Below are 54,460 nucleotides of genomic sequence, written 5' to 3'. Positions count from 1 at the left end.
GAGCGGTTCTTTCTCTATCTTCTTTGTTGCGGTATAACGAACTAAATTGTTGTCGGGCAGCGGCCGTGGCAATTGAAGCGCTTCTTGGTCCGGCTCGTTTCGCGGATCGGTCTAAGCTGTCTTCTCGATATCATAGCCAACCAGCATGCGCTTATATCGCGGCGTCCAATTGCCTCTTCTACTCTGTTCTGGCGTTATCCATTCCCCGTCAAGGGCTTTAAGAAGCACTCGGCGTTTCGCTGTTCTGCAAACATATAGACAATGTAGCGATCGGGATGAACATAAACATTCCGGTTCAATCGATAGCAGCCAAGCGTTTTCGACAAGAAACCAACCCTGTCAAAATGCAACCCCACATCCTCACAATGCAGCGCGACCCGAAAAGGATATTCCTTCGATCAAAGTGGGTGGCGGCTCGCCTCTGCTTCGGGCCATCTCAATGCCGCGAAAGCTTTGGCTTCCAACCACGGGCATAACCAAAGCCCATGGCATTCATGTTGCATCCATGTTGCATGGATTCACCGTGCTTCAAAGAAAACCGTTGTAAATCAATGGTGGCTGACCTGATACACGCATAAGTCTTTGAAATTATTGGTGATCCCGACTGGATTCGAACCAGTGGCCTACAGATTAGGAATCTGGAATTCTTACGGTTTGGCCCTTTCATGCCCTCTCTTGGCGATGTCAGACAGGAATCTCACGCTCGATGCGACACAAGTAATTGAAATAAATAATATAAACACGAAGATGGTTATGCAAATTCGAGGAATGAGCCTTTAGGTCGTGTGATGCACCCATTTATGACCATGAAATCCTCATGAGACACGATGTCGCTACGCAAGATATTGATAATACAGTAGAATTTACCCATCTCTCTTCTCGGTCTTCTTCCTATCACGCCCTCTGAGTCGTTGGGAATGGCCCAATAAAGCGCCCCCTAGTTTCACCCTTCTTCTTGCCCTAGATTCCGTAGTATGTCATTACTTAGTCATTACTTTTTGGGTGCGACGGACGAGGGGTCACTACGATCCCGAAGGGGAGGTTCGACATGAAGCTCAAGCTGACACAGAAGGCCATAGAGACTCAGGTGAAGGGTCTGGACGGTAATGCCGTCTACCTATGGGATACCGAGTTATCAGGCTTCGGTGCTCGTCTGTCGCCCTCTGGTGAGGTCTCTTGGCTTGTCCAGAAGTTCATAGGCGGTCGTGGTGGTCGTGCTGTCAGGCAGACGATAGGTCGTGCCAAGGATGGCATGGAACTGACTGACGCAAGGAAGCTCGCAGTCTCAGAGATTGGAGACATCAAGAAGGGTGTCGATGTCCTAGCCCGTAAGCGTGAGCTGCGTCACAAGGTACGCGACCAGATGAACAGCATGAGGACAGAGGAAGCCATAGAGAAGTTCATCAAGGCGAACGGTAAGGACACTCGGTATTGGAAGGATACAGAGAGGCTATTGAGGGCGTCCCTGTCGTCATTCTTGAAGCGTCCTATCATAGAGGTCACCAAGGCTGATGTCCGTAAGATGCTTGATGACAAGCGAGGCCGTCCTGCTGCTCAGAGAAACCTGTTTGCTGCGTTGAGACCTTTCTTCTCGTTCCTCGTAGAGCATGACCTAATCGTCACTTCTCCTGTCTCGTCTATCTCTGCTCCTGATCCATTGGCCTCACGTGACCGTCTATTGACGGACCTAGAACTCAAAGCCCTATGGGAGGTCTCGAAGGGTCTTAGCAATCCATGGGGTCAATTCTATCGTCTGCTCATCCTGACGGGCCAACGTATCGGTGAGGTCTCAGGGATGCGATGGGAAGAGATCGATATGGAGAAGGCCCTTTGGACCATCCCGAAAGAGAGAGCCAAGAATAACAAGGCTCATATCGTCCACCTATCATCCCAGTCTATCGATGAACTTCGTTCTCTGTCGAATAAACAAGAGGGATTTGTATTCCCTGCAAAACGTCTTAGGAAGAAGGACCAGAAACTGTTGGGCGAGGGGTCAATCAAAGGGTTTAGTAAGTCGAAAGCTAATGTCGATGCCCTCATGACTGCCTACCTGAAAGAGAAGGCCGACAATCCTACCTTTAAACTCACACCTTGGCGTGTCCATGATCTTCGGAGAACGATGGTCTCAGGTCTTGCTCAAGCTGGATATGCGACGGACGTAGTCGATAGGCTGCTCAATCACGTATCGGGGTCTCAGTCGGGCGTGAAGGGTGTCTATCAGCGATATGAGTTTATGAAAGAAAGACGAGAAGCGCTGATGGCATGGGGAGAACATGTTCTTAGCCTCACGTAGTATTCGTCATAAAACGAACAATATTGCGGAGCACTAGCGCTGCATTGGCGAGTACTGTGTTTGCTTGGTCATGCGGGTAAAAGCTTCTTCTGACGAAGTGGTGAGTGGCCTTCTAAGCTTAGGTAGGAAACGAGAGTTTCTGACGGACACAGGGCGGGTCTAGTGAGCGCGGCGAGAAACCGCTATAGGTGTCAAGCGACACTGCAAGAGACTAGACGAAGTGCGAGCGGGCATGATTAGGAGCCTTGTCTTTAAGTGTCGCACGGATTTAGCCACAGGGTTTTACCCCTCACTATTGTTGGGTCCTGACTATCCGTGTTCATTCACGGAGGCATGATTGTGAGTCGCTTCCTATCACGTCCCTACTTTGGGCGAGCCGTCGAACTGCGCTATCAAGCTGCTATACTTTGATTTCAGATCAAGCTTCTCTTTGTGTCGAAGGTCTTCTTCCAAGATCATAATGATCGACTCTTTACCTACGTCGAAGAATTGAAGGCACACATCGTTTTCTAGCTCGTGGATGCCTTGGCTAAATATCCCATAGATTCTTCTGTTCTCGACAAGAAATTCCGGTAGGTGAGCTTTCAGCAGATCAATCTTATCCTCCATCCTGACCTTGAATTGCTCATCAGCCCACCCCTCAGTAACTCTATATTCATCGAACCGAGATTGAATGAGGCGTTCGAACACCCTTCTAAGGTAGACGAATGATCCGATGCCTTCACCATGAGCCGCAAGTCCTATTGCCTTGTAAAGCTCTGACCAGTTGTCACCTTTTAGTACTGATTTGTACTTCTGGCGGGTCTCTTCAATCGCAATTTCCGCAAGGGGAGGGAATTGTCCGACCTTCTGGAGGACTAGTTTGCTTATCAAGATATTGTACCTGAAGACATGGTTACGGTCGCGGCTGCATTCGATGTAAATGTCGTCGTAGGCAACTCGAGCGTCTATGTCGGAAAAAGGATGGTCGCCAATACGGGCGCCATGGACCACAAAAGTAGAGTCTTTCCTGCATTCCTTGCAAAATCCGTCTATGCGATCGTCTTTTGTTTTATCATAAAGAACTGCTAGCGCCTTGCTGCCTGTTGCTACTGTAAACTTGGCATAGAGTGGCGCGTTGAATAGTAGATCAGCTATAGACGAAAGAGGTTTTGGTTCGGCCATTTGTTCCCACCTTTGTTTGAGGGAATATGACTGACTCATCTCTAGTAAACAATCAGCCTTTGACTTATCCACTCTATCCACAATTGAGGTCGAGAGCGGCGCTACAGATAGTGTTTTCCTGACTCAGGGGCCCATCCTACAGCGCATCTCTTGCTTTTTAGGTGCATTGGTAGCCTAGACTTCAAGCGCCTCTCCTTGGTGAGGTTTCAATCTGTCCCAGTGCTGTTTACCCTGCAATCGGAGAAGAGAATGTACTTTCACGTTAGCTATGCGAATTGGCAAATAGGCGCAATCATTCAGCCCGGAAATTGGGGGCGTCAGTTAAGGCAACTAGGTACTGTCTCGATCCCAATTGATTTCGGATTTAGTCCCCTGTCGTACACAAAGACGATGATATGGGAGTCATGCTTTGAGGCGGCTAGGCTCAGAATCGATCCTGCACTTCCGAGTCGATTGGATTGTGTGTTCCTGTGTGATGTCCAAGCCCATGCCGAACAGTTTCGGAACTCGTACAGACAGGGGGCTTACGTCTACACCTGCGATCCAGTTGCGCCGAACGTCAACCAACACCTTTCAGACTTCTCTTTAATGGAAGTTCCAAATGGTGCGTTGATCGACGTGATACCGCCGAGGGCAATCCAGTATTGGTCCAACCAGCCTGTCGGGACACGTGAGATAATCTATGCAGGGTCGGTCCGTGTTACGGGTCGCTTGTAAAGGACTGGGTTCTTGCCTTCCTATCATTATGGGGAATATGATCCTAAAAACTCGCCATTCGGGCCGATCTAATAAGTTATTCTGGCAGGCTGATTTGCTAGATTTTGTCAGATTTCTGGATGTTATTGAGGACGTAAAGGATTAATTTCCTTCTTTTCTCCCAGTGGACACAAGAATATATAAGTAAAAACAACGCATTAGCTTGTTTAATAGGTTTATATTCATTTTCCCTATTGACTTTGATACCAAAAGTATGCTATAGGGACGCGATAGGCTGAGATTTTATCGCCTATGCTTTCACCGAATCCCCCAGCAGTTCCTCCATCGAGAGGTCATTTCACTCGGTCATGCCGTTTGGGGGCGCATGGCTATTTTTACAGAAAGATAATTATGGACGCATTTCCAGAACGTGAGCATGAGAAATACATGGTCCGCCTTATTACCCGCGAGATGATTGTTGAATTGCCCGGCAAAGGGTCAGTTAAAATCCTCCCGCATAATTCCAGCAATCTCTATTCTATCGAGTTCAAAGGACTCAAATCCCCAGAGCATTTGAAGGGGAAATATACGACCCTCCATGAGGCCTCTACCGAACTCCGAAAATACCTCGATGACAACAAGATCGAGTTCGGGGAAATCGAGCGTTATGCCTCGATGGATGACCGTCGCTATTTCTAACTACTTTAAGACCACCAATTTTCAATCAAACTATTAGGAACTCAAATGGCATTGACCATCTACAAAGACTCTTCCTTCAAGAAGAAATGGAATGACCTGACAGGCGCCGAGAAGCGTCTTGCAGACAAGGAGATCGATAAGTTTGTCTCCCAGATCGTCGGGGATCACCAGCTTTCTAACGACTTCCGTCACGAGATTGCAAAGCGTCTGCTCGATCAGACCCGCACCGTCGATAAGCCCGTACAGAAAGGCACGACAAGCCTTTTCGATTTCTAATTTTTTCAGTCATGGGGGCCATCGTTCGCGGTGGCTCCCCTTTTTCAGAAAGACATTTTCATGAAAGCAAGACCTATTCGCATGGAGTCCGATTGGGCCTCCGGCGCAAAGCAGTATGTCGTCTGTGTCCCGTTGGGACGTTCCGGCAACCAAGAGGCGGCCATTAATCGCGAGGACTATGACGAACTCCTATCATTGGGCGTTTCACCTAATTGGCAAATCTGCTCTTCGTCAGTCGCGTCCCGTGGGATCGGCCATAAAGTCCTTGTCGCTCGTGTCCTCATGGATGCCAAGGCGGGACAGCGTGTCCGTTACACTGACGGCAACCCGTTAAACCTTCGTCGTTCCAATCTCTCTCTGGAGGACAAGGGCTTTTCCATCAACGATGATCGATCAGTCTTCGTTGGACGCTAAGGTTGTTCGGGAGCTTTTCGAGTTCGATAGTGAACGGGGTGTTCTGGTTTGGAGAGAGAGACCAAGGGAGCACTTCAAGACTGACAGAGCTTGGAAAGCACGCAATTCCCGCTATGCCGGAAAAGATGCCGGTCACTTAGACAAAGATGGCTACACCTACATTCAAGTCCTAGGTCGTCGTCGCTTAGCCCATCGTCTCATATGGCTTTATGTCCATGGGTCGATGCCTGACGGTGTTCTCGATCACGAGAGCGGAAGGCGGTCTCACAACCGGCTCGATAACCTCAGGACAGCAACCCTCATACAGAATGGTAGAAACCGGAAGCGTCCTAACAATAACACGTCGGGCCGGATGGGTGTCATTTGGGACCGGTCTCGTGGGCGTTGGCTTGCTCAAATTCGAGTCGGTCCAGCACTCAAGCACCTAGGCCGATACTCCGATTTCAAAGAGGCGTGCAAGGCGAGAGAGGCGGCAGAGCGTGCCAACGGATTTCACATCAATCATGGGAGAACAGAATGACGAGCAACAAAATACACTCGACCGGCATTGGATCATCGAAGGTCTATGCCACGTTTGACAGGTACGGTTTGGTTCAACCTGAAAAGCAGAAACCTAAGAAGGGTAGTGGGCTGATACAATTGAGCCGGACACCATTCTGTCTTGAGATTAAGGACGACTGGCGTGTCTACTTCCCTACGGGCGGCACGGAATACAGCCTGCAAAAACTCATCAACCGAAAATGGGTTGAGCAGAGGGTGGCGACGACGGTGGAAGAGCTTCTTCACGGTATCAGGGTCAAGGTCGGGACAATAAGCGGCTTTGCTGAATCTTTGCTTGAAGAACTGCCAGACCTTTCCGCTCAGGAGTAGCGACGGCTGATTCATTCATAGCTCCACCATTAGTGGATAGGCCCTTCCTTGACTCATGCAGACTCGTACAGCGCGTTTCGTGGGTTGACTGGTGCTTACCTAGCCAAAACATCAAACGCCTCTGTATGATTCACTTTTGTGGGGTTTGGGGAGGTTTCCTTAAGCGGAAATTGTTCAATGATTTCTACGTGCGCGTGCGCTCCAAAAGAATACTAATAGAATACCTTAGGGTTACCCTTAAGAATCCCCATAGGATTCTCTAGGTAATTCCCTTGTAATAAATCCCTTAAGGAATCCTATAGGGGATGCCTTAAAGGTTCCTCAGGATTCCTAGAGATTTACACCTCGTATAAAATACCTAAAGAGATTCTATGGGGATTCCTTAAGACTGCCTTTCTTCTTTTTGTCGAGTGCGAGCCAGCGAGCAATTCAAGTAGCCCGTCTGCAAGTTCTAGACGCGCAATCGGAGAGAGGCGTTTGCCTCTGAGTGCTTGCTTTGTAGCCAAGCCCTTACAAACGCTGTCTGTGATGCTGAGAATGGCAAAGAATGCCTATCCAGAGGCGGTGCTCGACCAATACTTAATCAATTTTTAAAGAGGTTTTCATGAATAGTTTTAATGCCGTCCGGCAGACGTTCGAAGCCGACAACCAGGATCAATATGATATCGACCTAGATTCGATGAAAGTCGATGACGATCACCTAGCCCTTGAAGCGATAGGCAACGTCCATAAGAAGTTTGTAGACTGGGGACATGCTCCATCGTCTCAGCATTGGAGGGGCCTTAGGCATATCGCCAAGGTCTATCAGTACATGGCGGCTGGTGTCGCTGCGCCGGTGTTCTATCTGAGTTCCCTGCCTTGCGGGATGGGTAAAACCACCGTTGCTACTGAGTGCACGAAGGCCCTTATCGCTGGTGATGCCTATAAGTCTGTGGGGGTGATTTACTTCCTATCACGTCTTGAGGAAATCAATGCCCTAGTCGATGCCATGGGATTGGAGAAGTCAGATTTCTCGGTCCTCGTATCTGAAAGCCGTCAGGGTGATGTCAACGATTTAGGCAATCCTGTCGCTTCGAAGGCAAGGGTTCTCTTCACGACGCAACAGCAGCTTGAGGCAAGGCTAAAGGACGGTTCGACCTTCACGGATATAGCGGCATTCCACTACCTAGGGCGCCCACGTCTCGTTAGAGTGTGGGATGAGGCGATTGTACCCAGTAAGATACTCACCCTCGACCAAGACGACATATCCAGCATGTTCCGTGACCTTCGACAAAACAGTCTGGGGTCTCTTCGTGATCTTTTGGAAGACTGGTCAATCGCTCTTCGTAACATGGAGACCGGACAGACAGTCGAGGTTCCTGATATCGAGCCTTACGTTTCGTCTCTCGACGCTTTCAGAGGGGTGTTCGACAACCAGCAGGACCAAGATAAGGCGGAGGCCCTTTGGTATCTGTCGGGCCGTACCGTACGGATCAGAAGGTCTCAGGATTCAGCGGCCACGACGTTCGATTACGAGGATAACCTACCGGAAGACCTAGCTCCGATGCTCATCCTTGACGCCAGTGGTGGCCTTCGTGAAACCTATTCGTTTTGGCGTCGTGACAGGGGAGGTCTTAAGTCACTCCCATCCCCGACGAAGACCTATTCAGGATTGACCCTCCATCATTGGGACCGTGGCGCTGGAAAGACAGTCTATCGGGACAGGAACAAAGCCCTAGAGATTGCCAAGGGGGTAGCGAAGGCGATCAACACTGAGATTCCTCTGGGTGAGGAAGTCCTTGTCATCCATCATCGTCAGGTCAAGAAGCGTGACCCCGATATGGTGAAGCTCATACGAGGTTCAATCAACCCTGAGGCGAAGGTCTACTTCTGTAACTGGGGCAAGCATACGGCGACAAACCAATATGCTCATATCCGTCATGTCATCCTTGCTGGAATCCTCCAATATAACGAAGCTCAATATGAGGCCCACGGGAGGGCGGCAAAGAAGGCTAAGACAGAGGAAGAGTTTGACGACAATGATTTCCAGAAGACTCGCTTCGGGGAGATAGCCCATAATATCTTTCAGGCTGCATGTCGGGGTGAAGCAAGGAAGACAGTCAACGGCGATTGTCCAGAAGGGTGTCACCTATATTTGATCTTCTCTACCGACAAGAAAAGGGGTTTCCCTCGTGATGGACTGAGTAGAATATTCCCTCAAGCTCCTATCATAGACTGGCTACCTGTCTGGGATTTGAAGGGGAATAATCTCAAGGTCGTAGAAGCAATTAAGTCGGCTTACTTAGTCGATCAACCTACTCGCATATCCAATGACCGTCTTATCGAACTCACGGGAATAACAAATAGGGCAAATCTCAACAAGTCGCTCAAAGACCCTGTTGTAAATGCGGCGCTGGCCGAACACAGGATCACCCTCTCTAGTGCGTGGGGCGCAGTCATCGCACATGGCGCGTAGGTTGACGGATGTCTTTTATCAGGGGACACAGTGCTTTAGAGTGCGTAGAGTACAAACCCTGCACTTATCGCAAATGTAAGCCATGCTACCGTCGTAGTCGCTATCGAAGCATAGTAAAGGATATTCATAAATTTACCGGCTCTAGTCTGAGAGGGTAATTTATATAAGTCGCTTCGATATAGCGTCGCTGGATTGGCTAAGGATGCATATAAATGCTCACTAGCTTGAAAATTTAACCAAATAAGACCACCAGCCAACAATGTGAAAAAAACGCCTGAAACACTGAATCCAGCGGCGCAAGTTAGCAGATGGAGTTCCTTTGGCACTAGAACCTTTTCGCGGAGACCGCTGATCGCATAGATGGCACCACCGTGGACCGCAAGCAACGAAGCCAGAATCCATTTGGCGTAGTCAATGTGGGCCTGCATGGAAGCCCTCTCCATATATCGATTCGAGTCGTAGGATTCGCGTGCATGTAATACGTAGCGATCACGATCCTCTTGATTCCATTGTTCGACAAACACCGATTGATTTGGGTTATCTGTTTTTGTCACTGTGTGCCCCCATAATGCTTACTGTATTTGGTCTTATCCTTCATCATCGTTTTGCAAAGCATGCGTCGCTTTAGTTAATCGAAATCGCCACGACCGGCAGCATGAGAAGTAGCTTCGTCACGATGGATATGTAAAAATTTGAGTCGAGCCGAAAGCCCTAGCGTGAGTTCCTCTAATCCTTCGCCATTGTTCAAATATTGTAGGTAACGATGGTGACGTAAATCGAACGGTATGTCCTCAGCGCTCTGTGTAATAGGTATGACATGTTTGCCGAGTGTATGCGCGATACCGGCCTCATAGAATACGTTGGGATTCTTGCCGGTGAAATCGCAAATGACAATAAAGGAACGATATATCAATCCAAAAATATCCTGAATAACCGCTGATTCTTTCCAGATATTATCCGCCCGTTCACATTTCATTTGGCTTTGCTTACATGCTTCTTTGATTGCATTGTATGTACCGCTGAATGAACCGGAGAATGGCATCATTGCCGATACAAGAAATGGGTCTGGCAGTTCCGATGGAATATTGAAAACAGCTGGCTGAAAGTAAACCTTTGGTCCTGCAATCATTGCACTTGAGATAGTTTCGCCACCACCACCAAATTTATTAAATATATAGCGTTCAATATCGAGAAAGTTAGCCGATTCTTGTTCGACAATCCGCATGAGGACTTCCAGTGCACATCCCGCATAGTCGTCATCGCCAAAACTTAGACTTCTTAGAAGTCGTGAATGAGACCTGACGATATCGTAGCATCCTGTCAATGTTCCCAGTTCAAGCCAATTTTCTTGGGTGAAATTTTTCACCGCAACGTCTTTAAGAGCGAGTACTTTTTTTCTAGTGCTTGCATCAACATACATCGATTTGTACTCTTATCTCTTGCCATAAAAGACTACCATAACAGACTGCTATGGTGCGCCGACCATTGCTTGAACGTGGCCCAATTGGGAAGTACCCAATCGTTGATTGTCAAGTGTAACTATTCTCCTTCTAAAGCAGTGTTAGTGAATGAAATTGTGGCGCAATCTTAAAACGGCTCTGTAAAGTGCAGGATTGGGTTCGGGATTGCCGATCAAATTAAGTGGTTTGGGAACACTTCAATTGATGTGCTGTTGGATACTTCGAAAGCGGTGTTCTTCCTACACATTCGTGAGATCATAATCTCTCAAATATCGGTAGCGCGGAGGCCTGTAGCCCACCTGCTATGGTCTAATTGCGGCCATGCGCCAAACGCTGCTATGAAGCGCCCGCGAGAGTATGTCTTTGTATTTTTGGGGGCGCAATGAACTACAGCGAGATATGGACGGAGGCGGATTTTGTCGACATGGGTTGGCACGACGCCGTCCTGTACTCCATGAGCTTCCCCCAAGCGAACCACGCGATACGTTTGGATATTGACTATATTTCCAAATGGCATTGGGACCGCGAAGCGGTGCGGGGATGGGATGTGCCCCTTGCACGCTGGAATTCAACAACGTGTCCGTTCTGAGGATTTCGCTGGATTGGCAAATGCAAGGCGACACCTCGATCCAAGACATCACCCGCCCGAATAGTCGGCTATCCGCAAATGGAAAGTTTATGCTTTGGGATTACCAGATCGAACTCGACGCGGGAGACCTTCGCTTTAACAACGACTGGATTCACTCAGACTGTTCGGAGGTCACCCATTTTTCCACCTCTCAGGCGCTGGATCAGAGGGGGAGTCTTTATAGGCCACCTCAGAATGCGTGGCCGCGACTGCAACGACGTTTTCTTGAGCTTTGCCCGGATGATGCCGCGACTGCTGCAAACTGCACCAAAGTCCTAGAAAGCAATGCAGAGCAACGTCACACAAATCTATTCTCAAACCGAAATCATCAGTGAACTGATTTCATCAGCGAGCAATATGGCAGATTGGGGATTTGGCATTGCAGCGGGTGCATGAATGGAGTGCAACGGTACCGGGATGTTGCTCTGAAGTTGAAGCGACGATCAGAAAGTTTGATGCCATATTAGAGCAGAAAGTGCCCGTCGAACCTTATTAAACCGATTATGAAGCTTATGCCCAAACTATCAGCGCCCTCAACCCTGCGGAGTGAAAGATAGTTCATGGGGCTTTTTTAAATTCTTTGACTGTGATCGCATAAACTTTCTGCGCACCAAAATCCACCGTCAGATTCAGCTTAGGATATTCAAAAGCCTTACTAGTGTCCGACGTCAGTTGAGACTTTTCGGGTGGTCCAAGCCTCTGGATCACATGTTCCTCACTATAGCCGGTACCTATACCGAGTACTGGTGGGCAATAAGTTCCGGCGACAGCGAAGCATCTTATTCTCACAAGCTTGTTGTCCTCAAACCCAACATCCGTTCTTGGATTCGAAGTCTTTTCCCAGTGCCAATAATTGTAGTCCTTTGCACTCTTCCCATAAGGGTATTTACCGGCTTGATTTGCCAGAATCAGATCATCCTTCATCCAAATTGGGAAAGTTTCTTTCTCTTCTTCAGTCGGTTCCCGGTAGGAACCAGACGGTTCTCCGAGGCGATAGATGGCTTCTTCCTTCGATATACCGAGAGAAAGGTTCAAATAATCCGTCTGAATTATCGGTCGGCTTTGATAGGTAATGTAACCCCAGATACCAATACCACATAGAATAACCAGCCCGAAGCTGCGCAGCGCAATCTTTCGCCAGCTCCATCGATCCTTCGTCTGAAGAAACAAAACTAGCAAACTGACCACCAATACCGACAGAAATACTCCCGTCCCAAGCGACATTTGTTTCTTGCCCCCAGCTGTGATGGACCATACTAGCTTAGAATAGAAATCAAAGGTCGACTCTTTGGAGAATGAGTGCGGACACTATTTCAATCGCCAGTAGGCTTGCCTCTCTTGCGGCTAATCTCAGCAGCCAAAAGCTTCTGTTGAACGTCGCTGGCTTCAAGGATTGGTATCTCAATCAGATACGCCAACATATCATGACCGTCTGCTTCTGCGATCTGGCGAAGAGCGATTAGATCATCGATTACTTTCTGTAAAATCGCTGCACTCATGCTTCTCTCCATCTTAAATAGATAGATGATGACATGGTTATCACTTTGAATCTTCGTAGCAATTGGTATCGACTCGCATAGCGAGCAGAACTGAAGTGTCTGCAACTAGGACGTTTAACAGGCTTCCCGAATACCTTGAATTGTACGCATTCTGAAAAAATACGCTCAACTTATCCACCCCCTTTCAGCATGAGCGATAATGCTTCCAGTGCAAATTGGAGGTTAATATGGTTCCCTTACATATCGTCTTTATCGCCACGGTTATTCTGACAGCTGCCAGCGGATTGGCTGCAACGTGCATTGTCGTTTTCGGTGATACTCGTCGGAATGAAGGTCAACGGGCGGTCGCCGAGAAGCTCGCACAAATCGCCATGATTGGTGCAGCTGCCATGACTTCTTTGCTTGCTGTTTCCGTATGATTGGCCTCACCTGCCGTTCCCGAAATCGGGAGTAACATGACTCATCGAAATACGTTTCTGGTTTCGACGTGAGCGCGAAGATGTGAAGCGTATGAAATCAGAATGATTGAACTACCCCCGATCCCTGATCCCAGGGTAGGGGCTCTTATGATATGTTCCATATCCACGCTTGATAGGGGAATGCAATTTTTGCTGACGAAACTCTTACAAAATCAGCGGAGCATTTATGGAAACTCCGGCATAATACTGCGGATTTGCCAAGTCGGAGGTTGATAGATATTACCTGACTAAAATGGCGAGGGCTCTCATGGCGAATAAGTCGGCGATTAAACCAACGATATTCATTTCTCACATTAGCGAAGAAGCCGCGCTGGCCATACTCTTTAAGAATCAAATTGAAAAAAGCTTCTTGAACACTGTGAACGTGTTTGTGTCGTCGAACGCTGACAGCATATCAATTGGTCAACGCTGGCTCGATAATATTTCAAATGGTTTGAAAGAATGTGCGGCTATGTTGGTGTTTTGCAGCCCACAGAGCGTCGGAAGACCTTGGATCAATTTTGAAGCAGGGGCGGGATGGGTGAAGGGAATCGAGGTGGTTCCGGTTTGTCATTCCGGCATGACTCCTAGCGGCCTTCCCATTCCCCTTAAGCTTCTGCAGGGAATGCTTGCTACTGATAAAAAGAAACTATTGGAAGTGTTCGAGCTTGTAGCGGAAAAACTTGGCTCTTCGACGCCAGATGTCGATGTAGATGCGCTTAATGCAAAAATCGTGGAGTTCGAAAATGCATACGTTTTTGAAAATGGGATTGGTCGAGCACTATCCGAACTCGGGGCGGTAGCTCCGAGAGTCCTGCGCGTTATTAGCTCGGCAATTCCAGGGAAAATACAGCGCATCGATTTTACAAAAGATGAGTATGAAAACTGCGCACAGACACTCAGCGGCGTTGAGCGTGTGGACGAAGTCAGGTTCAAATGGAAAGAAACTGGACTCGTGTGGGGTGATGGTGAAGACGAAGGCATGACCAGATTGGGAAACCTTACTTTTACCCCGAGCCTGAGACTTATCGAGTTTTGTCGAACGTTTTAAGTCGGGTTCCCTAATGGCAGATGCAGCAGTAGGATTAAGTAGAGGATCGCGCCGGTGACCTTCATGGCAGTTTTTGATGACAGGCTCCTCGGCGGTCAGTGAGGGAATATTGCAACCTACACATTGGAAGCTGTAACCTCGCTGAATGGATTAGAATATCAGCTTATCAAAGAGACGTTTCACGGTGGGGAAATCGTACCTCTGCAGAAGTCGATCTTCGGCATCAGCGATCAAACTTTCCAAGTCCTTGTCGTCGATGGCGACAATATATCCATGGCCGTCTGTGGCAACGGCCTTGCATCTTTTTTGCATTGCGACTCGGTTTTCGATAGTTCGACATACCACAATGCCAAACCTACCTCTATCCTTTGAGAATCGCATTGCAATTTGATCGATTTCAGGGTTCCCAAGCTCGTTTCCGAAGTTTTTGCATTCTACGAAGACATGGGAGCAATCATAATGTCGCGCTAGCCATTCGAAGAAGCCAGTCCGAGCATAATTCGTGAAGGTGATATCCACTCTCTTCATACCATCGTGTATTGAGGTTTGGGTCTCAGGATCGACTAACACCGGATAAAATAACGCTGAGAGCAGATCGCCAATTGCGTCCTCGTATTTATAAGCATCCTTCTTACCCGGTTGCAGGCTTGTAACGCTCTCCAGCAACCTTGCCCAATCGGGAAGCTCGGTTCCCTGCACATCGGCAATCTGTCGATGTGAAAGAGCAGGTGTTGGCCCTGAATTATCTGCTTTGTACTTCATAAGTAGATCGGGGTTTTCGTCGGTTTTCTTGATAGATAGTGCTTTAGCCTCTGATCCGTACTTCGCTTCTACATCTTTCTTATAGACAATTTTCTTACCTTTGTTTTTACCGGATTTGAGGATCTGAACGAGCCCCGTATTCCGCTCCATCTCTTCTTCCTTGAACCGCTCTAAGACGTAGTGTCGATAGTACTTCTCGACGCTATAATCCATGTCGATACGAACGATGGATTTGGGCACCAGAATGAGTTTTGTGTCATCCGGCATTGGAAGGCGCACGTAATCTTGGTCCCAAGATTTTGTGTTTGGGTTCCAAACTGGGCCGGAATCAACGTCGTTAATCAGGGGAATCCCGTATTCTTCGCAAACCCGTTGCGTGAATGCAATTAGTGGCCCCCGAATAATATTGGTGATGATGTCTGAAAGAATGTCGGTCGACACGCCGTCGATCAAGAGAACGGTATCCTCAAGGTCCGACAAGAGTCCTGATTTAACTGCTTTGCTTTTTTTAAAGGCATTCCAGATTTGCTTGGCCTTCTCAGGCCCAAGTCCTCGTCCGTCTGATCGTCCTTTGGACAGACCAAGATGGGTCTCATTGGGCTCTTTCAGCACGGTTAGAATATCTAAGGCGTGGGTATCGTTTCCAGATCTAATGGAATCGACCACAGCTGAGAAAAACGTATGCAAAAGATGAGTGCAGTGTTCACCCCAATCAGACTCCAGAATTCGCAACGCCCTAGCGTTGACGAAGAGCTTTACGTCGTTCTCAATATCGACATCAAGAAAACTGAGGCTGGGTTGCTTTTTATTGAGCTTATAATATTCCGATACGCGCATGATATCCCCGGTGTGAACAATTAGCGTAGGAATCAGAACTACAAGGGTAGTCATGGTAGTCGAACTGCCAGACCGCCATTGTACCGAATTTTATAGACAGCAGATCAATCCTAAACTCCTTATTGAGAACAAGCGGCTCGCTTTTGCTATTCGGTTCGAAGCTTTCTTTATCAATATCCATCGCACCCCTCGGGCGTATTTCTAAATTAGACAAACAAACGAGCCAAAATTGGAATAACTTGAAGACCTGTGCCAAGGCAGATCATCCATAGTCCGACCTTTGCGGCACGCGAGGCCTTCAATAAATTGATAACTGTGGGAATTTTCATCCCCTGCTCATGAGTTTCAGGGGCCCATCGAGAGGCCGCAATCGTAATTGCATCTTCTTCGGACACAAACACGGCCTTAGCTGCCCAACCAGCGCCTATGGCTGTTATCAATAGTCCAAGCGCAGTCGCAAAATCTGACCACCACGTCGCGATATTAGACATAGTGCAAACCTCCACATCACTATCTGCATCCCTTGCTTTTGATCACGGATTCGATGGCGTTCACCTTGCCCTTCGACACAGCTACTTGCCCCGCCTTGTCACCACCAAACGTGCTGGACGCTGGCACACCGATGAGGAATACACCTACGGCATCGCCGGTTGCTGCTTGGTTTTGTTGCTTGGACAGGCTGGCAAGCGTAGTTTGCTCTTTTACAAGTTCTTGTGCCAAGCCCGGGCATTCGATGTTCGAGTAGGCCGCCATTGGAATATCGACAGGCACGATCGCATCCGGCCGCTTTGCGCAACCGACTAATCCTGCGGTCAGAACGACCGCAGCACATATTTTGATTTTCATAGTACCCCCAAAGCGCCTCTTTTTTTGGACGCCTTAATGTAGATGACGTGAATAAGGTGAAACTGTCAATGGATCGTTGATTGATTACGTAGAGTAACTTTAAGAAAAACCTCGTGCCAATACTCACAACTGGGGGGGCTTATTGACATACGACAAGAAAATGTATCCTGATCTTATAAGGGATCTATATAAGATTTGAATACAATTGAGATTTGATCAGGAGAGGTTCAATTTCGGTGAATGTACGGGTGTTCTTATATAGACCCCTAATAAGATTGCCGTACAAATCGAATAGGTCGTGATCATGGGAGATTCCCCTCATTCACTGCCCATGTCTTAATAATTCCATGTCGATAAGTCCCGAAGGGACCCTAAGCTTTTCGTAGGCTAAATCTGATTCCTGCCCCGATAATTGCCCCCATTAAGAACCAAAGATACCCTCCTGTCCAAGCAGATGTCAGCCAGTTGCCTATGGTCCTGATACTTTCGGGTAATCTGCTCAATCTTACTACTGCATTTCCTAAGAGTGATGACGCACACCCACCTACGACTGCGGCGACTAAACACTGAATTTTGAAATTTGTTGTCATTTAAGGCACCGCTTCATAAAATACGGTTTGCCAAGATTTGTCGTATTCACTGTAGGCTGCATCGATAGCTTTGAAGGCGCTTTTAATTTGGTCGAGCACCTTCTTGCCCCGATACTCTGGGTCTGACTCGAAGTGGATCAATACCTTTTTCTTGAGGTCATGAATCCGTTCTCTTGGAAAGTTCTCGGCCTTGATCCGTGTAGCCACGGCTGTTGTATAGCCCGGCCTAACGTAGGTGTCTGGCCATCTATCAGTCTCTTGATCGTGCTCTTTTAGAACGTAAATCTGGCCTTTCGTATACAAGATCAATTCATCAGACAACTTCTCGTAACCGTTCAACGGGAGAGTTATATCTCCGTTTGCTCGGTGAGTTTTCCAAAGCATAAATCCAACGACACCGAGGATGATGACGCCTATCGGACTTGAAAGTAATTCAACCATTGTATCCCCCGACCATGACTGACGAAGAACGGTATCAAAATACAATAATTTTTGCGAGAAAATTTGAGGGTGTAATACACTATAGCCTAGTACCCCCGTCACCCCTCCATGGGGGTCTACTGGCGGTCTCTGGGGCAAGGAGTTCTTTTTCAGGCTGCTTCGCTGGCAGTTGCACGACTCTTGACGTTCAAATCAGCACTAGACGAAGCCTTCACGGTCACCGTGTTCTCTTCGAACGGTCATTGTAGGGTCATTACTTATGGGTGAAATGCAGAGACAGGCGACAAAAGCGACTCAACTAAGTCATTGATATTGAATGGTGATCCCGACTGGATTCGAACCAGTGGCCTACAGATTAGGAATCTGTCGCTCTATCCTACTGAGCTACGGGACCATTTAAGCGGATCGCGAATAGGGGCGATCCGCAGAGACTTAACGTTTTTCAATGCCGCCGCCAAGTCTCAACTTTGGTAGAATGCGCGGCAAAGCCATCAGGTGGATGGCAGGAGCGCGCTTTCGGCAATATTTACCCAATAGCTGATGCCGTGCGGGATTGCGTCATCGTTAAAATCATAGGCCGGGTTGTGCAGTGATGCGCTTGCTCCGTTGCCCATGAAAATGAATGCGCCGGGACGCGCTTCAAGCATATAGGAGAAGTCCTCGCCTGCCATCATAGGCGCAACCTCTTCATTTACCGCATTATTTCCGGCAACTTGACGTGCAACCTTGGCGGCGAAATCAGTCTCGCGATCATGATTGAATGTAACCGGGTAATTACGTGCGTAATCGATTGTGACTGTCGCGCCCAAGGCGCCCGTGATGCCCTCGACAATTTCAGTAAGCCGCTTTTGCGCGTAGTCTCGCATTTCCTTGCGAAGCGTGCGGACCGTTCCCGCCAGTTCCGCTTTTTGCGGAATGATATTGTAGGCATCGCCCGCATGAAATTTGGTGACTGAAATAACGACAGAATCAAGCGGATCGGTGCCGCGAGAAACAATTGTCTGCAGTCCATTCACCAGCTGTGCGCCAATAACAACAGGATCAATCGTTGTGTGAGGCTGTGCAGCGTGGCCGCCACGACCTTCAATTGTAATGGTGAATTCGTCGGTTGCGGCCATGATCGGGCCTTTGCGGATCGCAAATTCGCCAATCGGTATGCCGGGAATATTGTGCAGTCCGTAGACTTCGGAAATGGTGAAACGCTCCATCATGCCGTCCTTGACCATTTCGCGGCCACCGCCGCCCCCTTCTTCGGCAGGCTGGAAGATTACGGCTACCGAGCCTTTGAAATTGCGTGTTTCGGCCAGATATTGCGCTGCGCCAAGCAGCATGGAGATATGCCCGTCATGACCACAGGCATGCATTTTGCCGGCATTGGTCGAAGCCCAGGGCTTTCCGGTGATTTCTGTCAGCGGCAGGGCATCCATATCGGAACGCAGGCCGATTGTCGCGCCTTCGCCGTGACGACCGCGGATTATGCCGACAACGCCGGTTTGGCCAATGCCTGTAACCACTTCGTCGCAACCAAAACCGCGCAATTTTTCTTCAATAAATTTTGCAGTCTGGTGCACATCGAACATCAATTCGGGATTTTGGTGCAAATGGCGGCGCCATTGCGATACTTCATCCTGCATTTCGACAGCGCGATTGAGCACGGGCATTTTTACATCAACTCCAATTTACCTGTGACAAGAAAGGCACTTTGCCTTTTCGATGCCACATAAGATAGATAAGGCCATTGCCGCTCCACGTGAAGCGCGGCTTAATGCCTTTTGCCTTCCCAAGGTTTTTATACAGACAGGCTGGATTTCAGGAATGCGGAAAACTGTAGCACTTTTTCTAGTCGGTAGCGCGATGTCAACCGTTGCGATGCTCGGTCTTGGATCAACGGCCCTTGCCGAGGCGAATATCACACTTGATGCTGGCGGTGGCGAGATTCTTTCGCAAAAAAACGCCTTTCAGCGCTGGTATCCAGCGTCCCTGACCAAGCTCATGACCGTCTATGTAGCTTTCCGCATGCTCGAATCAAAGCAGGTAACGCTTGATACGCCCGTTCGAATCACCGCGCTTTCAGCCAAGCAACCACCGAGCAAAATGGGCTACAAGGTTGGCTCGGAATTGACGCTCAGTGACGCGCTGAAGATCATGATGGTCAAATCGGCCAATGATGTTGCCATGGCGGTTGGCGAGACGCTGGGCGGCTCTTCAGAAAAATTTGCGGTGCTTATGAACGAGGAAGCCCAACGTATTGGCATGAAAGGCTCGCATTTCGTTAATCCGAACGGGCTGCATTCGGACGATCATTATACGACAGCGCGCGACATGGCAGTTTTGACCCTGCAACTGCGACGTGAGTTTCCGCAATTTGCGCATTTCTTCGACATTGAGGCCATCGATTACGGCGGCAAGAAAGTTCAGCCGAATTTGAATGCCTTGATTGGACGCTTTCCCGGTGCGGATGGGATGAAGACCGGTTTTGTCTGCCCGTCTGGTTATAATCTGATCGGCTCAGCGACGCGCAATGGCCGGACGGTGATTACGGTCGTTCTTGGCGAACTCAAGCTTTCGACCCGTGCCACCAAGGCTGCTGAACTTCTTGCCAAGGGTTTTGAGACCCATGGCACTAGCATCACGATCGACAATCTGAAATCCAACGGTTCGCCGGAGCTTGATGTTGCTGTGAATATGCGTCCGGAGGTCTGCTCCAAGACGTCGGGTTCCGATACATGGGACGGCAAGGATCTTGAAGGTCATATCATTGCCGGATCGCCTTATATGAACCGCATGGACCGCGAGCCGGTGGCTGAAAAAGTCGCCTTGCTGCCGTCAAAGCTCAATGCGCTCGGCATGGAACTTAATCGCCTGCCAGTGCCAACGCCTCGCCCCGACCGTTCGTCGCTCAGCGATGCGGGCAGTGCTGCGAAGGTGATCAATTAATGGCTGGTCCCATTCCAGTTTCCGTTCTGACGGGCTTTCTCGGCTCCGGCAAGACGACTTTGCTCAATCGCCTGCTGAAAGATCCGGCGCTTACCGATACTGCCGTTATCATCAATGAGTTTGGTGATGTGGGCATCGACCATCTGCTGGTGGAAAAGGCGAGCGAAGGCATTATCGAACTTTCGGATGGCTGTTTATGCTGCACAGTGCGTGGCGAACTCGTTGATACGCTTGCTGATCTGATCGATCGTTTGCAGACCGGAAAATTGCAGCGGCTAAAGCGCGTCATCATCGAAACCACGGGTCTCGCCGATCCCGCGCCGGTGCTTCATGCGATTATGGGACACCCCGTTTTGCTGCAAGCATTTCGTGTGGACGGCGTGATCACGACCGTTGATGCGGTTCACGGCATGGCGACGCTGGATGCACATGAAGAGGCAGTAAAGCAAGCGGCTGTGGCTGATCGCATCGTCATCACCAAGACGGATCTGCGTCAGTCGGTGGGCTTGGTCGATCCACTGCGCGCGCGTTTGCAGGCGCTTAATCCTGGTGCCGATATTATTGATGTCAGCGATGAACGGACGGGCTTTGCGGCACTGTTTGAATGTGGTGTCTATAATCCGGAAACTAAGACGGTCGATGTGCAGCGCTGGCTGAAAAGCGAAGCCTGGCGAGACCGTGAGCACGAGCGCCACGAGCTTGAGCATCATGGACACCACCATCATCATGATCATCATGACCACGACAGTCATGACCATCACCATGATGTGAACCTCCATGATGCGGCCATCCGGTCATTCTCCCTGACCCATGACAAGCCTGTGCCGCTATCGAGCTTCGATATGTTTATCGATCTGCTACGCTCGGCCCATGGGGAAAAGCTGTTGCGTGTCAAAGGCATTGTTCTCTTGGAGGATGACCCCGAGCGGCCGCTGGTCATTCATGGCGTCCAGCAGATTTTTCACCCCCCCGTACGGCTCGCCGCATGGCCGGAAGGTGTGCGCGAAACGAGACTGGTCATGATCGTCAAGGATCTGCCGGAGAGCTATGTACAGCAGCTTTTCAACGCGTTTCTCAACAGGCCGCAGATCGATATGCCTGACCGCGCCGCATTGTTTGATAATCCACTGGCTATACCGGGTGTGAAGCGGGTTTAAGTTTTGCTGCAGGGCAGTTGTGCGTGGTTCGACAAGCTCACTATGAGGGAGAGAGTTGATTGCAGGGAGCCATGTTCTGGAGCGATGAAGATTATCTTTGCAGTTCGCCAACTTCCTCATGATGAGCTTGTCGAACCACGCAATCGGGTAATGCAGCCTATCTTTAGCCGCGCTCGATGTGAAAGCGGTGGCCGCCTTCGACGCTGATTGTTTCAATCAGACGGTGGCCCTCGGTCAGGCAGAAATTGGGCATGTCGATAACGGCCAGCGGGTCGGTGGTCTCTACCCATAAGCGCGTTCCAGCTGCGGCTTCAGCCAGTTTTTTACGGGCTTTAAGCACGGGAAGCGGGCAATTCAGGCCGCGAAGATCGTAGACTTCGGCTTCCATGATGCGTTTTGAATCCTGCTCATCCGCGAAGAAATTAAACGTGCTTAATTGCCGCCGATTTTCCACCACGCCTTTTTGGCGGGCGCGGGTGCTGCAACCGGTGCGGCGGCTTCAGGCGCTGCAATGGCGGCTGTTGTCATCGGAGCAGGTGCCGGCGTCTGTTGTGGAACAGGCGTAGCTGCAACGGCAGGCGTGTGCATGCGCGAGCGCTTGGAAGCTTCGCGCTCTTCCTTCGCCTTGTCGGCTGCCACAGCAGAGGCGAGCCGGACCATGATCTGTGGCTTGTTCGCCGCATCGGCATCTTGTGGTGACAAGGATGGCGGCTCTTGCGTTACGCGTTCACCGCGCGCGCGGCGCTGGCTCCATTCAGCAATGATCTTAGCCTCGGTCAGACCCTGGATCGAGCGGGCAGGGGCTTGAATCTTGCCCTTGCCAACCATGGATGAGAAAGCGCTCTCATAATTGGTCTGATAGGACTGATAGGCCATTTTCAGCGATTCCGGCTGATCAGATGGCGGGCAGGTGCTGGTCGCAGCGATAGGCGCGTTCGGGTCGGATGTGTGGTTGAAGACATATTTCTTCTCGCAGACATCGACTTTCGGCGGCACTTTGGTGATTTCAAAGTGGTCGTAGCCTTCCTTCAGATTTTTCCAGAAAGCGTAATTGGGATCATCCTTGTAGCGCGCCATATTGGCGGCAGTCATGCGGAACGGATAGGCTTGTAGCTGGATCGATTCCTGCCCGCCCTTGAAGGCATCGCGGGCGAAAGCATAAATCTGCGCAACCTGACCATCGGTCATCGAATAGCAGCCGGAAGACGAGCAGGCGCCGTGAACCATCAGATTTGCGCCCGTCCGGCCAAGCGCGCGGTCAAGCGCGTTGGGAAAGCCAGTATTGAATGACAGATAGTAACTGGATTTCGGATTCATGTGAGCGGGGCGGACGGCATAATAGCCTTCCGGCGCCTGACGATCACCTTCAATGAATTTCGGGCCAAGTTTCCCGGACCATTTGCAAATCTGGTAACTGGTGACGATATCGTAGCGGCCATTGTCCTTGCGCTTCCAGACTTCAAGAACGTTTTCTTCCTTGAAGATGCGGAACATGATCGGCGAGGTGGCAGTCATGCCTTTCGTCTTCATGCTCTGGACAAGTTTGGCGGGCAGTTGCGTGTTCGCGCCATTTGGAACGAGATCGTTCACCGTCCCGCCCTGACATCCGGCAAGGAAAAGCGTGAGCATCAAAGGCGCAAGAATGTGTGTCTTTATCTTCATTGCAGCAGCAGTTGCCAGTTCATCAATGTGTTTGCCGAGGTCGGATTCGCCGCGAATATAACATTCGCACCATTATAGATGCACCCGTTATAGTTGATAAAGTCTTGACGCAACCGCATAAAATTGCCCCGATCACGCAGATGTCACCTTTCACGCACTGACGGCGGATTTATGGCAAACAATCATGAAGCACACATAATTGCTTCGAAGTGCCGCAAAACAAAAAAGGCGGCGCAAATTGCACCGCCTTTTTTAAGTCTAGTCCGAAAGATCAGCCGTTAAGGGCGTCCTTCAGAGCCTTTGCAGGCTGGAAAGCAACTTTCTTGGAAGCTGCGATCTTAATTGTTGCGCCGGTTGCAGGGTTGCGGCCTTCGCGAGCGGCGCGAGCCTGTACCTTGAACTTGCCGAAGCCTGGCAGCGAAACTTCATCGCCAGCTACGACTGAATCGGTGATGCCTTTAAGGATGCTATCAACAATCGCCTTGGACTGAACTTTTGTAAGACCCTGATCAGCGACGAGCTTATCAATGAGATCGGACGTATTCATTTGGCGGTTTCCTCAGTATATTCGTTGATCGGAGGGGTCTGTATGGCACGCGTTACGCACTCTGTCATCAGGAACTACAGGCAAAAAGCGGGTTTATACCCAGTGTTTACGGGGTTTTTTTCGAATTAAGCCCTGATTTGCCAGATGGCGATGCCGGTTGACCCAAAAATCGCGCCAAGTGATTCGGCTTGTGCGGGCCCTTAATCAGCTATCGACAGGGCGATAAGCTTCGTTGATTTGCCAGATTGGCGGGCTGCCAATATGTCTTGCAATATGATCGACAAAGGCGCGCACCTTCGCAGAGACATGGCGCGTGGGAGGGTAGACGGCATATATATTGTAGGGTAGCGGCTTTGCTTGCGGCAAAACGGGGATGAGTCTTCCTGCCCGCAACGGTTCGGCGGCGATGAACATCGGCAGGAGTACAAGCCCAAGGCCGGCAATCGCCATATCGCGCATCGCCTCGCCATTATTGGCAACGATGCGGCCATGCATCGGCACGGCAATCGGTTCGCCATCCTTGTCCGGATTTTCAAATTGCCAGAGCTGGCTGGTATTGACGTTGGAATAGTCGATGCAGGAAAAGCGATCCAGCGCGCCCAGCGTTTCCGGCAGGCCATGCGTATTGGCGAAATCCGGGCTACAACAGATGACACGGGGATCGGTGCATAATTTGCGCGCGATCAGGCTGGAATCGCGCAATATACCAATGCGTATGCCGACATCATAACCGCCGCGCACCAGATCGATCATGCGGTCTTCAAACTCCACGGCGATTTCCAGATCGGGATATTGCCGGGCAAAATCCGCAATCATCCGCCCCAGATACATTGTGCCGAAGGTCATGGGCGCAGCGATGCGCAATGTGCCGCGAATGGCGCTATTGCGTGTCGCGGCCGTATCAGCCGCCTCCATGATGTCGCGGACAAGCGGGCGGATGCGCTCGACGAAATCCAGCGCATTTGCCGATGCCACCAGCTTGCGCGGCGTTCGCTGAAACAATTCAATGCCAAGCCCACCCTCCAGATCGGAGATGCGCTTGCTGACAACGGATTTTGACAGGTTAAGCCGCGCGGCTGTGGCCGTGATGCTGCCGGTTTCAATCACGTCGAGAAACGTCAATAAATCTTCGAAACGCCACTTCATGGTTTGCTTATACGAGACATGATTGCCGTTGAACAGAAGTTTGATGGCGTTATAGTTCTGTTTTATCGAACATGAGTTGCATCTTTATGGTCTTTATTGCCGGAACAACTGCGCAGATATTCACCCCAACGGCGATTTCGCCACTCAACCACGCAGGAGGCTTTGATGAGCTTACAACTGACAGGCATTCACCATCTGACGGCAATTACCGCCAATGCGCCAGAAAATGTGCGTTTCTACACAAAGACGCTTGGTTTGAGGCTGGTCAAAAAGACCGTCAATCAGGACGATACGAGCGCCTACCATCTTTTTTATGCCGATGGTGAAGCAACGCCCGGTACGGATTTGACTTTCTTCGACTGGCCAACTGCACCGGAGCGCCGCGGCACCCATAGTATTTCGCGCACTGGTTTGCGGGTTGGCAGCAAGGCCAGCCTCGACTGGTGGAAAGCCCGGTTTACCGAATTGGGTGTCAAGTCCGGCGAGGTGACAGAGATAGGCGGTCATGCTTCGCTGGATTTCGAGGATGGCGAAGGACAGCGCTTTCGGTTGATTGATGATGGCGGTGCTGGCGACTCCCACCCTTGGGACAAGAGCCCTGTGCCTGCCGAACATCAGATCCGCGGGCTTGGCCCGATCACCATCAGCGTGCCGGACATCACCAATACGGAAGCAATTCTGTTGCATGTGATGAACATGCAAAAGGTCCGCGATTATGCCGATCCCGATGGCATCGGGCATGTGCATGTTTTTGCAATGGGCGAGGGCGGTCCGGCTGCGGAGTTGCACGTCGCCGTTCAACCTGATCTTCCCGCCGCACGGCAGGGTGCAGGGGCGGTGCATCACGTGGCTTTCCGCGCCCCGGATGTCAATGCCTTGCATGAATGGACAGAGCGTTTGAAAAGTTTCCGCATGCCATCCAGCGGTGAAGTCGAGCGTTACTATTTCCGTTCGCTCTATTTCCGCGAACCAAATGGTATTCTGTTTGAGATCGCAACCGACGGTCCGGGCTTCACAGTGGACGAGCCGTTGGAAACGTTGGGCGAAGAGCTTTCCTTGCCGCCATTCCTTGAAAGCAAGCGTGCTGCAATCGAGGCCGGGCTTAAGCCGCTCGTCTGATTATGAAAAAGCAGCAAACAGGCCGGATCAATTCCGGCCTGTTTCCATTTCTGTCAGCCAGCTTCTGACGGCGTCAATATCATGCTGATTGGTCTCGTGACCGGCAGGAACGCTGAGGGCAGTCAAATTGGCTCCAGCCTGCCGCAGATCGGCTTCGAGTGCGGGGGCATGCGCACCAAAGAGGTCGTGATCGCCGGTCAAGCTGAGAATATGCGTGCCGCTCAGATCAGCTTCAGGTGTCTCTTCAAGCACTTTGGTTGCGCGCAGCAAAATGGCATTGCGCACCAGGCCCGGATGCAACTGCATCATGGCAGCCAGAAGATTGGCGCCGTTGGAATATCCCATGAAAATCGTTGATTGCAGGTCGAGACCATAGGCTTCGACAGCGCCTTCAATGAATGCGGCGAAGGCTTCCGCTTCCGAGCGGATGTCGTTTTGATCAAAGCTCAAAGGTCCAAAACGGCGGAACCAGCGCGCAGTTCCTTCTTCCGTGCTGCGACCACGCAGACCAAACAGCGTTGCGCCGGGTGCGATACTGGCCGCCAAGGGCATAAGGCTTGTTTCACTGCCATCAGAACCATGAAGAAGGATAAATGCCTGGCCGGTTGCCGGTTCGGGCGTATAGACGCGATGGACGAATGGCAGATCGCGATAAATGAAACGCGGTTCCTTTGGCAGACCGAATTGCGGCAAGATGATTTTTACATTCGCCGTTTCATCGGCAAAATGCGGGGGGACGAAAAGCTCTGTGCCCAAAGTCTCCAATGGTTCGTCAATCAGCACGCCGGGACCATCCGTCGCCATTTCGAGCAGAGTACCGCCCGGCTCGCGCACATAGATGGAATGGAAATATTTGCGATCGTGCAGGGCAGTTGCATCGGCACCTTCAGCAATCATCTGCTCATAAGTCGCGTTCACTTCGGCAATATCTGCGGCGCGAAAGGCAATATGATCCACGGTGCCGGTGCCGGGGGCGGAGCTCCAAAAGCCGGTTGCATCGCGAACGTCAATGCAATCTCCTGACGAGGAAACCATTCGCGTTATTGTGTCGCTCTGCCCTGCACTTTCATATGAAAAGTATCTGCTGAGAAAGTCAGCAGTCTCAGCAGGTTTTTCCGTGAGGATCGTTGCGCCGCGTAAGCGCATGATCGCATCCGTTTGCGATATGCCATCGCTTTCCCACGGGTCCCCGGGGCTGACGGCGTCTGTTCCGACCAGTTTGATGATCGCCCCGTCAGGATCGTGCAATCGCAGGACGGTTTCGCCGAATTCCTGCGCGGGTCCTGTAACCGCGATGTTGAATTGCAGCGCACGGGTCAGCCAGAAACCAATAGTTTCAGTTGGAATAGCGAAAGATACCTCGCTGGGCTGGCCATAGCCGACGCGGCCAAGCGAGCCATCTTCCCAGACCAGAAATGTGATCAGGGAGCCGGGAGTGCCAGAGGCATCGCCATAAATCAGATGGAGTTGTGTTGCGTCTTCAAAGCCGCCGGTACGCTTGACCAGCCGAAGCCCGAGAAACCCGACATAGAAATCGACATTCGCCTGAACCTTGCGGGTGATCAGTGTGATGTGATGAATGCCGCCTGTCATGTCCGAGGTCCCTCTTTTCATGAGGCGCTTGATAAGGGGAAAGCAGGAAAGGCGCAATCGCAGATGACAGCACAAAAGAGAACACCCACCGCTGGGAGGAGCGATGGGTGTTACTTGTAAAGAACGGCTCTGGGAGGAACGCTGTTCTTTAAGCGGCCGTGGCTGGGAGGAGGAGTGCCACGGACGTGGGAGGTCTGTTTAATTAGAATGCCGAAGCGGCCTTCTTCGCAACGAAAGCGATGTCACCGCGGGAGATGCCGAGGTCGTTCAGTTCACGTGCGGACAGGCGGTTCAATTCCGTGACTGTGTCACGATAGCGGCGCCAGTTGTTGTACGAGCGGATCAAGTTCATTTCACTCACCTAAAGTTCTTTTGTTTGTTGGATCGTTATCGATCGGTGAGCTGGATATAGTGCAGTGCACTCAGAACTTGGAGTCACAAGTTTGCATAGCTGGTTTGCAGGAAAATGGGCCTCTAAACCACTGAAACTGAAGGTTTCCGCCATTAATTTGTCATTATCGATCTGAAATTTGAGAAAAATGGTGGATTCGGCTGTAAAACTGCCCAAGTCGGCCATATTCGTTAACGGCGAAAACTGCTTCAGGCGTGCGCTTTCGCGGGGGGTGGCTTTCTGGCCGCTTCGCGCGGTGCAGCTTTACTCTTTTTCTTTGCAGCGGTGCGGCTCTTAAGTTCCTCGTCGGCCTTCTTCGCTGCTTCTTCGCATTGTTTGCGAAACTTCTCGACTTCAGCCTCGGTGAGATGCTCGATGCCGATAAAAGCATTCTTTCCGTTGCTGACGCGCACGAGCTCGTCGAGCTTGGCCTGAATGGCTACGCTATCGCGGTTTTGCGTGTTCTGGATGAGAAACACCATGAGGAAGGTCACGATTGTCGTGCCGGTATTGATGATGAGCTGCCACGTATCGCTGAAGCCGAATATCGGTCCGCTAAATGCCCATATGACTACGATTGCCACGCAAAGGATGAAGGTTACAGGTTTGCCTGCAGCCAAAGCCACAGTGTTGGCGACCTTGGTGAAGATCTGATCGAACATGCGTAATCCTCTTTGTGACCGGCGATAATGAGTCTGGCACTCAATAACTTTTGAACGAGGCTGTTGGTTCCGCGACAGGAAACCAACATGCGTCTGCGTTTCAGGGTGGTCAAAAAACGTCCGGGAGCGTATGCTTAACCATGCAGGTTGAGGTCCATAGTGACCCGTCCATGGTCACCGAGCTCCTTTTCCGCCCTGAACTTATGGGAGGTTTGAGATGGCGAATTTCCATGTGATTGCCGGTGCTGATTCAGGTATTGCCCATCCCGATGTGCGCAAGATTGCCGTCAGGGATGTTTTCACGGCGCTGCGCAAAGGTCTTGACGATTTCTGGGAGAAGCCGTCGCATTATGTGTTTCTCTGCCTGATTTATCCCATTGCCGGTCTGGTGCTGATCCGATGGTCGTCCGGTGCTAACACCCTGCCGCTGATTTTCCCACTAATGTCAGGTTTTGCACTGATCGGACCTCTGGCAGCCATCGGGCTTTATGAAATCAGCCGCAGACGCGAGCGGGGTATGGACACATCCTGGTGGCATGCAAGGCAGGTGGTGCATTCACCCGCCGTTCCATCCATTCTTGCGATAGGGGCCATGCTTGTCGCCGTTTTCGTGGCATGGTTGCTGATCGCCCAGGCGCTTTATGTGAACCTCTTCGGCGATACGCCCCCGGCTTCGGTCGCGGTATTCATGGATCAGGTTTTCAACACGCCTCAAGGCTGGCGAATGATCATACTCGGCAATGCAATCGGTTTTGTCTTCGCGGCCTTTGTGCTTTGCACGACGGTGATCGCCTTTCCCTTCCTGCTCGACCGCGATGGCGGCGCTTATGCGGCGATAGCCACGTCAGCGCGCGTGGTGGCAAAAAATCCGCTACCCATGATCGTTTGGGGCTTGATTGTCGCCGCACTGCTGTTTGTGGGCTTCGCAACATTGTTCGTGGGTCTGGCGATTTTCATACCCGTTCTCGGACATGCCACCTGGCACCTTTACCGTGCAGTTGTTCCGGCGCACGAAATGTAAAAGCAATATCTGCCTCGTATGGTGGAATACGGGGCAGATGGTCAAATTTCCCGGTAAAACTAGCATTTGACGTAAACGGCTATTATCCTTCCAGAATCGCCAACCTTGCGAAGGGAATACCGACATGGGTAGCTATTCGAAGCTGATTGGATCGATTATCGGAGGTATTGCGGGCTGGCTTGCCTCACGCTACGCCCTGCCGCCGGAGCTGACATCCCCCGAAATCCAAGGGGCAGCAACAGTTATTCTCAGCGCTGCGGCCACATACCTGTTCCCCGCAAATACGGTGCCGACACAGACAACGACCGAGCCGGAGCCAAAGGTCACCACTCCTCAATAGTCTGTTTGATTTGTAGCTCCGGCCGGTGCATTTGTGCACCCGTCGGATTGGCGCGGTATCCCGCCGTCCGTAAGAGGGCGTAGTCAAAGCTGAAATCAGCCCTCTACTAGTGTGTACTGGACGAGGCGATTAATCCTCAAAGCGGGTCGTGGCGTCGCGATCATGCTCGTATTTATGCTTGGTCGGGAAGGTCGGTAACCAGGATTCGCGGCGGATGACCCAGCTTTCATAAGTCGGTGTCAGCTGGTCAATATCGTCCAGCGAGCCAATGTTCACTTCGATTTCGTCGTCGGTGCGGGCAAAAACCGACGATCCGCAACGGGGGCAGAAATGACGCCCGGCATAATCGCCCGTTTCTCCCTCGATGGACACAGCAGCTTCAGGAAATATTGCTGAAGCGTGAAAAAGAGCGCCATGGTGTTTGCGGCAGTCGAAACAGTGACAAATGCCGACCCGATAGGGCCGTCCCGTTGCAACGATTCGGACATCTCCGCAGCTGCACCCGCCCGTGAACCGGTCCATCTTGCGCCTCCTCAATAATCACGTGAGTTGGAATATTTACAATGAACAAGACAGCCATTGCAAATAGATGACTGAGGTGCTGTTCATGCTTGATAATGGAATGTCGATTGCCAAGGTATTTATCCTTGAACGGCTGCGATTGGTGGAAAGCTGATCATTCCCTTTAGCGATTCGCTTGCGTAATGAGCACACGGCGCGCCGCGCCGCATCAGTTGATGATTTCGCCTCGTTCGTGCGAAGGCAACGCGATCAGACGTTCTCTCCATAGCTGTAGTGCTTCGGGGGTCAATCTGGTCCAATCCGTGATTTCCCCAATGATCTTGAGCGGTGCGCTGCTGCGATACGACCGCGTTGGATTGCCAGGAAACTTCTTGTCGGTCACGTTCGGGTCGTTCTCGAATGCCCCTGTGGGCTCTACGATGTAAACACGCGGAACTGCGCCGCCTTTGGTGAGTTCAGCCGCAATTTGAGCGGCAAGCCCGGCGCCATCCACAAGAGAAGTGAAGTAGATATGGTTCATTACCACTTCAGGACGATAGTTTGACCTGTATCCTGCGGTGAGGAAATCACCCACGCGCAAATCCGCGATTGTGCCATGAAAGAAGGGGCCTTTATCCAGCGCTTCGGTCATCTTGATCGTCCTGTCCTGTAGGTCTGCTTGTCGTCAGTGAGCTGAGCGGTGCCAACGGAGATAAGGTCGAAAGAGGCTATTTCCACCCGTTGCAACCTCAAATAGTCGAGACGCAAACGTTGATCTGCCCTGTCGCAGTTTTCGAAAAATTATTACACTTGGGTGTGTGGGAAAAAATGGCGCGCCCGAAAGGATTCGAACCTCTGACCCCCAGATTCGTAGTCTGGTGCTCTATCCAGCTGAGCTACGGGCGCGTGCCACAAATGCGCGTTCGTCTGCGCAGGCCGGTTCCTAATTGGTTGGCTGCGTAAATGCAAGCCGGTTTCCAAAAAAACCGCAACTATTTATTCCTAAAGATTGCGGCCGATGGCCAGATACTTCTCGCGGCGGTCCTGACGCAAAGCATCGCGATCCATATTGCTCATGGATTTCAGCGCGACATTGATGATGTTTCCAGTCGCTTCTATTGCTGCATCCCGGCCGCGATGGGCGCCGCCGAGAGGCTCCGGAATAATGCCGTCAATGATCTTCAATTCGTAAAGATCCTGCGCAGTGATGCGCATTGATGTGGCCGCATCCTTGGCTCTGGTCGAATCATGCCAGAGAATAGACGCGGCACCTTCGGGCGAAATAACCGAATAGATGGAATGTTCGAGCATGTAGACGCGGTTGGCCGTGGCAATCGCGATAGCGCCGCCGGAGCCGCCTTCACCGATGATGACGGAAACGATTGGCACCTTCACATTGAGGCAGGCGGCAGTTGAGCGGGCAATGGCCTCGGCCTGGCCGCGTTCCTCGGCGGCGATGCCTGGAAATGCGCCCGCCGTATCAACAAGCGTCAGCACGGGCAGGTTGAACCGGTCTGCAAGTTCCATGATGCGCACGGCCTTGCGGTAGCCTTCGGGCATGGCCATGCCAAAATTGTGCTTGAGGCGCGTTTTGGTATCGCTGCCTTTTTCCTGTCCAATGACTGCAACGGCCTGACCATTAAAGCGGGCAAGACCAGCCTGAACCGCATCATCATCGGCATAGTTGCGATCACCTGCCAGCGGTGTGAAATCGGTAAAGAGCCTCGCAATATAATCCACGCAATGGGGCCGGTCCGGATGACGTGCGATCTGCGCCTTCTGCCAGGGCGTCAATTTGCGATAAAGATCGCGCAATGCATCGCCGGAACGTCTTTCAAGCCGCGCAATCTCGTCATTGGTGTCGAGCGCGCCGCCTTCTTCTGCAAGCTTTTTCAGCTCAAGAATCTTGCCATCGAGATCGGCAACCGGCTTTTCAAAATCAAGATAGTTGTACATGGACTGAATATCTGCCTGCAAAAAGGTGGATTTTTCAAAGCCTAACTGGCTGTTGCGAGCGCGCATGTCAAGGAACCATGCCTCAGATGAGGCATAAGCCACGCAACTTATACGGTGAATTCCGGCAAAGGTGTGGTGTTAATCGGCCAATGGATGGTGCTTGGTGACAAGCTGGTGCAGCCGCTCTTCCATGACATGCGTATAAATTTGCGTGGTAGAAATATCCGAATGGCCAAGCAATTGCTGTACCGCGCGTAGATCAGCACCGTTCTGCAGCAAGTGACTGGCGAATGCGTGACGCAGGACATGGGGTGAAATCGCGGAGGTCTTCAGGCCAGCGCGAGCTGCAAGCCCTTTGAGGTCGCGTCCGAAGACCTGACGCGCCAGAAAGCCGCTTTCCGAGACTGCCGGGAAGAGCCACGGACTGTCACAAAGGCCGGGCAGGGCGTCGCGCAGTTCAAGATATTTCATCATGGCGATGCGGGCTTTGCCGGAAAGCGGGACCATACGGTCCTTTGATCCCTTACCCCGCACCATCAAAAAGCGATTGTCGGAGCGCGCAACGGTGACAGGCAGGCCGACAAGTTCAGAAACGCGCAAGCCGGTTGCATAAAGTATTTCAAGCAGCGCATGGAGGCGCAAAGCCTGGAAATGTACCGTGTTTGAAGCCTTTGCATCGAGCGTTTCCACTTCCGCCCGGGCAAGCAGCTTTTCCACATCGGCTTCGCTCATGATTTTCGGCAGGGAACGATCCTTCTTCGGGGCGTCAAATGTGCTGGTGGGATCGTCCGCACGAATGTTCTCCATGTAAAGAAACCGGAAGAATTGACGAAGCGCCGAAAGCCTGCGGGCCTGCGAGGTGGCGGCAAAGCCGCGATTGGCAATATCGTCAAGATAGGTGCGAATGGTGACCGGCTCCGCCAGGGGCAGCGGTATGCCGGTGCCAGCGCTGAAGGATGCGGCATCCTCAAGGTCTCGCCTGTAGGAGTCGAGCGTGTTCTGCGCAGCTCCTCTTTCGGCGCTCATCATTTCAAGAAAATTCTCGATGGCTGCTGAAGCGCGCATGATTTTTACTTTGGTTGCTGGGGTTTCGGATTGAGCTTTTCGCTCGGCACGCGAATGGTCATCTCGGTCTGGGTGGGGTGAACAAAGGTCACAAGCGCGACCATCCCGGCATAGACAAGCCCCGCAAGGATGGCGAGGACAATGATAAGTCGCGTGAGTGTCGGCATTTTCTCTATCGAACAGGCTGCATTGGTCGGTTCCATAATCTTGGACGCAAACTCTTAATAATTTGGTGAATGGCTGAGTTGCTGCACTGACGTTCTGCGTGGTTCGACAAGCTCACGATGAGGCGAGATTGCGATTTGCAACCAAAATGATCGCCACAGGCGAGTGTAGGCCTGTCGAGGCCACGCACGCTATTGATGTAAAATGAAACATCGATGGTCCTTAAAGCCATAGTCTGCTTGACTGGACCAAGGTTTTACTGTCGAAACGCAATCATGAATACGACGGAAGAAACACCTCTGCCAGATGAAACATCTGAGCTGGCAAAATCCATCCGCGAGCGGCTTGGCGCGCGTTCAATCGTGCTTGTCGGCCTCATGGGTGCAGGTAAGTCGACAGTGGGAAAGAAACTGGCCTCGCTGGTGGAACTGCCCTTTTTCGACGCGGATCACGAGATTGAAAAGGTCTCGACAATGTCGATCCCCGAGCTTTTCGAAGCCTATGGCGAGGCCGAATTTCGCGATCTTGAACGGCGGGTGATTGCACGCATGCTTGAAGAGGGGCCGATTGTCCTGGCAACAGGAGGCGGTGCCTATATGAACGAGCAGACGCGAAGCGCCATAGCATCCACCGGTATCTCCGTATGGCTTAAAGCAGAGCTTGATGTCTTGATGTCGCGTGTCGTGCGCAAGCAGAACCGTCCATTGCTGAAGAATAGTGATCCGCGCGGTGTGATGGAGCGGCTGATGGGCGAGCGCTATCCAATCTATGCATTTGCCGATCTCACGATCAATTCGCGCGAAGAAAAGAAAGAAATCATCGCTTTCGAAGCGATGCAGGCCATTGCAGGGCATCTGGGCTGGCAAGCCCCTTCCAACGAGACAAAAACGGATGAGGAGGCCGGGTCATGACGGATCAAGCGACAAGCACAATCGTTCCCGTCAAGCTCGGCGATCGTTCCTATGACATATTGATTGGTGGTGGTTTGATTGAGCGTGCAGGACAAGAGATCGTCTCACGGGCAGGCAAGACAATGCGGGCGGCCATTGTCAGCGACGAGACAGTTGCCGGGCTGCATCTGGAGCGGTTGCAAGCGGGGCTCACTGCCGCAGGAATAGAATCGACGCCGGTGGTGGTTGCCCCGGGCGAGCAATCAAAATGTTTTGCGACGCTGGAGACTGTTACCAACGCCATTCTAGCGGCGCGGCTAGAACGCGGCGATATTGTCATTGCTTTCGGTGGCGGTGTCATTGGTGACCTTGCCGGTTTTGCGGCTGGCATTGCGCGGCGCGGCATGGGTTTTGTGCAGATACCAACCTCATTGCTGGCGCAGGTGGATAGTTCCGTGGGCGGCAAGACCGGAATTAACACGGCGCATGGCAAGAACCTTGTCGGCGTGTTCTATCAACCCCAGCTGGTTCTGGCCGACACGGATGTGCTCAACACGCTCTCTCTACGTGAATTTCGTGCAGGTTATGCGGAAGTTGCCAAATATGGTCTGATCGACCGTCCGGATTTTTTCGCCTGGCTGGAGGCCAACTGGCGCGGGATTTTCGATGGAGGGCCGGAACGGACCCAGGCGATTGCCATAGCGTGCCAGTCAAAAGCCGATGTCGTTGAACGCGACGAGTTCGAGATGGGAGACAGGGCGCTGCTCAATCTTGGCCACACATTCGGCCATGCGCTGGAAACAGCAACCAAGTATGATTCCTCACGCCTTGTTCATGGTGAGGGCGTTTCCATCGGAATGGTTCTGGCGCATCAGTTTTCGGCCAAAATGAATCTGGCCAGCCCGGATGATGCTTTGCGGGTGGAAAAGCATCTGCGCGATGTCGGCCTGCCGGTATCTATCAACGAGATACAAGGCCAGCTTCCGCCAGCGGAAAAATTGATGGAATATATTGCGCAGGATAAAAAGGTGACGCGTGGTACGCTGACCTTTATTCTCACGCGCGGTATCGGTCAGTCATTCATCGCCAAAGATGTTCCACCATCGGCGGTCTTAAGCTTCCTGAAGGAGAAACATCCAGCATGACCTTGGAACTCTGGATTTTCTGCGGGGTTATTTTGGGTTTGATCCTGATGTCCGCTCTCTTTTCAGGGTCCGAAACGGCATTGACTGCGGTGTCGCGGGCACGCATGCATCGGCTGGCGAACCGCGGTGACGGGCGTGCAAGCATTGTCGAAAATCTCATCGAGAAACGCGACAGGCTGATCGGCGTCATGCTGATCGGCAATAATCTCATCAATATTCTCGCATCGTCGCTGATGACCAGCATGTTGCTTGATATTTTCGGGCAGGCTGGTGTGGCCTATGCGACAGCCATCATGACCGTCCTTCTGGTGATCTTTGCGGAAGTTCTGCCAAAATCCTGGGCAATATCGAGTCCCGAACGCAATTCGCTTTCGCTGGTGCGGTTTGCGCAGCTTGCAGTCTGGATATTCGGTCCTCTTTCCGATCTGGTGAACTGGATCGTGCGCAATATACTTGCGATTTTCGGGATCAATCTTGCTGCGGGAATTTCAATGTTTTCGGCGCAGGAAGAGCTGCGCGGTGCGGTCGACCTGCTCCACAAGGAAGGTTCCGTGGTGAAGGGCGACAGGGACCAGATTGGTGGCTTGCTCGATCTGCGCGAGCTTGAAGTCTACGACGTCATGATCCACCGCACCGATATGGATTCGGTCAATGCCGATGATCCAATCGAGACGATCATCACCGAAATCCTTGCCAGCCATCATACGCGTATTCCTGTGTGGAGAGGCACGAACGATAATTTTGTCGGGGTTGTCCACGCCAAAGACCTTGTACGGGCGATCAGGGATGCCAATCGCGACTTCTCGAAGATCAATATTATGAAGGTTGCGACAAAGCCCTGGTTCGTGCCGGATACGACCACGCTCCAGGACCAGCTCAATGCGTTTTTGCGGCGCAAGGCACATATTGCCATTGTCGTCGATGAGTATGGCGACGTGCAGGGGCTGATCACGCTGGAAGATATTCTTGAGGAGATCGTTGGCGATATTGCCGACGAGCATGACATTGACGTGCAGGGTGTTCGCCCGCAGCCGGATGGCTCAATCCTTGTCGACGGGTCCGTGCCGATACGCGACCTTAACCGCGCGCTCGACTGGAATCTGCCCGATACGGAGGCGACAACCATTGCAGGGTTTGTGATCCATCAGACGCAGAGCATTCCAAAGGAAAAACAGGCTTATACGTTCCATGGCAAGCGGTTTACGATCATCAAGCGGGAAAAAAACAGAATAACGCGACTGCGCATCCGGCCGATTGAAGGTGAGGACAAACCGAAGGCGCGGTAGTTCACGAGGCATTCAGGTTCATATAACTGGGATTAAAATGCATATTCTCATTGCGATTATCGGTTTGGCGGCTGTTGTTTTATTCTGGACCCTGCGAGCCCATTCGACTGTCAAGGCAGTACGCGATCTTGATCGCGACACGAAAGGCCTGCAACGGAAGGCAAAGTTCAGTTTTCAGAATCTGATCGGCTCACCCTACAGCCGTATAAAAGACCCGCGTCTGGCTGCTGCGATCTTGATGATTCAGCTTGTGCGGACGGGCGCCCCGGTGACCGCAGACGAAAAGATGAAGATTCTGGAACTGATTAGCGAAACGCTTCAGATCGAAGATCCAGACGCATTATTTCGAAAGGCCTGGACTTATACCAAGCAGCGGGGATTTTTTTCGCCCATGGCTGATGAAATGGCACCCATGCTGCGCGAACGCCTGACGAGAAGAGAACGGCTGCAATTGATCGACATGCTGCAACAGACCGCATCAGCCTACGGTGAGCCGAGTGAATTGCAAGTTGGAATGATTGCGCGATTGAAGCGGCAACTGGTGCAGGACTGAATATTAGTTGCATACATTCAGTGCGTGGTTCGACGCACTGGATGTATGCAGTTTCCTGTCGCAATGCTTTTCAGGAATTGCAAGTCACACTTTAGTTGAGCTTTTTACCGCCGTGTTGCTTCGCCGGGCGCTGCTGGTTCAAGCGCCAAGGCATGGACGCTTCCCTTCAATTCTGCTTCGAGAACTTCATTGATTGCGCGGTGGCGTTCGACACGCGACATGCCGGAAAAAGCCTCCGCGACAATCCGCACGCGAAAATGCGTTTCGCCTGAACCGTCAAATGTGCCATGATGCTCGCTGTCAGAATGATGGTGGCCTGCGTGAAGGTGGCTTTCATTGATGACAGCCAATGAAACGGGATGGAAAGCCTGTGTCAGTTTGTTTTCGATCGCGGACTGAGTGGACATTTCATTCTCCTGCGCCCATATGGTAGTTTCATTTGGCAAATCCGAACATGTTCATAAATTTACCGCCATTTCAGGCGTTAGGTCATAAATCATGTCCGAATGTCAATTCACGCCAAGCCAAGATAAACGTATTCGATGACGACAAGCTCTAAATATTTCGACAGCATCCGTATCCGCCCGAAAAAGGCGGAAGAGGAGAAATCGCGCACGCCCATATGCCAGTGGGACGGCTGTGAGAAACCTGGTCCGCACCGCGCTCCCGTGGGCCGCGAAAAGGAAGGCGAGTTCTTCCATTTCTGCATCGACCATGTGCGCGAGTATAATAAAGGCTATAATTATTTCTCCGGCCTGTCTGATGCAGAGGTTGCGCGCTACCAGAAGGAAGCGCTGACGGGCGATCGCCCGACATGGACTGTTGCAGGATTGCCGGGCAGCGGGGCAGGGCCAAGCGCCAGCACCCGCGCGCAGGCCAGTGCAAGCGCCAAGACATCGCCGGATTTTTCCAAATTGCGATCGGGGCGTGCTGCCTACCAAAACAGGTTCCGGGATCCCAATAGTGTTTTCAATAATGCACGTGTCCATGTGCGCAAATTGAAGCCGCTGGAGTCAAAAGCGCTGGATACGCTTGGACTAGGTGCAAAAGCCACTGGCGAAGATATAAAGTCGCGCTATAAAGAACTGGTGAAGCGCCACCACCCCGATGCAAACGGCGGTGATCGGGCTTCCGAGGATCGTTTCCGTGACGTAATCCAGGCCTATCAATTGCTCAAGACGGCTGGTTTCTGCTAACCACTCATGGGCTGAATTCAGAATCTCGTTGCGGGGTTCGCTATTTTTATGCGTCTGCGCATGCAGTCGCGCTGGAGGCATGATGAATAAGGTTGATCGCGATATTGCGAATTTGCCGGATACAACGGTTTCTGTAGAAAAGCTTTTCGGATTCCAATCCGACATGATGGTCCCGGCCTATAAGGCCGGCGATGCCTATGTCCCGGAAATCGACACGGACTATTTGTTCGACAAGGCAACGACGCTGGCCATTCTGGCAGGTTTTGCCTTCAACCGGCGCGTTATGGTTTCCGGCTATCATGGCACGGGTAAATCCACGCATATTGAACAGGTCGCTGCGCGCCTCAACTGGCCCTGCGTTCGCGTCAATCTCGACAGTCACGTCAGCCGTATCGATCTGGTCGGCAAGGATGCAATTGTGGTGAAAGAGGGCATGCAGGTTACGGAATTCCGCGACGGCATTCTGCCTTGGGCCTACCAGCATAATGTTGCTCTGGTTTTTGACGAATATGATGCCGGTCGTCCGGATGTTATGTTCGTTATCCAGCGCGTGCTGGAATCATCCGGCCGCTTGACGCTTCTGGATCAAAGCCGCGTTATCCGTCCGCACCCTGCCTTCCGCCTGTTCGCTACGGCCAATACGGTCGGTCTCGGCGATACGACCGGTCTTTACCACGGCACGCAGCAGATCAATCAGGCGCAGATGGATCGCTGGTCGATCGTGACGACGCTCAACTATCTGCCGCATGACAATGAGGTGGCAATCGTTGCTGCCAAGGCCAAGCATTATCAGAACAAGGAAGGCATGGAGATCGTCTCCAAGATGGTCCGCGTTGCCGATATGACCCGTGCAGCATTCATCAATGGCGATCTTTCGACAGTGATGAGTCCGCGTACGGTGATCACCTGGGCTGAAAATGCCGATATCTTCAAGGATGTCGGTTTTGCATTCCGCCTGACCTTCCTGAACAAGTGCGATGAATTGGAGCGTCCAATCGTTGCCGAGTTCTATCAGCGTGCCTTTGGCAAGGAACTGCCTGAATCCACAGCCAATGTGGTTATGAGCTAAGAGCACAGCAGAAGATGGCAGGTCCGGGAGACAATTCACGTGCGGTACCGAAAGGTCCGGTTGATAGCGAGCCCTTCAAGCGCGCTGTCACGGCCTGTATGCGTGCAATTGCCGGCGATCATGAGCTGGAAGTCGGCTTCGGCAATGACAAGCCTGCGCTGACCGGCCACCGGGCACGGCTTCCTGATCTGCCCAAACGTCCGAGTGCCAATGACATAGCGGTCACGCGCGGGATTGGCGATTCGATGGCATTGCGTCAGGCATGCCATAATGATCGTATTCACGCGACGCTCGCGCCGGAAGGCAAGCAGGCGAGAGCAATCTTCGATGCGGTTGAACAGGCTCGCGTCGAAGCTATCGGCTCTTTGCGCATGGAAGGCGTGGCGGAAAATCTGAACTCCATGTTGGCGGACAAATATGTCCGCGCCAATTTTCCCGCAATCACGGATCAGGCAGAAGCTCCGCTCGAAGAAGCTGTGGCCTTGCTGGTGCGCGAAAAGCTGACGGGGCGCAAAGCCCCGGAATCAGCGGGCAATGTGCTCGATCTTTGGCGTGACTGGATCGAAGAGAAAGCCGCGACCGATCTTGATCATCTGTCTGACAAGATAAACGACCAGAACGCATTTGCGCGCGTTGTGCGTGAAATGCTCGCTTCGATGGAAATGGCGGAAGAACTGGCGCAGGAAAGCCAAGACGACGACAGCCAGAGCAACGAAGAAGACCAGCCCGAGCCTGAAGAAAACAATGAGGGCGGCTCCGACGAGGACGAAGGCAGCGATTCATCCGAAAATGATGATTCCGAGACATCCAGCGACGATAGTCAGGCGGGCGAGACCGAGGCTGCGGACGCTTCATCCGACGATATGGATGAAGATTCGGACGCGGATGCGGAGATTCCGGGCGAAGCAAGGCGCCCTAACCAGCCTTTCTCCAATCTTGGGGCTGAAAGCGGGTATAAGGTCTATACGCAGGAATTTGACGAGACGACCGACGCGGAAGAGCTTTGCGACGAAGCTGAACTGGAGCGTCTGCGTGCATTCCTCGACAAGCAGCTTGCCAACCTATCCGGCGTTGTCGGGCGTCTGGCCAATAGGCTTCAGCGCCGCCTGATGGCGCAGCAGAACCGTTCCTGGGACTTCGATCTGGAAGAGGGATATCTCGACAGCGCCCGCCTTGTGCGCGTCGTTATCGATCCCACTCAGCCCCTCTCCTACAAGATGGAGCGCGACACGGATTTCCGCGACACCGTGGTTACGCTGCTGATCGATAATTCCGGCTCCATGCGTGGTCGGCCTATTACTGTTGCTGCGACCTGTGCCGATATTTTGGCACGTACGCTGGAGCGTTGCGGCGTGAAGGTTGAAATCCTCGGCTTCACCACAAAGGCGTGGAAAGGCGGACAGGCCCGTGAAGCTTGGCTGGAGCGGGGCAAACAGGCCAATCCAGGCCGGCTGAATGATCTGCGCCATATCGTCTACAAGCGCGCTGACGCACCATGGCGGCGCTCACGGCGCAATCTCGGCCTGATGATGCGCGAGGGGCTGCTGAAGGAAAATATCGATGGTGAGGCGCTGATCTGGGCGCATCAACGTCTGCTGGCGCGTCCTGAACAGCGCCGTATTCTGATGATGATTTCCGATGGTGCTCCCGTTGATGACAGCACCTTATCGGTCAATCCGGGCAATTATCTTGAGCGGCATTTGCGTGCGGTGATTGAAGAGATTGAAACCAAATCGCCAGTCGAGCTTATTGCCATCGGTATTGGTCATGATGTGACGCGCTATTACCGCCGTGCAGTGACGATTGTCGATGCAGAAGAGCTGGCGGGTGCGATGACCGAACAACTCGCTTCCCTGTTTGAAGAGCAAGGACGCGCGGCAGCCAAAAAAGCTGGACGCCGATAAGATGAAATCAGCTGCGCTACGTTGCTGGCGCGTCTGGTTGATCATGATCTTTGCTGCGGCGGCTACCAACACGGCCTTGGCGCAAGAGGGCGTTTCGCCTCTACAAATCAAATCCCGTATCATCTCCAATTTCCAACTGGGTTCCGGCTGAAACCCGCTTCGGACCGCTCGAATTTATCGGTGGTTTGGATATGTCATCGACAAATGCCCGCTTTGGCAGCATGTCCGCATTTCATTTCCTTGATGCGGGACAACGTTTCCTTGGTGTTACCGATACGGGCTCGTGGTTTGCGGGCAAGATTTTGCGCGATGCCGAGGGCAGGCCGACAATGATCGACGATTATCTGCTGGCGCCAATCCTGGATGAACACGGTTTGCCTCTCGACGGCAAACGGGATTCTGATGCAGAAGGCATGAATATCTCCGGCCAGAAGGTCACGGTTTCTTTTGAACGCAATCATCGGATCGCCGAATATGAACTTGATCTGGAGAAATTCGCCTCGCGGCCGAAGATTCTGCCGCTGCCCATTCCAAAAGAAGAGCTAAGAACCAATCGCGGCATTGAGACCATTGCCTATTCGCCTCCCGATGGTCCTCTGCGTGGTGCACGCGTGGCCGTGACTGAGATGAGCCTGAACAAGGCGGGCAATGCCTTTGCTGCTGTGCTTGAAGGGCCGCGAAAAGGAATATTCTATGTCCAGCGCAGGGATGGCTTTGATATAAGCGATGGCGACTTTCTGCCGGGTGGCGACCTTTTGCTGCTTGAGCGCAAATACAGCTTCATAACCGGCATAAGCGTACGCCTTCGGCTAATTCCGGGCGATATGATCAAGCCGGATGCGACCGTTGATGGACGGATAATTTTCAATGCCGATCTAAGCTACCAGATCGACAATATGGAGGGGCTGGATGTCTGGCAGGCCGCTGATGGCTCTACCCGCGTCTCGATGATATCGGACGATAATTTCTCAGTTGTGCAAAGAAATCTTTATCTGGAATTTCGGCTAGCCGAGTAGATGGCAGGGGCGAAAATGGCGAGGATCGCGCCATAGGGCACAAGCATGACCACAGCCATGACGATCTTGACCAAGAGGTCACCGAAGCCCAGCGATGCCCATAGAGGAATTTCCATACCGAAGAACGGCACTGGCATTGCCAGTGACGAATCGGGGTGGCCCGTTATGGCGTCAATCCAGGCAAAGCGTGCGGCAAAAGCGATAGAAAAGAACAGCAAGGTGTCGAGCAATGATCCGAAGATTGCGGAAGCGAAGGGGGCTTTCCACCATGTCAGCTGACGCAGCTTGTTGAAGACAGTTATATCGAGAAGCTGGGCCGTGAGGAACGCCGTGCCGGATGCGATGGCGATACGGGGTGTCGCAAGCCAGATCGACAAAACAACGGCAATGGCAAAACCTGCATAGACAACGCGCCGGGCAAAGACAGGACCAAACCTGCGATTCGAAAGATCATTGACCAGAAAAGCTATCGGATAGGTGAACGCGCCATAGGTGAGAATTTCGGCCAAACCAAAATGATGGAATGGATATTGCACCAGAATATTGGACGCAGCCACGACTGCGCACATGGCCAGAACGGGCAAAACAAAATCAGACAGGGAATAAGCGCGGCTGAGCGGCATTTTTTTATCCTGGGTAATGGAACCAGCAACAATAAGGCCAGCATATGCTGGCCCCGATGATCAAGCAATGAAGAAGCGCTGATTAAGCAGCAGCAACCGGAGCTTCAAGAAGCTTCTTGGCAATCTGGCGCTTGAGAAGACGAGCGCGCTGTGACAGCTCCTTCTCGTCAGCCTTGACCAAGAACGCATCCAGACCACCGCGATGCTCAACGCTGCGAAGCGCATGGGCTGTAACGCGCAGACGATAGCTCTGACCCAAAGCTTCGGAGATCAGCGTTACCTGGCAAAGATTTGGCAAAAAGCGGCGGCGCGTACGATTGTTCGCGTGGCTCACATTGTTGCCGTACTGGACCGACTTTGCGGTCAATTCACATGTGCGGGACATTGGGTCTCACCTTTAAATTTCATTCCCGCCGATCCAAATTCTGTCTGGTGCCATCGCATGTTGCCACGCAGCGGCTCAGCTTTCGGAAAGGCGGCCTATTGGGAAGTTGCGTTTCTATAGTGATATGAGCCCTACGCGTCAAGTGTATATCTACGCTGTTTGCTCCATGCACTGTGCATTTCGTCAGGATCATGGGGTGTTTAACACAACTTTGCCTGCTTTATAAACGAGCAGTTACCATCAGGGACGGTGTTAGATGGGAATACGACAAATGAAAGCCGGATGGCATTCCTCCAATCGAGCACCGGTGGCGGTCAGTCTAGCCGCATGCGCGATCATGATGGCCGGTGCCGCCAATGCTGCGCAGGCCTATAAGTCCGAATACAGGGTTTCGCTCTATGGGCTAACCATTGCGAAAGCCAATTTTTCAACGAATGTCTCCGACAGCCATGCCTATGAGGTCAGCGGCGAATTGATGAGTTCCGGGCTGGGCAGCCTCTTTGACGATACGAGCGGCACGCTTGATGCCAAGGGGCAATATGGCAAGGCCGGGCCGATTCCAAGCTCCTATGCGGTGAAATACAAGCACGGCAAGCGCAACAAGACGACATCAATTGCGTTCACAGACGGCAATGTGACGGAGACGGTCAATGTGCCCCCAATCAAGAAGAAAGAAAACTGGGTCGAATTGAAACCCGATGATCTGAAATCTGTTGCCGATCCCATTTCCGGCGTCATGGTCGCGGCAGACAATCTCGATCAGGTCTGTTCAAGGACATTGCAAATGTATGACGGTCAGACCCGCATTGATCTCAAGCTTTCGCCGGAGGGCGGATCCAGGCCTTTCGCAACCAACGGTTTCAAGGGTGATGCTATTACCTGTACTGCCAAGTTTATCCCGATTTCCGGCTATCAATCGGGCCGGAAAGCCATTGAATATCTGAAAAACTCCAGCAAGATCAGTATGACCTTTGCATCATTAGGCAAGTCCGGTATCTATTCGCCGGTGCAGGCGAAAATCGGCACGCAAATCGGCACGGTGACAGTTTACGCGACCCGTTTCGAAAAGACGCAGTAAGCGGCTGAGCGCCGCCTGTTGATTTGGGGGCGGCGTGGCTACATTTGTCGGATTTCTCGCAGTTATCATGTGGGCGATGCTCGCACTGTTCACGGATGTGTCAGGCAAGGTGCCACCATTCCAGCTGACCGCAATGACATTTGCCATCGGTGCTTGCCTTGGACTGGTCTCATGGTTGTGGCGTCCGGGCGCGGCCAGACATTTGCGCCAGCCATTGAAGGTCTGGACGCTCGGGGTTGTCGGGCTCTTTGGCTATCATTTTCTTTATTTTACCGCGCTGCGTAATGCACCGGCGATCGATGCAAGCCTCATCGCCTATCTGTGGCCTCTGTTCATCGTGGTTGGTTCGGCGCTGATGCCGGGGGAACGTCTGCGCTGGTTTCACATTGTCGGGACGCTGCTTGGCCTGTCCGGCACTGTCCTGATCATCACAAAAGGCGGCGGGCTCGGTTTCGATCCGCAATATAGTTTCGGCTATGCGATGGCGGGTCTTTGCGCGCTCACATGGGCGGCTTATTCGCTGCTCTCACGACGTTTTGCCGAGGTGCCGACCGATGCGGTAACGGGTTTTTGCATCGCAACGTCGATCCTCTCACTGATCTCTCATCTGTTTCTTGAGCAGACCATATGGCCGGAAGGGCTTGTTCAGTGGTTGGCAGTTTTGGGACTCGGGTTTTTTCCGGTCGGCGCTGCGTTCTACGTATGGGATTACGGTGTCAAGCGCGGCAATATTCAGGTGCTGGGGGCATCCAGCTATGCCGCGCCTCTGCTATCGACGCTTGTATTGATCATTGCTGGTGTGACCGAGCCAACGACACGGGTATTGCTTGCATGTGCCTTGATCACTTCAGGCGCGGTGCTTGCTGCCAAGGATATGCTGCTCAAGAAAAATCAAGGCTCCCAGCCGGGTTCAGCCAATTCGAATTGAGCAAAGTTGAAGCCCGGAGCGACTGTACAGCCAACCAGCGTCCAGTCGCCAAGGCTTTTCGCCATCTGCCAGTGCCCTGCGGGAACAACCGCCTGTGGGCGTTGCCCATTGGCAAGATCCATTCCGAGTATTTGGGTGGTCACGGGTTCTTTGCCAGAGGTTATGGAAAGTTCCAGCGCCGCGCCGCCATAATAGTGCCAGACCTCCGATGCGTCCTTGACGCGGTGCCATCTGGATATTTCCCCCTTGGAAAGGAGGAAATAAATCGCGGTGGAATATCCGCGCTTGCAGACTTGCGGTTCTGCCTTGTTGTCGCGGAAGGTTTCGATATAGGCGCCCCCTTCCGGATGAGGTTCAAGCCCGAGAATGTCTTTGATCTGTTGTGCGGTAAGATCCATCAGAAATGATCCTTCCGTTTGCGTATTTCGGTAAAGACTGCCTCATCGCTGGCATTTTCCATTTTGAGGTTCTTGCGAATGACGGGATCATGCCAGCGCAGGAACGGATTGGTGGCCATTTCGCGCAATATGGTGGTTGGCAATGTAGGCTGACCTGCTGCGCGAAGCGCTGTAATTTCCCTGGCTCGCTCTTTTAACGCCGAATTATCAGGGTCGATTGACAAGGCAAAACGCGCATTGCTTTCGCTATATTCATGTCCGCAATAGACCTGCGTATCGCCGGGCAAAGCGACGAGCTTTTGCAACGATTCGAACATGGTCGCCGGCGTGCCTTCCAGCAGCCGCCCGCAACCAAGGGAAAACAATGTATCGCCAGCAAAGAGAACCTTCGCGGCAGGGATAAAGAACGAGATTTCCCCGTTTGTGTGACCGGGAGTGGAAATCACCTCAATCTCAAAACTGCCGAACTGAAAATGGTCACCGTGACTCAATGTGCGATCAATACCCGGAATTTGCGATTTCTCAGCTTCCGGACCGACGATCTCAACGCCAAAGCGCTTCTTCAAAGCGAGATTTGCTTCGATGTGATCATTGTGATGATGAGTGGTAAGAATATGCGTCAGTTTCCAGCCGCGGCGCTTGAGCGCATCGAGAATTGGTTGCTCTTCCGGCGCATCGATAGACGCAGTGAGATTTGTTTCCGGGTCATGGATGAGAACGCCGAAATTATCGCTTCGGGCGTTAAACTGTTCGATCTGCAAATTGGACATATAGCTTCTCTTTATTCCTGTCAGAACCAAGATAAGCCGCTGCCGTGGATGCGCAAGCCACGAGACCGGCATTTTCTTGATGTTATTGATTAGCGTGGTAGTTTGCCCACCATGCATCTCGATATCATCGATCTTCGCACTTTCTACGCATCAACCCTTGGTCATCTGGCGGAGCGTTCGATCACCATGGCGCTTGCTGCCATGTGGCCCAAGCTCCCGGGTGAGCGTCTCGTCGGGCTCGGCTATGCCGCGCCTTACCTTGATCGCTTCAGAAGCGATACGGAGCGCACCTTTGCCTTCATGCCAGCGGGGCAGGGTGCCGCAAGCTGGCCGCCACTTGAGCCTTCATCGACAGCACTGGTTTTCGAGGAAGAGCTTCCCCTGCCGGATTCCGCAGTTGACAGAATGTTGCTTATTCATGCTTTGGAACATGCGGAGGACCCACGCGAGACATTGAAGGAAATGTGGCGTGTGCTGGCTCCCAATGGCCGCCTGGTGATCGTCGTACCCAATCGGCGCGGATTATGGGCTCGCTTCGAGCACACGCCCTTCGGCAGTGGCAGGCCCTATAGCCGAGGCCAGCTCATCCGGCTTTTGCGAGAAACCAATTTTACCCCCGGTCCATGGGGCGAAGCCTTGTTCTTTCCGCCATCATCGCGCCGCGCGATGATGCGGCCCTCCGCATTGTTTGAGAGAATGGGCAGGCGGTTCTGGCCAATGTTTTCAGGCGTGCTGATCGTGGAAGCGCAAAAGCGTGTCTATCAGGGCCTGCCGGTGGCCAAGCGTTCGTCCCGGCGCGTCTTTGTGCCCGTGCTTTCACCGCAAGGCACTGCCATGCGGCGCGATGGTCCGAAAGAAGATTAACGGCGGAGCAGGAACACTGCCTGTTGGCCGAAAAGATTCCAGAAGCCCCAGGGCATATTGAAGCCGAGACGCTGACCCAGAGCATTCAGCGCAACGGCTGATTCAACGTGGGCGCCGACTTCTTTTGTCATGTCGACAAAATCATTGATGGTGCAGAAGTGGATGTTTGGTGTGTCATACCAGCTATAGGGCAGCTCTTTGGTAACCGGCATGCGCCCATTAATGGCCAGCGACGCGCGCATGCGCCAGTGGCCGAAATTGGGAAACGAGACAATTGCCTTTTCGCCGATGCGCAAAAGCTCGGTCAGAACATATTTAGGATTGCGGGTTGCCTGCAAAGTCTGGCTGAGGATCACATAATCAAACCCGCCATCCGGGTAATATTTCAGATCGCTGTCAGCGTCGCCCTGAATGACAGAAAGGCCCCGGGCAACAGATTCGTTGACGCCCTTTTGCGAAAGCTCGACGCCGCGCCCATCCACGCCCTTGGTGGTCTGCAACAGTTCCAGCAATTCACCATCGCCGCAGCCTACGTCCAGCACACGCGAACCAGGCTCGATCAGTGAAGCGATGACGGCAAAATCAACGCGGGGATGACTATTGATACTCATGATGGAAGAAGCCCCTTTGCGCGCGCTGCAGAGCGCAGGAAGCCGTTGACGGCCGAGAACATCTCCGGTTCGTCCAGCAAGAACGAATCATGGCCGCGATCCGATTCGATCTCAACGAATGAAACGGAAGCGCCCGCCGCATTCAACGCATGGGCAACTGTGCGGCTCTCGCTGGTTGGGAACAGCCAATCGCTTGTGAAGGAGACGATGCAGAAACGGGTCTTTGACCCGGCAAAGGCATCGGCAAGTCTGCCCTCATGCTCAGCGGCCAGATCGAAATAATCCATGGCACGCGTCATATAGAGGTATGAGTTGGCGTCGAAACGCTCGACAAATGTATTGCCCTGATGGCGCAGATAGCTCTCGATCTGAAAATCCGCGTCAAATCCGAATGTCACATTCTGCCGGTCCTGCAGGTTACGCCCGAACTTGTTGTGCAGGGCGGTTTCCGACAGATAGGTGATGTGGGCCGCCATGCGGGCGACAGAAAGCCCCTTGCGGGGCACCGTGCCAGCTTCGAGATAACGGCCTTCTTTCCATTCTGGATCGGCCATGACGGCCTGACGCCCGACCTCGTGGAAGGCTATGTTCTGCGAAGAATGGCGCGCGCCGGTGGCCAGCGCTACGGCTGCGAAAACCTTGTCGGAATGGCTGGACGCCCATTCCAGAACCTGCATGCCGCCCATGGAACCGCCGACAACGGCAAAAAGCTGCTCAATACCGAAATGCTCGACCAGCATTGCCTGTGCACGCACCATGTCGGCAATTGTAATGATGGGAAGATCAAGCGCATAGGGCTTGCCGGTGGCCGGATTGATCGAAGCGGGACCGGTTGAGCCGAGACAACCGCCAAGAACATTTGAACAAAGAACGAAATAACGATCCGTATCGATTGGTTTGCCGGGGCCAACGAGCAATTCCCACCAGCCCGATTTGCCGGTGACCGGATGGACATTCGCCACATGCTGATCGCCGGTAAGAGCATGGCAAATCAGGATCGCGTTGGATTTATCCTCATTGAGCGTGCCATAAGACTGGTAGGCAATGCGAAAAGGCGAAAGCGATACACCGCTGTCGAGATTCAAAGGCTTATCCGCGCCAAATTCAACCACTGGACTGTGGGGATTCGTCGCTTCCTGACTTTTCGGTGCTTTATAAGCGGTAGGTCGGGTGGCTTTGGTCATATTGGTGCTGATTGGCGTAGAGTCCTGCTGAAACAGATTGGGGCGTAGCTATGGTCGCGCATGGGCCAAAGTCAAGTTGTTCTCGACATCTCGTCTCCAGACAGTTATGTCCGCGACGGAGATTTTTGCCGCTTAACGGATGAACAATCATGTCAACGACACTGCAAGACCTACGTCCAACACCAAAAACCGGTTTGCTTGATATTGCGGCCTACGTGCCCGGCAAGGAACATGCGCATGGTGTTGCCAAGGTTTATAAGCTGTCATCGAATGAATCTCCGCTTGGCGCGAGCAAACTTGCCATTGAAGCATTTGGGGCTGCGGCAAGAAATCTTGAAATGTATCCCGATGGTCAGGCCAATGCCCTGAAGCAGGCCATCGCGGAAGTACACGGCCTGAATGCCGGAAATATTCTTTGCGGCAATGGCTCCGATGAATTGCTTGGCTTGCTGTGCCAGACCTATCTCGCGCCCGGCGACGAAGCGATTTATACCGAACATGGTTTCATGGTGTATAAAATCTACATCATGGCTGCCGGCGGAACGCCTGTTGTCGCCCGCGAAAAGAACGAGCAGGCTGAAGTTGACGCAATATTGAATGCGGTGACGACGCGCACGAAAATCGTGTTTCTTGCCAATCCGAACAATCCGACCGGCACCTATCTGCCTTTCGAAGAAGTGCGCCGCCTGCATGCGGGACTGCCAAAGAATGTGCTTTTGGTTCTCGATGCGGCCTATGCGGAATATGTTCGCCGCAATGATTACGAATCTGGTGTAGAGCTTGTTTCATCATCTGAAAATGTGGTGATGACACGCACATTCTCGAAAATTCACGGGCTTGCAGCTTTGCGCATCGGCTGGATGTTCGCGCCTGCCCATGTGGTCGATGCCGTTAACCGGATACGTGGGCCATTTAATCTGAATTCCGCCGCCATTCTGGCCGGTGCTGCCGCGATCCGTGATCGGGGGCATGTCGATCAGGCGATTGCGTTCAACGAAAAATGGCTCCCTTGGCTGACGGAGCAGCTGACAGAGCTTGGCCTGCGGGTAACGCCATCGGTGGGAAATTTCCTTTTGGTGCATTTCCCCGACGATTCTGCCAAATCGGCAGAAGCGGCAGACGCCTATCTGACGAGCAAGGGCTATATTTTGCGCCGCGTTGCGGGATACGGATTTCCCAACGCGTTGCGCCTTACCATTGGATCCGAAGAAGCCAATCGCGGCGTAGTCGCTGCACTCTCCGAATTCCTGAAGTAAAAAATGTCCAAGCCTCATTTCAATACAATCGCACTGATCGGCATTGGCCTGATCGGATCGTCACTGGCACGCGTGATCAAACGCGAAGGTCTGGCCGACCATGTCATCATTTCCACACGCAGTGAAAGCACACTGGCACGGGCCAAAGAACTTGGTCTCGGCGATGCTTATACGCTTGATAGTGGTGAAGCCGTCAAGAATGCCGACCTCGTCGTGGTTTCCGTCCCGGTTGGCTCCTCCGGCGCCGTTGCAAAGCAGATTGCCGGTTTCTTGAAGCCCGGCGCAATCGTAACCGATGTGGGATCAACCAAAAGCTCTGTCATTGCGCAGATGCAGCCAGAACTGCCTGCAAATGTGCATTTCATTCCAGGTCATCCGCTGGCGGGAACGGAATATTCAGGTCCTGATGCCGGTTTTGCCGACCTGTTTATCAATCGCTGGTGTATTCTGACGCCGCTTGAGGGCACTGATGCGACTGCCATCGAAAGGCTGAAGACATTCTGGGAGGCCTGCGGCTCGCGGCTAGACACGATGGACCCGGCGCATCATGATCGGGTTCTGGCGATTGTTTCCCATCTGCCGCATCTGATCGCCTATAATATCGTCGGTACAGCCAGCGATCTGGAAGAAGTCACCAATTCCGAGGTCATCAAATACTCGGCTTCCGGTTTCCGTGATTTCACTCGCCTTGCCGCATCCGATCCGACGATGTGGCGCGATGTGTGCCTGCACAACAAGGACGCGATCCTCGAAATGCTGGCGCGTTTTTCCGAGGATCTTGCATCCTTGCAGCGTTCCGTGCGCTGGGGTGATGGTGATGCGCTGTTTGATCTTTTCACCCGCACACGCGCTGTGCGGCGCGGTATTATCGATGCAGGGCAGGAAATCGACGCACCGGATTTCGGACGCCAGAAGGCAACGCCGCCCTCATAGAGAGGGCAGACGCCCGATACGGATGAAACCCACCGACATTTTCCCGTTTTTCACGGTAATGGGAAGTGTCGGTGCGCCGTTCGCATCTTTGGGCACGAAAGCCATCGCCTGAAGTACGGATGAGATTGTGTTTTCTTCGCCAGGCAGAATGCCGCGCATTGCCTGGGCGACACCTTCCGGATTGCGCATGGTCACGTTGAAATCGCCGCTGATCCGGCCTTCATTATCGACTGAGAACGGTCCGGAAATCGCAATGCCGCTGCCGTCGGCAAAGCCTAGATCGACATTGTTCAACAGTCCCGATTGACCACGCAGAATCGTTATATCTCTTTCAGGCTTTGCCAGAAGCGCAAAGCCATTTTCCAGCTCAATATCGGCGGCGCCCGTCAGCTCAGGCAGGGGATGCTCATAAACGATATTGTCTGCGATTTTCAGCTTTTCAAATGACCACGCGATGTTCATTTTTGGCTCAGTGGTTGAAAAGCTAAGCTTTCCACCTTGCATGATGGCAATGGGCGCGCTCCCTGCCGCCGCATTGCGCTGATTGACAACAATATCATTGCCCTGAACCGAAATCTGCTTGGGCAGCGGCTTATCGAGGCGGACGCTGGAGCCAAGATCTTTCCAGGTAATGTCCAAGGGAACCATGCCGGGCGCATCGACAGCGGCTGGTCCTTCGATCTGGCTGACAATATGCATCGGATCGTAAATCTGTGCAGCGGCGTTGAAACTGCCTGCCACGACGGAAAGCTGTTTCGCCTGATCGGCCCAGCCGACTTTGGTGCACTCAAGGCCAAGCCTGAGCGGATAACCGCTGGCCGCAGCATTGTCGCAGGTGGCGTCGATGCCCTTCTGCTTGAAGGCGGCAAGGTTTGTTGCCACACGCGATTCAAGCTGGTTGGCCAGATAAAACCATCCGCCCGTATAGATGATCGCCAGCAAGATGATGAAGCCTGCCAGATATTTGAGAAACTTCCCCGACTTGCGGATTTCAGTGGTGCTGCTTGACGGCATGGTGCGGCTCTCGCTATCGGTCAGAAGATGATGTGATTCAAATCTAGTGGAGTGAATTTGACATTTGATTCCCATCCGATCGCAAACTGTTATACAAATGTCAAATTCGAAAACTCCACTAGAAACATAGGCTTACTAGTGGTCTTGTTGATTCTAACATTTGCTGCGAGCGTGATCGAAACGGGATGCAAATGTTAGAATCAGACCACTAACTATCGGGATGGATATGGGCGATTTTTGGGTCTTTGGCTATGGTTCACTCATGTGGAAGCCCGGCTTTGCACATGTAGAGACGCATCATGCCCGTCTTCATGGCTATCGCAGGGCACTGTGCGTGCGCTCCTATGTGCATCGCGGGACGCCGGAACGTCCGGGACTTGTACTCGGCCTGGATCGTGGTGGTTCCTGCCTTGGCATGGCATTTCGCGTGCCGGGCGAGCTTGAAGACGAAGTGGTGGCCTATCTACGTGAGCGCGAGCTTGTCACTCATGTCTATCTTGAGCGCCGTCTTGGCATACGGCTTCCCGATGGCCAGAGGGTCGAAGCCTTGACCTATATTGTCGACCGCAATCATGTTCAGTATGCGGGGTCGCTCTCGGTCGCCGAAGCTGCGGAGGCTGTATGCGGTTCAGTGGGCGTGTCAGGCCGCAATGAGGACTATGTGCATAATACGCTCGACCATATGCGCAAGATGAATATACGCGACCATTGGATGGAAGCGGTGGCCGCTGCGGTGGACCACAACAAGGCTTAGATTTCCACACCCAGTTCTTTGAGGCGCCTGACGGCGGTGGGAGGCATGGGAGGCGGGTTGGCGGAGGTTGCTGCTTCGACCAGTAATTCGTCACAGGCGGCCTCTGTGACTTCCTGAAGCTTCTTCAAAAAGGCGTCATTATCCATTCCGGGCTGGATGGGCGGCAGGATACGGCAGCGGATAACCCCGGGGTGACGCAGAAATCTGCGGCGGGGCCAATAGAGGCCTGCATTGTGCGCGATAGGCAGAACCGGAACGCCAAGTTCGCCGTATATATGTGCAACACCATATTTATAAGCGGGCGGGGCTCCCGGACTGGTGCGTGTGCCTTCGGGATAGATCATCAATTGCCGGCCTCCCGACACGGCAAAATGCGCGCCTTTGACGGCCGTCTTCATCGCCGCGGAGCGTTTGCCACGATCAATAGGCACCATTTTCATTTTCTGGATGTACCAGCCAAAAAGCGGAATCCACATCAGCTCGCGCTTGAGAATGTAAACCGGGTCGGCAATATAGGGCAGGAACGCGTAGGCATCCCAGAAGGACTGGTGTTTCGGCGCGCAGATATAGGGGCCATCCGGTATATTCTCCAGGCCCTCAATTTCCATATCTGTTCCGGCGAAAACCTTTTGCAGCCAGAGATTTGACCGCGCCCAATTCTTCGGAATGGCCCAAGCCCGTTTACGCGGGCTGAGAAAATAGTATGGCGTGAAAATGATCATCTGGACGATCAGGTTCAGGTAGAAAAGCACATTGAAGATGATCGACCGGATTATTGTCATGGAGATCTCGTTGAGGGTTGCAGGCTCGTTATGCGTGGTGAGCCCCTCCTGAGCTTGTCGAAGGACGAACCACGCACCATGTATATGCCAGTTTCTGACCTGGAATTGGCTATTCCCTGA

General features: G+C 52.4%; 62 protein-coding genes and 2 tRNA genes (1 of these 64 only partly in view). 30 read left to right on the top strand and 34 right to left on the bottom strand.

Going from position 1 to position 54,460, the window contains the following annotated elements; translation table 11 throughout:
• Window positions 1-1,048 precede the first annotated feature (1,048 nt).
• Complete coding sequence (locus QFZ34_RS10530) at window positions 1,049-2,293, top strand: tyrosine-type recombinase/integrase (protein WP_307280519.1); 1,245 nt, start codon at window positions 1,049-1,051, stop codon at window positions 2,291-2,293.
• A 354-nt stretch (window positions 2,294-2,647) separates the two neighbouring features.
• Here QFZ34_RS10530 and QFZ34_RS10525 read toward each other — a convergent pair whose 3' ends face one another.
• On the bottom strand, window positions 2,648-3,457 hold the full coding sequence (locus tag QFZ34_RS10525; protein WP_307280517.1) for a hypothetical protein: 810 nt from the start codon (window positions 3,455-3,457) through the stop codon (window positions 2,648-2,650).
• A gap of 1,107 nt (window positions 3,458-4,564) precedes the next feature.
• On the opposite strand from QFZ34_RS10525, the gene QFZ34_RS10520 reads away from it, so the two are divergent.
• The 6 genes from QFZ34_RS10520 (at window position 4,565) to QFZ34_RS10500 (ending at window position 8,867) form a co-directional block, all read left to right on the top strand.
• Window positions 4,565-4,852 carry a hypothetical protein gene (locus tag QFZ34_RS10520; protein WP_307280514.1) on the top strand — a complete coding sequence of 96 codons (288 nt, stop codon included), beginning with the start codon at window positions 4,565-4,567 and terminating at the stop codon, window positions 4,850-4,852.
• A gap of 45 nt (window positions 4,853-4,897) precedes the next feature.
• Entirely contained in the window at window positions 4,898-5,128 is a 231-nt protein-coding gene (locus tag QFZ34_RS10515) for a hypothetical protein (protein WP_307280512.1), read from the top strand.
• A 60-nt stretch (window positions 5,129-5,188) separates the two neighbouring features.
• The gene (locus QFZ34_RS10510) at window positions 5,189-5,542 is read left to right on the top strand and encodes a hypothetical protein (protein ID WP_307280509.1); all 354 of its coding nucleotides are present in this window, start codon (window positions 5,189-5,191) and stop codon (window positions 5,540-5,542) included.
• Complete coding sequence (locus tag QFZ34_RS23375) at window positions 5,514-6,062, top strand: HNH endonuclease (RefSeq protein ID WP_370878737.1); 549 nt, start codon at window positions 5,514-5,516, stop codon at window positions 6,060-6,062. The genes QFZ34_RS10510 and QFZ34_RS23375 overlap by 29 nt, the downstream gene beginning before the upstream one ends.
• Window positions 6,059-6,412 carry a hypothetical protein gene (locus tag QFZ34_RS10505; RefSeq protein WP_307280504.1) on the top strand — a complete coding sequence of 118 codons (354 nt, stop codon included), beginning with the start codon at window positions 6,059-6,061 and terminating at the stop codon, window positions 6,410-6,412. The genes QFZ34_RS23375 and QFZ34_RS10505 overlap by 4 nt, the downstream gene beginning before the upstream one ends.
• Window positions 6,413-7,016: 604 nt before the next feature.
• On the top strand, window positions 7,017-8,867 hold the full coding sequence (locus QFZ34_RS10500; protein ID WP_307280500.1) for a hypothetical protein: 1,851 nt from the start codon (window positions 7,017-7,019) through the stop codon (window positions 8,865-8,867).
• A gap of 35 nt (window positions 8,868-8,902) precedes the next feature.
• On the opposite strand, the gene QFZ34_RS10495 is transcribed toward QFZ34_RS10500, so the two are convergent.
• Window positions 8,903-9,421, bottom strand: a complete 519-nt coding sequence (locus QFZ34_RS10495) for a hypothetical protein (protein ID WP_307280496.1) — start codon at window positions 9,419-9,421, stop codon at window positions 8,903-8,905.
• 74 nt (window positions 9,422-9,495) lie between these two features.
• A complete protein-coding gene (locus tag QFZ34_RS10490; RefSeq protein WP_307280494.1) occupies window positions 9,496-10,287 on the bottom strand; it encodes a hypothetical protein in 792 nt (263 codons plus the stop codon).
• A gap of 422 nt (window positions 10,288-10,709) precedes the next feature.
• On the opposite strand from QFZ34_RS10490, the gene QFZ34_RS10485 reads away from it, so the two are divergent.
• Entirely contained in the window at window positions 10,710-10,916 is a 207-nt protein-coding gene (locus QFZ34_RS10485) for a hypothetical protein (RefSeq protein ID WP_307280490.1), read from the top strand.
• 597 nt (window positions 10,917-11,513) lie between these two features.
• Here QFZ34_RS10485 and QFZ34_RS10480 read toward each other — a convergent pair.
• Together QFZ34_RS10480 and QFZ34_RS10475 are read right to left on the bottom strand one after the other, a co-directional pair.
• Entirely contained in the window at window positions 11,514-12,179 is a 666-nt protein-coding gene (locus QFZ34_RS10480) for a hypothetical protein (RefSeq protein ID WP_307280488.1), read from the bottom strand.
• Window positions 12,180-12,268: 89 nt separating this feature from the next.
• The gene (locus QFZ34_RS10475; RefSeq protein WP_307280483.1) at window positions 12,269-12,454 is read right to left on the bottom strand and encodes a hypothetical protein; all 186 of its coding nucleotides are present in this window, start codon (window positions 12,452-12,454) and stop codon (window positions 12,269-12,271) included.
• 227 nt (window positions 12,455-12,681) lie between these two features.
• Between QFZ34_RS10475 and QFZ34_RS10470 the strand changes: the two genes are divergently transcribed.
• Window positions 12,682-12,873: a hypothetical protein gene (locus tag QFZ34_RS10470; protein ID WP_307280480.1), complete on the top strand. Its 192-nt coding sequence runs from the start codon at window positions 12,682-12,684 to the stop codon at window positions 12,871-12,873.
• A gap of 307 nt (window positions 12,874-13,180) precedes the next feature.
• Complete coding sequence (locus QFZ34_RS10465) at window positions 13,181-13,963, top strand: toll/interleukin-1 receptor domain-containing protein (RefSeq protein WP_307280475.1); 783 nt, start codon at window positions 13,181-13,183, stop codon at window positions 13,961-13,963.
• 150 nt (window positions 13,964-14,113) lie between these two features.
• On the opposite strand, the gene QFZ34_RS10460 is transcribed toward QFZ34_RS10465, so the two are convergent.
• The 6 genes from QFZ34_RS10460 to QFZ34_RS10435 form a co-directional block, all read right to left on the bottom strand.
• Window positions 14,114-15,562, bottom strand: a complete 1,449-nt coding sequence (locus QFZ34_RS10460) for a DUF8370 family protein (protein WP_307280472.1) — start codon at window positions 15,560-15,562, stop codon at window positions 14,114-14,116.
• A gap of 206 nt (window positions 15,563-15,768) precedes the next feature.
• Window positions 15,769-16,053 carry a hypothetical protein gene (locus tag QFZ34_RS10455; protein ID WP_307280470.1) on the bottom strand — a complete coding sequence of 95 codons (285 nt, stop codon included), beginning with the start codon at window positions 16,051-16,053 and terminating at the stop codon, window positions 15,769-15,771.
• A gap of 19 nt (window positions 16,054-16,072) precedes the next feature.
• Window positions 16,073-16,408, bottom strand: a complete 336-nt coding sequence (locus QFZ34_RS10450) for a hypothetical protein (RefSeq protein WP_307280468.1) — start codon at window positions 16,406-16,408, stop codon at window positions 16,073-16,075.
• A 590-nt stretch (window positions 16,409-16,998) separates the two neighbouring features.
• Complete coding sequence (locus tag QFZ34_RS10445) at window positions 16,999-17,439, bottom strand: hypothetical protein (protein WP_307280464.1); 441 nt, start codon at window positions 17,437-17,439, stop codon at window positions 16,999-17,001.
• Window positions 17,440-17,756: 317 nt separating this feature from the next.
• A tRNA-Arg gene (locus QFZ34_RS10440) sits at window positions 17,757-17,833 on the bottom strand.
• A gap of 97 nt (window positions 17,834-17,930) precedes the next feature.
• Window positions 17,931-19,100, bottom strand: coding sequence for a M20 aminoacylase family protein (locus QFZ34_RS10435; RefSeq protein WP_115055568.1), 1,170 nt, complete (start codon window positions 19,098-19,100; stop codon window positions 17,931-17,933).
• A gap of 154 nt (window positions 19,101-19,254) precedes the next feature.
• On the opposite strand from QFZ34_RS10435, the gene QFZ34_RS10430 reads away from it, so the two are divergent.
• Complete coding sequence (locus QFZ34_RS10430) at window positions 19,255-20,376, top strand: D-alanyl-D-alanine carboxypeptidase family protein (RefSeq protein ID WP_115055593.1); 1,122 nt, start codon at window positions 19,255-19,257, stop codon at window positions 20,374-20,376.
• Window positions 20,376-21,533, top strand: a complete 1,158-nt coding sequence (locus QFZ34_RS10425; protein WP_307280458.1) for a CobW family GTP-binding protein — start codon at window positions 20,376-20,378, stop codon at window positions 21,531-21,533. The genes QFZ34_RS10430 and QFZ34_RS10425 overlap by 1 nt, the downstream gene beginning before the upstream one ends.
• A gap of 163 nt (window positions 21,534-21,696) precedes the next feature.
• Here the strand turns inward: QFZ34_RS10425 and QFZ34_RS10420 are convergent, their stop codons facing one another.
• The 4 genes from QFZ34_RS10420 to QFZ34_RS10405 all read right to left on the bottom strand — a co-directional run bounded on the left by QFZ34_RS10420 (window position 21,697) and on the right by QFZ34_RS10405 (window position 24,888).
• Window positions 21,697-21,987 (bottom strand): sulfurtransferase TusA family protein, encoded by a 291-nt coding sequence (locus QFZ34_RS10420; RefSeq protein WP_370878736.1) that lies wholly within the window; start codon window positions 21,985-21,987, stop codon window positions 21,697-21,699.
• Entirely contained in the window at window positions 21,966-23,195 is a 1,230-nt protein-coding gene (locus QFZ34_RS10415) for a L,D-transpeptidase family protein (RefSeq protein ID WP_115055562.1), read from the bottom strand. Before QFZ34_RS10415 ends, QFZ34_RS10420 begins: the two co-directional genes overlap by 22 nt.
• 271 nt (window positions 23,196-23,466) lie before the next feature.
• On the bottom strand, window positions 23,467-23,742 hold the full coding sequence (locus QFZ34_RS10410) for an HU family DNA-binding protein (protein WP_008127996.1): 276 nt from the start codon (window positions 23,740-23,742) through the stop codon (window positions 23,467-23,469).
• Between the two features lie 204 nt (window positions 23,743-23,946).
• Window positions 23,947-24,888: a LysR family transcriptional regulator gene (locus QFZ34_RS10405; protein WP_307280443.1), complete on the bottom strand. Its 942-nt coding sequence runs from the start codon at window positions 24,886-24,888 to the stop codon at window positions 23,947-23,949.
• A gap of 165 nt (window positions 24,889-25,053) precedes the next feature.
• Between QFZ34_RS10405 and QFZ34_RS10400 the strand changes: the two genes are divergently transcribed.
• On the top strand, window positions 25,054-26,007 hold the full coding sequence (locus QFZ34_RS10400; protein ID WP_115055558.1) for a ring-cleaving dioxygenase: 954 nt from the start codon (window positions 25,054-25,056) through the stop codon (window positions 26,005-26,007).
• A 27-nt stretch (window positions 26,008-26,034) separates the two neighbouring features.
• Here QFZ34_RS10400 and QFZ34_RS10395 read toward each other — a convergent pair whose 3' ends face one another.
• The 3 genes from QFZ34_RS10395 to QFZ34_RS10385 form a co-directional block, all read right to left on the bottom strand.
• Window positions 26,035-27,600 (bottom strand): VOC family protein, encoded by a 1,566-nt coding sequence (locus tag QFZ34_RS10395; RefSeq protein WP_307280440.1) that lies wholly within the window; start codon window positions 27,598-27,600, stop codon window positions 26,035-26,037.
• Window positions 27,601-27,802: 202 nt separating this feature from the next.
• Window positions 27,803-27,952 (bottom strand): DUF1127 domain-containing protein, encoded by a 150-nt coding sequence (locus QFZ34_RS10390; protein ID WP_008127986.1) that lies wholly within the window; start codon window positions 27,950-27,952, stop codon window positions 27,803-27,805.
• Between the two features lie 248 nt (window positions 27,953-28,200).
• On the bottom strand, window positions 28,201-28,653 hold the full coding sequence (locus QFZ34_RS10385) for a low affinity iron permease family protein (RefSeq protein WP_115055553.1): 453 nt from the start codon (window positions 28,651-28,653) through the stop codon (window positions 28,201-28,203).
• Between the two features lie 217 nt (window positions 28,654-28,870).
• On the opposite strand from QFZ34_RS10385, the gene QFZ34_RS10380 reads away from it, so the two are divergent.
• Window positions 28,871-29,674 carry a DUF2189 domain-containing protein gene (locus QFZ34_RS10380; protein ID WP_307280435.1) on the top strand — a complete coding sequence of 268 codons (804 nt, stop codon included), beginning with the start codon at window positions 28,871-28,873 and terminating at the stop codon, window positions 29,672-29,674.
• A 124-nt stretch (window positions 29,675-29,798) separates the two neighbouring features.
• Window positions 29,799-30,014: a hypothetical protein gene (locus tag QFZ34_RS10375; protein ID WP_115055549.1), complete on the top strand. Its 216-nt coding sequence runs from the start codon at window positions 29,799-29,801 to the stop codon at window positions 30,012-30,014.
• 129 nt (window positions 30,015-30,143) lie between these two features.
• On the opposite strand, the gene QFZ34_RS10370 is transcribed toward QFZ34_RS10375, so the two are convergent.
• From QFZ34_RS10370 to QFZ34_RS10345, 6 genes are all read right to left on the bottom strand, one after another.
• Window positions 30,144-30,536, bottom strand: coding sequence for a GFA family protein (locus tag QFZ34_RS10370; RefSeq protein WP_115055547.1), 393 nt, complete (start codon window positions 30,534-30,536; stop codon window positions 30,144-30,146).
• Window positions 30,537-30,744: 208 nt separating this feature from the next.
• Entirely contained in the window at window positions 30,745-31,167 is a 423-nt protein-coding gene (gene arr, locus QFZ34_RS10365) for an NAD(+)--rifampin ADP-ribosyltransferase (RefSeq protein ID WP_307280429.1), read from the bottom strand.
• Between the two features lie 177 nt (window positions 31,168-31,344).
• A tRNA-Arg gene (locus tag QFZ34_RS10360) sits at window positions 31,345-31,421 on the bottom strand.
• A gap of 96 nt (window positions 31,422-31,517) precedes the next feature.
• On the bottom strand, window positions 31,518-32,471 hold the full coding sequence (locus QFZ34_RS10355; RefSeq protein ID WP_115055591.1) for an acetyl-CoA carboxylase carboxyltransferase subunit alpha: 954 nt from the start codon (window positions 32,469-32,471) through the stop codon (window positions 31,518-31,520).
• Between the two features lie 138 nt (window positions 32,472-32,609).
• A complete protein-coding gene (locus QFZ34_RS10350; RefSeq protein WP_307280425.1) occupies window positions 32,610-33,536 on the bottom strand; it encodes a site-specific tyrosine recombinase XerD in 927 nt (308 codons plus the stop codon).
• A 5-nt stretch (window positions 33,537-33,541) separates the two neighbouring features.
• Window positions 33,542-33,703: a histidine kinase gene (locus QFZ34_RS10345; RefSeq protein WP_115055589.1), complete on the bottom strand. Its 162-nt coding sequence runs from the start codon at window positions 33,701-33,703 to the stop codon at window positions 33,542-33,544.
• Window positions 33,704-33,973: 270 nt separating this feature from the next.
• On the opposite strand from QFZ34_RS10345, the gene QFZ34_RS10340 reads away from it, so the two are divergent.
• From QFZ34_RS10340 to QFZ34_RS10325, 4 genes are read left to right on the top strand one after another with little or no spacing between them, the layout of a single operon-like run.
• Window positions 33,974-34,612: a shikimate kinase gene (locus QFZ34_RS10340; protein WP_370878837.1), complete on the top strand. Its 639-nt coding sequence runs from the start codon at window positions 33,974-33,976 to the stop codon at window positions 34,610-34,612.
• Window positions 34,609-35,736 carry a 3-dehydroquinate synthase gene (gene aroB / locus QFZ34_RS10335; RefSeq protein WP_115055539.1) on the top strand — a complete coding sequence of 376 codons (1,128 nt, stop codon included), beginning with the start codon at window positions 34,609-34,611 and terminating at the stop codon, window positions 35,734-35,736. Before QFZ34_RS10340 ends, aroB begins: the two co-directional genes overlap by 4 nt.
• On the top strand, window positions 35,733-37,022 hold the full coding sequence (locus QFZ34_RS10330; RefSeq protein ID WP_307280415.1) for an HlyC/CorC family transporter: 1,290 nt from the start codon (window positions 35,733-35,735) through the stop codon (window positions 37,020-37,022). The genes aroB and QFZ34_RS10330 overlap by 4 nt, the downstream gene beginning before the upstream one ends.
• A 37-nt stretch (window positions 37,023-37,059) precedes the next feature.
• Window positions 37,060-37,575 carry a TerB family tellurite resistance protein gene (locus QFZ34_RS10325; protein WP_115055535.1) on the top strand — a complete coding sequence of 172 codons (516 nt, stop codon included), beginning with the start codon at window positions 37,060-37,062 and terminating at the stop codon, window positions 37,573-37,575.
• A 104-nt stretch (window positions 37,576-37,679) separates the two neighbouring features.
• Here the strand turns inward: QFZ34_RS10325 and QFZ34_RS10320 are convergent, their stop codons facing one another.
• Window positions 37,680-37,982 (bottom strand): BolA family protein, encoded by a 303-nt coding sequence (locus QFZ34_RS10320; protein ID WP_115055533.1) that lies wholly within the window; start codon window positions 37,980-37,982, stop codon window positions 37,680-37,682.
• Window positions 37,983-38,117: 135 nt separating this feature from the next.
• On the opposite strand from QFZ34_RS10320, the gene QFZ34_RS10315 reads away from it, so the two are divergent.
• From QFZ34_RS10315 to QFZ34_RS10295, 5 genes are all read left to right on the top strand, one after another.
• Window positions 38,118-38,771, top strand: coding sequence for a J domain-containing protein (locus tag QFZ34_RS10315; RefSeq protein ID WP_115055531.1), 654 nt, complete (start codon window positions 38,118-38,120; stop codon window positions 38,769-38,771).
• Window positions 38,772-38,853: 82 nt separating this feature from the next.
• Window positions 38,854-39,840, top strand: a complete 987-nt coding sequence (gene cobS / locus QFZ34_RS10310) for a cobaltochelatase subunit CobS (RefSeq protein ID WP_115055529.1) — start codon at window positions 38,854-38,856, stop codon at window positions 39,838-39,840.
• A 14-nt stretch (window positions 39,841-39,854) separates the two neighbouring features.
• Window positions 39,855-41,744, top strand: coding sequence for a cobaltochelatase subunit CobT (gene cobT, locus QFZ34_RS10305; RefSeq protein ID WP_307280406.1), 1,890 nt, complete (start codon window positions 39,855-39,857; stop codon window positions 41,742-41,744).
• Window position 41,745: 1 nt separating this feature from the next.
• Entirely contained in the window at window positions 41,746-41,895 is a 150-nt protein-coding gene (locus QFZ34_RS10300) for a hypothetical protein (protein ID WP_307280403.1), read from the top strand.
• 40 nt (window positions 41,896-41,935) lie between these two features.
• Window positions 41,936-42,760, top strand: coding sequence for an esterase-like activity of phytase family protein (locus tag QFZ34_RS10295; RefSeq protein ID WP_307280400.1), 825 nt, complete (start codon window positions 41,936-41,938; stop codon window positions 42,758-42,760).
• Here QFZ34_RS10295 and QFZ34_RS10290 read toward each other — a convergent pair.
• Together QFZ34_RS10290 and rpmB are read right to left on the bottom strand one after the other, a co-directional pair.
• Window positions 42,733-43,383, bottom strand: a complete 651-nt coding sequence (locus QFZ34_RS10290) for a queuosine precursor transporter (RefSeq protein WP_307280396.1) — start codon at window positions 43,381-43,383, stop codon at window positions 42,733-42,735. The genes QFZ34_RS10295 and QFZ34_RS10290 overlap by 28 nt on opposite strands.
• A gap of 82 nt (window positions 43,384-43,465) precedes the next feature.
• Window positions 43,466-43,768, bottom strand: coding sequence for a 50S ribosomal protein L28 (gene rpmB / locus QFZ34_RS10285; RefSeq protein ID WP_008127961.1), 303 nt, complete (start codon window positions 43,766-43,768; stop codon window positions 43,466-43,468).
• Between the two features lie 271 nt (window positions 43,769-44,039).
• Here rpmB and QFZ34_RS10280 point away from each other — a divergent pair, with 271 nt between their 5' ends.
• The gene (locus tag QFZ34_RS10280; RefSeq protein WP_307280389.1) at window positions 44,040-44,846 is read left to right on the top strand and encodes a DUF3108 domain-containing protein; all 807 of its coding nucleotides are present in this window, start codon (window positions 44,040-44,042) and stop codon (window positions 44,844-44,846) included.
• Window positions 44,847-44,880: 34 nt separating this feature from the next.
• A complete protein-coding gene (gene yddG, locus QFZ34_RS10275) occupies window positions 44,881-45,774 on the top strand; it encodes an aromatic amino acid exporter YddG (RefSeq protein WP_307280387.1) in 894 nt (297 codons plus the stop codon).
• Here yddG and QFZ34_RS10270 read toward each other — a convergent pair.
• Window positions 45,738-46,172 carry a cupin domain-containing protein gene (locus QFZ34_RS10270; protein ID WP_115055517.1) on the bottom strand — a complete coding sequence of 145 codons (435 nt, stop codon included), beginning with the start codon at window positions 46,170-46,172 and terminating at the stop codon, window positions 45,738-45,740. The two genes, yddG and QFZ34_RS10270, sit on opposite strands and share 37 nt — an antisense overlap.
• Entirely contained in the window at window positions 46,172-46,942 is a 771-nt protein-coding gene (gloB, locus tag QFZ34_RS10265; RefSeq protein WP_307280382.1) for a hydroxyacylglutathione hydrolase, read from the bottom strand. Before gloB ends, QFZ34_RS10270 begins: the two co-directional genes overlap by 1 nt.
• Window positions 46,943-47,053: 111 nt before the next feature.
• Here gloB and QFZ34_RS10260 point away from each other — a divergent pair, with 111 nt between their 5' ends.
• Entirely contained in the window at window positions 47,054-47,806 is a 753-nt protein-coding gene (locus QFZ34_RS10260; protein WP_115055515.1) for a class I SAM-dependent methyltransferase, read from the top strand.
• Here the strand turns inward: QFZ34_RS10260 and metW are convergent.
• Together metW and metX are read right to left on the bottom strand one after the other, a co-directional pair.
• Window positions 47,803-48,417 (bottom strand): methionine biosynthesis protein MetW, encoded by a 615-nt coding sequence (gene metW, locus QFZ34_RS10255; protein WP_115055513.1) that lies wholly within the window; start codon window positions 48,415-48,417, stop codon window positions 47,803-47,805. The two genes, QFZ34_RS10260 and metW, sit on opposite strands and share 4 nt — an antisense overlap.
• Entirely contained in the window at window positions 48,414-49,601 is a 1,188-nt protein-coding gene (gene metX, locus QFZ34_RS10250) for a homoserine O-acetyltransferase MetX (protein ID WP_307280375.1), read from the bottom strand. The genes metW and metX overlap by 4 nt, the downstream gene beginning before the upstream one ends.
• A gap of 149 nt (window positions 49,602-49,750) precedes the next feature.
• On the opposite strand from metX, the gene hisC reads away from it, so the two are divergent.
• Window positions 49,751-50,857 (top strand): histidinol-phosphate transaminase, encoded by a 1,107-nt coding sequence (gene hisC / locus QFZ34_RS10245; protein ID WP_307280372.1) that lies wholly within the window; start codon window positions 49,751-49,753, stop codon window positions 50,855-50,857.
• Between the two features lie 3 nt (window positions 50,858-50,860).
• Entirely contained in the window at window positions 50,861-51,790 is a 930-nt protein-coding gene (locus QFZ34_RS10240) for a prephenate/arogenate dehydrogenase family protein (protein ID WP_115055509.1), read from the top strand.
• Here the strand turns inward: QFZ34_RS10240 and QFZ34_RS10235 are convergent.
• Window positions 51,785-52,804 carry a DUF2125 domain-containing protein gene (locus QFZ34_RS10235; protein ID WP_307280367.1) on the bottom strand — a complete coding sequence of 340 codons (1,020 nt, stop codon included), beginning with the start codon at window positions 52,802-52,804 and terminating at the stop codon, window positions 51,785-51,787. The genes QFZ34_RS10240 and QFZ34_RS10235 overlap by 6 nt on opposite strands.
• 226 nt (window positions 52,805-53,030) lie before the next feature.
• Between QFZ34_RS10235 and QFZ34_RS10230 the strand changes: the two genes are divergently transcribed.
• Window positions 53,031-53,558: a gamma-glutamylcyclotransferase gene (locus QFZ34_RS10230; RefSeq protein WP_115055583.1), complete on the top strand. Its 528-nt coding sequence runs from the start codon at window positions 53,031-53,033 to the stop codon at window positions 53,556-53,558.
• Here the strand turns inward: QFZ34_RS10230 and QFZ34_RS10225 are convergent.
• Window positions 53,555-54,340 (bottom strand): lysophospholipid acyltransferase family protein, encoded by a 786-nt coding sequence (locus tag QFZ34_RS10225; protein ID WP_115055505.1) that lies wholly within the window; start codon window positions 54,338-54,340, stop codon window positions 53,555-53,557. The two genes, QFZ34_RS10230 and QFZ34_RS10225, sit on opposite strands and share 4 nt — an antisense overlap.
• 109 nt (window positions 54,341-54,449) lie before the next feature.
• Window positions 54,450-54,460, bottom strand: the end of a protein-coding gene (locus QFZ34_RS10220; protein ID WP_115055581.1) for a YdcF family protein. Its footprint extends 625 nt past the window's final position; only the last 11 of its 636 coding nucleotides appear in the window; its start codon lies off the right edge, out of view — the gene reads right to left on this strand; its stop codon occupies window positions 54,450-54,452.

Source organism: Phyllobacterium ifriqiyense (assembly GCF_030817885.1).
Classification (GTDB): Bacteria; Pseudomonadota; Alphaproteobacteria; order Rhizobiales; family Rhizobiaceae; genus Phyllobacterium; species Phyllobacterium ifriqiyense.
The sequence above is the reverse complement of the archived record's forward strand: the minus strand, read 5'-3'. Positions and strand labels throughout refer to the sequence as shown.

Bases quoted from the DNA above. Each gene is read 5' to 3' on its own strand.
- QFZ34_RS10530 (WP_307280519.1), top strand. From the start codon at position 1,049: ATGAAGCTCAAGCTGACACAGAAGGCCATAGAGACTCAGGTGAAGGGT.
- QFZ34_RS10525 (WP_307280517.1), bottom strand. From the start codon at position 3,457: ATGGCCGAACCAAAACCTCTTTCGTCTATAGCTGATCTACTATTCAAC.
- QFZ34_RS10520 (WP_307280514.1), top strand. From the start codon at position 4,565: ATGGACGCATTTCCAGAACGTGAGCATGAGAAATACATGGTCCGCCTT.
- QFZ34_RS10515 (WP_307280512.1), top strand. From the start codon at position 4,898: ATGGCATTGACCATCTACAAAGACTCTTCCTTCAAGAAGAAATGGAAT.
- QFZ34_RS10510 (WP_307280509.1), top strand. From the start codon at position 5,189: ATGAAAGCAAGACCTATTCGCATGGAGTCCGATTGGGCCTCCGGCGCA.
- QFZ34_RS23375 (WP_370878737.1), top strand. From the start codon at position 5,514: ATGATCGATCAGTCTTCGTTGGACGCTAAGGTTGTTCGGGAGCTTTTC.
- QFZ34_RS10505 (WP_307280504.1), top strand. From the start codon at position 6,059: ATGACGAGCAACAAAATACACTCGACCGGCATTGGATCATCGAAGGTC.
- QFZ34_RS10500 (WP_307280500.1), top strand. From the start codon at position 7,017: ATGAATAGTTTTAATGCCGTCCGGCAGACGTTCGAAGCCGACAACCAG.
- QFZ34_RS10490 (WP_307280494.1), bottom strand. From the start codon at position 10,287: ATGTATGTTGATGCAAGCACTAGAAAAAAAGTACTCGCTCTTAAAGAC.
- QFZ34_RS10485 (WP_307280490.1), top strand. From the start codon at position 10,710: ATGAACTACAGCGAGATATGGACGGAGGCGGATTTTGTCGACATGGGT.
- QFZ34_RS10480 (WP_307280488.1), bottom strand. From the start codon at position 12,179: ATGTCGCTTGGGACGGGAGTATTTCTGTCGGTATTGGTGGTCAGTTTG.
- QFZ34_RS10475 (WP_307280483.1), bottom strand. From the start codon at position 12,454: ATGAGTGCAGCGATTTTACAGAAAGTAATCGATGATCTAATCGCTCTT.
- QFZ34_RS10470 (WP_307280480.1), top strand. From the start codon at position 12,682: ATGGTTCCCTTACATATCGTCTTTATCGCCACGGTTATTCTGACAGCT.
- QFZ34_RS10465 (WP_307280475.1), top strand. From the start codon at position 13,181: ATGGCGAATAAGTCGGCGATTAAACCAACGATATTCATTTCTCACATT.
- QFZ34_RS10460 (WP_307280472.1), bottom strand. From the start codon at position 15,562: ATGCGCGTATCGGAATATTATAAGCTCAATAAAAAGCAACCCAGCCTC.
- QFZ34_RS10455 (WP_307280470.1), bottom strand. From the start codon at position 16,053: ATGTCTAATATCGCGACGTGGTGGTCAGATTTTGCGACTGCGCTTGGA.
- QFZ34_RS10450 (WP_307280468.1), bottom strand. From the start codon at position 16,408: ATGAAAATCAAAATATGTGCTGCGGTCGTTCTGACCGCAGGATTAGTC.
- QFZ34_RS10445 (WP_307280464.1), bottom strand. From the start codon at position 17,439: ATGGTTGAATTACTTTCAAGTCCGATAGGCGTCATCATCCTCGGTGTC.
- QFZ34_RS10435 (WP_115055568.1), bottom strand. From the start codon at position 19,100: ATGCCCGTGCTCAATCGCGCTGTCGAAATGCAGGATGAAGTATCGCAA.
- QFZ34_RS10430 (WP_115055593.1), top strand. From the start codon at position 19,255: ATGCGGAAAACTGTAGCACTTTTTCTAGTCGGTAGCGCGATGTCAACC.
- QFZ34_RS10425 (WP_307280458.1), top strand. From the start codon at position 20,376: ATGGCTGGTCCCATTCCAGTTTCCGTTCTGACGGGCTTTCTCGGCTCC.
- QFZ34_RS10415 (WP_115055562.1), bottom strand. From the start codon at position 23,195: ATGAAGATAAAGACACACATTCTTGCGCCTTTGATGCTCACGCTTTTC.
- QFZ34_RS10410 (WP_008127996.1), bottom strand. From the start codon at position 23,742: ATGAATACGTCCGATCTCATTGATAAGCTCGTCGCTGATCAGGGTCTT.
- QFZ34_RS10405 (WP_307280443.1), bottom strand. From the start codon at position 24,888: ATGAAGTGGCGTTTCGAAGATTTATTGACGTTTCTCGACGTGATTGAA.
- QFZ34_RS10400 (WP_115055558.1), top strand. From the start codon at position 25,054: ATGAGCTTACAACTGACAGGCATTCACCATCTGACGGCAATTACCGCC.
- QFZ34_RS10395 (WP_307280440.1), bottom strand. From the start codon at position 27,600: ATGACAGGCGGCATTCATCACATCACACTGATCACCCGCAAGGTTCAG.
- QFZ34_RS10390 (WP_008127986.1), bottom strand. From the start codon at position 27,952: ATGAACTTGATCCGCTCGTACAACAACTGGCGCCGCTATCGTGACACA.
- QFZ34_RS10385 (WP_115055553.1), bottom strand. From the start codon at position 28,653: ATGTTCGATCAGATCTTCACCAAGGTCGCCAACACTGTGGCTTTGGCT.
- QFZ34_RS10380 (WP_307280435.1), top strand. From the start codon at position 28,871: ATGGCGAATTTCCATGTGATTGCCGGTGCTGATTCAGGTATTGCCCAT.
- QFZ34_RS10375 (WP_115055549.1), top strand. From the start codon at position 29,799: ATGGGTAGCTATTCGAAGCTGATTGGATCGATTATCGGAGGTATTGCG.
- QFZ34_RS10370 (WP_115055547.1), bottom strand. From the start codon at position 30,536: ATGGACCGGTTCACGGGCGGGTGCAGCTGCGGAGATGTCCGAATCGTT.
- arr (WP_307280429.1), bottom strand. From the start codon at position 31,167: ATGACCGAAGCGCTGGATAAAGGCCCCTTCTTTCATGGCACAATCGCG.
- QFZ34_RS10355 (WP_115055591.1), bottom strand. From the start codon at position 32,471: ATGTACAACTATCTTGATTTTGAAAAGCCGGTTGCCGATCTCGATGGC.
- QFZ34_RS10350 (WP_307280425.1), bottom strand. From the start codon at position 33,536: ATGCGCGCTTCAGCAGCCATCGAGAATTTTCTTGAAATGATGAGCGCC.
- QFZ34_RS10345 (WP_115055589.1), bottom strand. From the start codon at position 33,703: ATGCCGACACTCACGCGACTTATCATTGTCCTCGCCATCCTTGCGGGG.
- aroB (WP_115055539.1), top strand. From the start codon at position 34,609: ATGACGGATCAAGCGACAAGCACAATCGTTCCCGTCAAGCTCGGCGAT.
- QFZ34_RS10330 (WP_307280415.1), top strand. From the start codon at position 35,733: ATGACCTTGGAACTCTGGATTTTCTGCGGGGTTATTTTGGGTTTGATC.
- QFZ34_RS10325 (WP_115055535.1), top strand. From the start codon at position 37,060: ATGCATATTCTCATTGCGATTATCGGTTTGGCGGCTGTTGTTTTATTC.
- QFZ34_RS10320 (WP_115055533.1), bottom strand. From the start codon at position 37,982: ATGTCCACTCAGTCCGCGATCGAAAACAAACTGACACAGGCTTTCCAT.
- QFZ34_RS10315 (WP_115055531.1), top strand. From the start codon at position 38,118: ATGACGACAAGCTCTAAATATTTCGACAGCATCCGTATCCGCCCGAAA.
- cobS (WP_115055529.1), top strand. From the start codon at position 38,854: ATGAATAAGGTTGATCGCGATATTGCGAATTTGCCGGATACAACGGTT.
- cobT (WP_307280406.1), top strand. From the start codon at position 39,855: ATGGCAGGTCCGGGAGACAATTCACGTGCGGTACCGAAAGGTCCGGTT.
- QFZ34_RS10300 (WP_307280403.1), top strand. From the start codon at position 41,746: ATGAAATCAGCTGCGCTACGTTGCTGGCGCGTCTGGTTGATCATGATC.
- QFZ34_RS10295 (WP_307280400.1), top strand. From the start codon at position 41,936: ATGTCATCGACAAATGCCCGCTTTGGCAGCATGTCCGCATTTCATTTC.
- QFZ34_RS10290 (WP_307280396.1), bottom strand. From the start codon at position 43,383: ATGCCGCTCAGCCGCGCTTATTCCCTGTCTGATTTTGTTTTGCCCGTT.
- rpmB (WP_008127961.1), bottom strand. From the start codon at position 43,768: ATGTCCCGCACATGTGAATTGACCGCAAAGTCGGTCCAGTACGGCAAC.
- QFZ34_RS10280 (WP_307280389.1), top strand. From the start codon at position 44,040: ATGAAAGCCGGATGGCATTCCTCCAATCGAGCACCGGTGGCGGTCAGT.
- QFZ34_RS10270 (WP_115055517.1), bottom strand. From the start codon at position 46,172: ATGGATCTTACCGCACAACAGATCAAAGACATTCTCGGGCTTGAACCT.
- gloB (WP_307280382.1), bottom strand. From the start codon at position 46,942: ATGTCCAATTTGCAGATCGAACAGTTTAACGCCCGAAGCGATAATTTC.
- QFZ34_RS10260 (WP_115055515.1), top strand. From the start codon at position 47,054: ATGCATCTCGATATCATCGATCTTCGCACTTTCTACGCATCAACCCTT.
- metW (WP_115055513.1), bottom strand. From the start codon at position 48,417: ATGAGTATCAATAGTCATCCCCGCGTTGATTTTGCCGTCATCGCTTCA.
- metX (WP_307280375.1), bottom strand. From the start codon at position 49,601: ATGACCAAAGCCACCCGACCTACCGCTTATAAAGCACCGAAAAGTCAG.
- hisC (WP_307280372.1), top strand. From the start codon at position 49,751: ATGTCAACGACACTGCAAGACCTACGTCCAACACCAAAAACCGGTTTG.
- QFZ34_RS10240 (WP_115055509.1), top strand. From the start codon at position 50,861: ATGTCCAAGCCTCATTTCAATACAATCGCACTGATCGGCATTGGCCTG.
- QFZ34_RS10235 (WP_307280367.1), bottom strand. From the start codon at position 52,804: ATGCCGTCAAGCAGCACCACTGAAATCCGCAAGTCGGGGAAGTTTCTC.
- QFZ34_RS10230 (WP_115055583.1), top strand. From the start codon at position 53,031: ATGGGCGATTTTTGGGTCTTTGGCTATGGTTCACTCATGTGGAAGCCC.
- QFZ34_RS10225 (WP_115055505.1), bottom strand. From the start codon at position 54,340: ATGACAATAATCCGGTCGATCATCTTCAATGTGCTTTTCTACCTGAAC.